Origin of the sequence: Vitreoscilla stercoraria DSM 513 (genome assembly GCF_000382305.1) — a bacterium.
In the GTDB taxonomy this organism is placed as follows: domain Bacteria; phylum Pseudomonadota; class Gammaproteobacteria; order Burkholderiales; family Neisseriaceae; genus Vitreoscilla; species Vitreoscilla stercoraria.
Genome location: NZ_KB908021.1, coordinates 115,344 through 166,294, shown reverse-complemented (window position 1 = coordinate 166,294; position 50,951 = coordinate 115,344). Strand labels below are relative to the sequence as shown.

Below are 50,951 nucleotides of genomic sequence, written 5' to 3'. Positions count from 1 at the left end.
TTGCGAAGCGGTATGAAAATGGCAGCATCGTGTTAACAAGCAATCTGCCATTCAGCCAATGGGCAGGTACATTTGCTGATGATGCGACACTGACAGCAGCGATGTTAGATCGCCTATTGCATCATTGTCATGTGGCTCAAATCAGTGGTGAAAGCTATCGATTGAAGAACAAAAAGAAAGCAGGAGTATTGCCAAGCATTGGTGATATTTAAGAGATGGGGGTCAAATTTAGATTGCCGAATTCATACCCAAAGGGGTCAAATTTAAATTGCCGTTGACACTGATACTTTAGAAAATTTGTTTCCTGTTGGGTCTTTGATTATTGTAGATGAATGTCATTATGTGTATCCAGTACGCCCATCAACTAAGGCTGTGCCTGATTACATTTCAAAATTGACGGAATTACGTCATCAGGGTCATACGCTCATTATCATGACGCAACACCCTAGCAATATTGATTCGTATGTTAGAAACTTGGTTTCAAGACACATTCATTTAGCTCGCAAACAAGCCACTACGAGGCTTTATGAATGGAATGAATGTGTGACTAGCTTTAGTCCTATGATGCTTAAAGAAGCTACGTCTAGACTTTATAAACCGCCTAAAAAGGCTTTTGATTATTATAAAAGCTCATCTGTACACGTTAAGCATAAACGTCGTGTTAGTCCGATGGTCTATGTTTTATTTGCGTGTATCGGCATGATTTTATTGTCTGCTTGGCATATATCTAATCGTATAAAAGAAACCACACAGAAACCTACTGTTGTAGATGTTGCACCTCAAAATAAAATTGAAGCTCAAATGAATAATGATGTTTTACAGCCTGTTCCGGTGGGCTCTGGAACCTCTTCTGCAACTCTTTCCAAATCTTTGACACCTCAGCATTTTACGCCTGTATTACCTGAAATGCCCGAGTCTAAGCCCATTTATGATGATGTGCGTAAGGTTCAGTCTTTTGAATATCCTGTTGCATTGATTGAATCCAATGGTGTTTGCAAAGCATATTCTGACCAGGGTACTTTATTAGATATTCCACAAGCATTTTGTAAAAAGTGGTTGAAAGAAGGTCGTTACAATCCTTATAAGTCATCAAGTCAGTCTGTAAATCAATCTACTATCCAACAGCCTACAAATAAAGAATAATGTCATTATTCTTTATTTGTAGGGCTTTATCATGTCTAAAGATACATATGATTTAATCATTTTTTCTGCAATTGCTTTTTGTTTGTTTATGGCTATTCGTCCTAAAAAACCATTTAAGCAAATTTTTCAAAAGTCATCAAAAAATGGTAATTTTAAACAAATTGTTCAAGATACTTTTCCGAATTACATTGTTTTGAATCGCAGTCAATCAATTATGATTTGTGAACCCGATATTAGAAATGAACCGATTGAATTGGTCATTATTCGTATTGATCCTACTGTTTGTAAGAATTTATCCTTTAAATCCAAGATTCTTATTGCAGTATATCCAGTAGAGCCGACACCTTTTCAGATGAAACAAGATTTTCAGAATTTGAAGACATAGTGCCTTTTTTTGTTTTGCTTCGCTTTGGCGAAGTGAAATGAAAAAAGGTGCAAGGGGTGCGGGTTCTCCCGCATCTTTGAATATTTGTAAAGCTTTATGTATAGCTATAAAATATTAGTATGGAATATTATTTATATGACAATGAACTTGAGGTATTTTTTTGTTGTATAGATGCGAAATAATAAGACTTTGCTACATAACAAGATATTATGCGTAATTCAATACTTATTTGTAATCAAAAAACTTCATTCCATTCTGATTTATTCACAATAATCTAGCTTTTATGGAGTATTTATTTTTCTATAAATTGAAATTATATTTCATAAAACATATAAAAAATTTATATAAATATTTATATGTTTCAATAATTAAAATGATTTCTAGCTAATTATTGAAAATTGTAAAATATATTATAAAAACATCTTCATACCGTTATTTATATTAAATACGTTACAATATGATTGTTTTATTAACAACTAAATCAAAGACATCATGAAACTCAACGATTTTTTTAATGTGCTTAATCGTACCAGTTTGGTCGTCCAAATTTTTATTGGATTGATAGCTGGTGTGATTTTAGCTTTGGTCATGCCTGCTTGGGCGGGAAAAATTGAAATTTTAGGCCAATTATTTATCACCGCTTTAAAATCGGTGGCTCCTATTTTAGTATTTGTTTTGGTGACTGCGGCCATATCAAATTACGATAGCAACCAACCCAACCATATCAAACCCATCTTATGGTTATATTTAATTGGTACGTTTGGTGCTGCTGTGGTTGCTGTAATAGCCAGTATGATGTTCCTATCACAATTGGTTTTGAGCCAAGCTGCTGAAACAGCCACTGCACCACCGACCAATATTGCGGATGTTTTGAATACTTTGGTTTTGAGCGTGGTAGACAATCCAGTTAAAGCGATTGCCAATGCCAACTTCATTGGTATTTTAGCGTGGGCCATTGGCTTAGGTATCGCCTTACGTCACGCCAGCGAAACCACACGAAAAGTGGTCAATGATTTGTCTGATGGTATCGGCTGGATTATCAAAGGCGTGATTCGCTTTGCCCCTTTGGGTATTTTTGGTTTGGTTGCTACCACTGTTGCCGATTCAGGTTTGGGTGCATTATTAGGCTATGCACATTTATTAGCGGTATTATTAGGTTCCATGTTGGTTGTGGCTTTGGTCATTAATCCATTATTGGTATGGTGGAAAATTCGCTGCAACCCTTATCCGTTGGTATTCATATGTTTGCGTGAAAGTGGTATCACCGCATTTTTTACCCGTTCATCAGCAGCAAACATTCCTGTGAACATGAATTTGGCTAAACGTTTGAATTTGGACTACGCCACCTACTCTGTGTCTATCCCATTGGGTGCGACCATCAATATGGCAGGTGCAGCTTGTACTATCAGTGTTTTGACCTTGGCTGCGGCACATACCTTGGGCATCACCGTCGATTTTGGTTCGGCATTATTATTGTGTGTGATTTCGGCAATATGCGCTTGTGGTGCATCAGGTGTCGCAGGCGGCTCTTTGTTGCTCATTCCTTTGGCATGTAGTCTATTTAACATCGATAGTACCATTGCCATGCAAGTGGTCGCCATCGGCTTTATTATCGGCGTAATACAAGATTCTGCAGAAACTGCGTTGAATTCATCTACCGATGTTTTGTTCACCGCAGCAGCAGACATTGCTGCCAAAGAGCGTGGCTAAATCATTTTAATTATAACGCCACCTTATTAAAGAAGCGTCCTGTAAACATTTACAGGACGCTTGAGAACTGTTTCAGTTCCAATCAATCATTGAATGTATGGTTCAATTCACGGGTTTCATGGAATGTGATGTCAGGCCAACGTTCTTGGGTCAAATTCAAATTGACCCGATTCGGTGCCAAGTAAGCCAAATTACCACCAGCATCGGTAGACAAATTCAACACATTGGCGCGTTCAAACTCAGCCAGTTTTTTCTTATCGTCACAAGACACCCAACGAGCCGACCAAATGCTGGCAGAATCAAATACCGCATCCACACCATACTCACCCGCCAAACGAGCGGCAACCACTTCAAACTGGAGCACACCCACCGCACCCAAAATCAAATCACCGCCATTGTGTGGTTTGAAAACCTGTACCGCACCTTCTTCACCCAATTGTTGCAAACCTTTTTGCAATTGCTTCATCTTCAGAGGGTTTTTAATACGGACACTGCGGAACATTTCAGGCGCGAAAAATGGGATGCCGGTGTAGGTCAAAATTTCACCTTCAGAGAAGCTGTCACCAATTTGAATATTGCCATGGTTTGGAATGCCGATGATGTCACCTGAATAAGCTTCTTCGACCAATTCGCGATCATGTGACATGAATGTCACCACGCTAGACGCTGCAATATCACGGTTAATACGGATGTGTTTCATTTTCATGCCACGGGTAAACTGGCCTGAACACACACGCAAAAATGCAATGCGGTCACGGTGTTTCGGGTCCATATTGGCTTGAATTTTGAACACGAAACCTGTGAATTTTGCCTCGTCTGGCTCTACCACGCGTTCAATGGCTGCACGTGCATGCGGAGCTGGTGCCCAATCAATCAAGGCATCCAAGATTTCACGCACACCAAAATTGTTAATTGCTGAGCCGAAGAATACCGGTGTTAATTCGCCTGCCAAGAATTCTTCCAAATTGAACTCATTGGAAGCGGCCTGTACCAATTCAATTTCCATGCGCAATTGTTCCATTTCCATAGGGAACAATTCGTCCAAGCGAGGGTTGTCCAAACCTTGAATCACTTCAAACTCATGACTGAGTTTTTGTGCGCCCGCTTCAAACAAATACACTTCGTCGTTGAGCATGTGGTACACACCACGGAAACTTTTGCCCATACCAATTGGCCAAGTCACAGGTGCACAGCGAATTTTCAGGACGCTTTCAACCTCATCCAACAATTCTAAAGAATCACGTACTTCACGGTCATATTTGTTCATGAATGTCACAATCGGCGTATTGCGCATACGACAAACATTCAACAATTTGATGGTTTGTTCTTCCACACCTTTGGCAGCATCAATCACCATCAAAGCGCTGTCTACGGCTGTTAATACTCGATAAGTATCTTCTGAGAAGTCTTGGTGTCCGGGAGTGTCGAGCAAATTGACAACGTGTTCACGGTAATCAAATTGCATCACTGATGATGCCACCGAAATGCCACGTTGTTTCTCAATTTCCATCCAGTCTGAAGTGGCAAACTTGCCAGACTTCTTACCTTTGACCGTGCCTGCTGATTGGATAGCACCCGAGAACAGCAATAATTTTTCTGTTAAAGTGGTTTTACCCGCATCGGGATGTGAAATGATTGCGAATGACCTTCTTCGCTTTGATTCTTCTTGGATTTTTTCAATCATCTTGCTGTCTTTGATAGTGATATGTACACAATTATGTACAAATAAAAAATTTGGCTAATTTTTAAAAATACGGAAGCCCTGCATCTAAAACAGGGCTTCTTTTGTAACTTGAGAATAAAAACATTTTAGCACTACCACTAAAGTGCATCAAGATTCATTTGTACTGAGTTTTTCATTGCTGTATTGTTATTAAATGAAGATATCCCTTAATTATTCAATTCTCCTCTTTGAATAACTTTATCAAAAAACGCAGACAAATGATTATGGCTAATATAACCTCTATTCCTATTAGCCACCACGGCACCAAGGGATCAAATCTTAACAAACAATAGATTCGGGCCATGGCATAAGTACCAAACGATGCATGAAACAGCAAACGCACCACTTCATGTTGGCAATTCAAACAAAAACGTTCTTTGGCCACCACGCACGCAGAAAAAACAAACATCACGGCCAAGATGACGAATTGTAAAATCACCATCTCAGCCACCTCCCCATTTCTTACTCAACAGCTTTTTAATCACATCCGGCAATATATCAGGCATGGCCAAAATCAATTTGTTACACGCTACAAAAAATGCTTCATGTAGTCGCAACGAAATAAATGGCCAAGCAATGGCTGAGAATACTGCTACAAATAAATAGCCTTCACGCGGCAAGCCTAACCACATCCCAAAAAATGGCGGCAAACTGCCTGCCACAAATGAGGTAATCACGATTAATGAGGTAATCACGATTGTGGCCACGCTGTTCCAACGGGTCACGCGGCTGTGTACACCCACCAAACAAAACCCTAAAAAACAACCTGCAAAAAAACATTCAGCTGGCAAAGATCCGATAAGAGTCATTTGGTATCACCCAACTGCTCAGCAATGTGTTGTAGTTGGAATTCCAGAATCGGCATGGCATTTTTGTTGGCGAATAATTGAATGATGGCTGCACGGGTTAAACTGCCACCATCGCCATCAACAATCAGAGCAGGATAAGCGCCATGTACGTTCAGCCATTTTTGCATCCATGCCACGTTCAAATCTTGGACTTTTACAGCCTCTTGGGCCGTTAAAGTAATCTGTTGCATCGGTTTCACCTTTCAATTAAAAGTGAATCCATTGTAAGAATAAAAAAACGGCCTTTTCGGACCGTTCCCTATGTAAATATTATTTCTTAGGCTTTTGAATTAACAGAATTTACAATATTAGTCAATAGAAATACGTTGACAATCAAGGCTGATAAAAATATAATTCATTCTAATAACTCCCCCATTTTTGCCTAGCTTTTTTGGCTAGGAAAAACAAGAATGGGGGCTTTCTCATTTTAAGAACTCCATAGTTTCCAACTGTCAATATCAATATCAGGAAATTCATTCAATAAAGATTTAAAGCGATGATGCCAAGTTGAATGAACCGACCCAAGTATTTCGGAGACAGTTTATCTTGAGTCATGCCACTTTGGCTGACTCTTCCAATTGGCGATAATACGCCATTTCAAATTCGGCTGGTGGAACATAACCTATCGAGCTTAACAAACGTCGATGATTGAACCAATCCACCCAGTTTAGTGTTGCTAATTCAACATCAATCATCCGCCTCCATGGTTTTTGATGATGGATGACCTCAGTTTTGTACAAACCATTCACCGTTTCAGCCAAAGCATTGTCATACGAATCACCAGTTGTTCCGACCGAAGCCTTCACTTGAGCGGCCTGTAAACGTTCGGTGTAACGAATCGACAGATATTGGCTGCCTCGATCACTGTGGTGAATGAGGTGTTTGGGCTTGTTTCTGGCATGCAAAGCCTGCTCCAATGCATCCATCACCAAGTCGGTATCCATCCGTTTTGCCACCTTCCAACCAACAATGCGCCGAGCAAACACATCGATGATGAAAGCCGTATACACAAAGCCCTGGTGGGTAGACACATAGGTGAAATCGGCTACCCACAATTGATTTGGCCGACTGGCTGTAAACTGCCGATTCACCAAATCATCGGCCCGTTGCAACTCTGGATCACACACTGTAGTGCGTTTGCCTTTACCCCGCCAAACCCCTTGTATGCTGTGTTTGCGCATCAGTCTGGCAACTGTACAGCGGGCAACTTGAACGCCTTCACGTTGTAATTGGTGCCAGACTTTGCGGTAACCATAAACTTGCAAACTATCTTCCCAAACAGTGTTGATTTGAGCCAATAAACATTTATCCGACACGCACCGTTTGGCTCGCAATTCAGGCTGTTTCAATCTTTGCGCATGTCGATAATAAGTGGATGGCGCAATCGGCAATACTCGGCAAATTGACTCGACCCCATACACCATTTTGTGTTCATGAATAAAATCCAACAAATCGCCTATTTGCGGTCGAGCTCCGCCTGGGCGAAAAAAGCGGCAGCTTTGCGCAGAATTTCATTGGCGCGTTGCAGCTCTTTATTGTCTCTTTCGAGCTGTTTAATGCGTTGAGCTTGATCAGCCGCTGCCCCATTATCGGCCAGATCAGCTTCAAACTTCTTAATCCAAGTGCGCAGTGTTTCTGGTGTACAGCCAAACTTGCTGGCAATGGACACTGTGGCGGCCCACTGAGTTGGATATTCACTGCGCTGTTCTTGATAAAGGCGAACCGCTCGTTGACGGATTTCAGGTGAGTAAGTATTTTTCATTCGGATATTCTCTCAGAAAGTTAGGTCTCCGAGAAACCCGGGGCGGTTCATCATGACGTTTGATGCACCATATGCCAGCGTCAAAAACACGCTGAAATCGGTTCAATATCAAACAGAGGTAAATATAGAGATGGACACGACATATCAAGCGAGCTTAGATACACAAAAAAACAAAGCTGTGTTGCTTTGTGATACCAGCACATAAATCAAAATTGTAAAAATAAAAGCGTCCTGTAAACATTTACAGGACGCTTTGTCTGTGCTGCATTATTGATTGTTGGCAAAAAAGTTAAAAGTAACGAAACCATTGCTAAAAGTCATCGGGATGATTCATTAATGACTGCCCTCAATTCATTCAGTAACCTAACTCGTTTTGAAATTTGAAAATAGAAAACTAATTTTATGATACTGACTATGTATCAAAAGATGGACGCCAGCTTTTCTAAATCATGATGGCTAACCCATCCCAAAACACATTCATGCCACTTTTCATACGCCACCGTTTGCTCACTCAAATAATCATAATGATCGTAAGTGGCCTGTATTTTAGGTAATGCATGACCTAACATGATTTCAGCCACTTCAAACGTGGTCAAACGGCTAAAATTGGTGCGGGCGGTACGGCGCAAGTCATGCATAGACCAATATGGCATGTCTATTTGGTGCTGAGATTTCAACCATTGCATGATATTGGTTGGTAAAGACAAAGGCACAGAACGTGACATCGCTTCTACGCCACCTGCATTACAAAACAAAAATTCACTGTCATTCAAATCCATGGCCAAATGCAATAAAGCCTCGGTATGCGAGGTTATGGGACGCAACAAAGCTTTACCGCTGATAGCACCTGTTTTGTGATTTTCTTGTGGAACAGTCCAGACTTTGGTGTGAAAATCAAAATCGCTTTTTTTAGCCAAGCGCAATTCACCATTGCGACAACCATACAACAAACACAGTTTCACAAACAATTGGTTTTTCAGCATCATGCGCGAATGACTCAAAGCATGCCACAGCCATTGAATTTCAGTCTGGCTCAATACCCTATCACCACTGCGTTTTTTCACTTGCAAATCATGTTTGGCAGAAATACCCAATAAGACATTGTGCTTGGCATATTCACGTTTCATCGCCCATTTGTACAATTGTTGCGCATTGGACAAAATCCGCGCGGCAATCGATTCTTTGTGCAAAGCCAAATCGTCCAATAACAACATCCATTGCTGCAAACTGATGTCACCAAAACATTGACGTTGAAAATGCGGAAAGACATGAATTTCAAAAGAGCGTTTGATATCGGCATGGTTTTTCTTGTTTACAACACAATAAGCCTGATACCAACGCTCGAAAACCGCAGGCAAATCATCATCAGAAGCGGCCTGTAAGCCTTGCTTGGGGTCTATGCCTTGAGCGATTTGCTCCCGCATCTCCCAAGTGTGTAAGCGTGCTTGTTTCAATGACATGTCAGGATAAACGCCTAAATCCAAACGTTGCGCTTTCCCACGCCAGCGAAAGCGCAATTGAAACACAATTTTCCCTTTAGGCGATACCCGCACACTCATACCGTCCCTGTCTGCCACTTCTGTGACTTTGTCATGTGGTTTTTGGTGGTGGGATTTTAACCAAGATTCTGTCAATGCCATGTGTACTTATGCTTTCTACTGCCCAAAAATATGTTGTGATGTTATTTTGAAATTTACGTGCTTTAGCATGGATGTACCATAATGCAGCTAAAACCCTGCCTATTTTAGCGTACAATAGCGGCAAATTCGCTTCAATAAAGACTTATACAATATTATGACGCACTACAAAATCATAGATTTGGACACCATGGGGCAAGGCGTGGCCAAAGACGATGGACAAATTACATTTATTGCCAAAACCTTACCTGAAGAAATAGTAGAGGCCAAAGTCTATCGCAGCAAAAAAAACATCCACTTTGCCCATGTCATCGACATCATTCAAGCTTCACCCAAACGCCAAGATGTGCCTTGTCCTCATTATGCACAATGTGGTGGTTGTGATTACCAACATGTGGACTATCCAACCGAATTGAATTTCAAGCAACAAGCCTTACAACGCCACCTACGCAAATTCCCACCTGTGGATATTACCGTACATGCTGCACCACAGCGTTTTCATTATCGCAACCGCGTGCAATTGCATTACCAAAAAGACAAACAAATTTTGGGTCTGATGGATGTTAATTATGAACCGTTTGCCGTTTCTCAATGCCAATTGATGCAAGCACAAGTGCGTGAAGCGGTTTTAGGTTTGTATGAAAACCAAGCATGGCTACAATTGGTCGAACAAGAACCTGTACGCGGTCACATTGAATTGTATTGGCGTGACGATGAAATACACATCAGCGTCAACCGTCCTTATGCCAATGGTGGTTTTACGCAAGTTTTCCCACACATGAACCATTATCTCACCACATGGTTGGCACATTTGACAACGCAATATTTGCCACAAGATGCGGTCATTTATGATTTGTTTGGCGGCAATGGCAATTTGAGCTTGCCTTTGGGCAAACAAACTTTGGTCGTGGATCAATATGGCGACAATACTCCTGAAAATACCGAGACTCAAACATTTGTTTCACAAAACCTGTATGCCAAAGATGCTTTAACACGTTTACAGGCCGCTATTCCCACACATTTGCAGCAACCAACGTGCTTAATTATCGACCCACCACGTTCAGGCTTGAAAAACTTAAAAGACTTTGTCGCCGCATTCCAACCCAAAGCAGTGATTTTCATCGCTTGTGAGCCGACCAGTTTTGCTCGTGATATGGTGACTTGTTTGGATGAATATGAATTGGTGCAAGTGGATTTGTTTGATTTGTTTCCAGCCACGCAGCATTACGAAACAGTAGGCGTGTTGGTGCGCAAAGACATACAAGTGACAACGATATAAATTTAAGATATAAACAAGCGTCCTGTAAATGTTACAGGACGCTTGTTAACTACTTTAAAATCTCATCTAAATTTTCAAACATTATATCGATAATAATCGTCTACGTTATATCCAAGCTCTATAAGATTATTATCGTTTGTATAACCAAGCTCATGTTTTAGCGCCTCAATATTATGTATCCAAATTTTCTTATTCTTAACATATACTTCCCCATTATATCCGAGATAGTTCTCATATCTTATATAGCCATGTTTAATGGCTCGTTGTTTACTTTCTTCATACATAAAAATTTCCTCAACATTAAAAATACACTAAACCGCCGCCAAAGCCTGCTCTAAATCCGCCAGCAAATCCTCAATGTGCTCAATACCCACACTCAAACGCACCAAATCGGCACTCACGCCAGCGGCCTGTAACTCTTCATCGCTCAATTGGCGGTGTGTGGTGGTGGCAGGATGACACGCCAAAGATTTCGCATCACCAATATTGACCAAACGGGTGAACAATTGCAAAGCATCAATGAAACGTGCACCAGCTTCACGACCATCTTTCAAACCAAAACTGAGCAAGCCCGACGCTTTACCGCCAAAATCACGCTCAATCAAAGCTTTGTAAGGACTGTTATCCAAACCCGGATAATTCACCCACGCCACTTGCTCATGGTTTTGTAAGAATTGAGCCACTTTCAAAGCATTGTCACAATGGCGTTCCATGCGCAAAGCCAAAGTTTCCAAACCTTGTAAAATCAAAAATGTATTCATCGGGCTGATAGCCGCACCCATATTGCGCAGCGGCACCACACGCGCACGAGCAATAAACGCTGCTGCACCAAAATGCTCGCTGTAATTGACGCCATGATACGACGCATCAGGCGTGGTCAATTGTGGAAAACGCTCAGCATGCGCCGCCCAATCGAATTTGCCGCCATCAATGATCGCACCACCAATACTGTTACCATGACCACCAATATACTTGGTCAACGATTCCACCACAATGTCCGCACCCAATGCCAAAGCAGGACACAACAATGGCGTGGCAACGGTATTGTCCACCACCAATGGCAAGCCTTGTGCATGTGCCGCATCAGCAAAAGCAGGAATGTCCACGACATTGATGGCAGGATTGCCAATGCTTTCGCAATATACCAATTTGGTTTTGGCATCGGTCAATGCTGCGATGTCTTCAGGACGGTTAGGATCGACAAAACGAACTTCCACGCCTTGGTGTGGCAAAGTATGCGCAAACAAATTGTAAGTGCCACCGTATAAGGTTTTGGTGGCGATGATGTTGTCGCCTGCGCTGACCAAAGTTTGTACCGCATAAGTGATTGCTGCCATGCCTGAGGCCACACACAAAGCCGCAATGCCGCCTTCCAATTGCGCCAAACGCGCTTCTAAAACCGCAGTGGTCGGATTCATGATGCGGGTATAAATATTGCCCGCGACATTCAAATTGAATAAATCTGCGCCATGTTGGGTATTGTCAAAAGCATAACTGGTGGTTTGGTAAATCGGAACTGCTACGGCTTTGGTCGTTGGATCGATTTCATAACCTGCATGTAAAGCAGCGGTTTCATGACGCATTTTGTTTCTCCGTATTATGGTTTTGGTATATTTTGACGTACAAAATCTAACCATACTGAAGAATAAAAAATGTCGCAATAATAAAAAGTTATATGTTTAGACCAAGTCAATGAAATTTTATATAACCCAAGATAAATAAAAGCGTCCTGTAAATATTTACAGGACGCTTATTTCATTATGAATATGAAAAATAATTATTTGGTTGTATCGCGCGTTTGTTTGTCACCCGGTACACCTAAGCCAGACCAACGCATGATGTTGGCCACTTCAAACTCGTTCAATTCGTAAAAACTGCCACGTTTCAAACGTGCTGGCAAACCGATAGGACCAAAACGCACACGCACCAAACGGCTCACCGTCAAGCCCAAGTGTTCGAATAAACGACGTACTTCACGGTTACGGCCTTCTTTTAAGACCACGTTATACCATTTATTGGCACCTTCGCCGCCTTGTTGGAAAATGCGTTCTACTTTGGCAAAGCCGTCTTCTAATTCCACGCCTTCGGTCAATTCTTGCATTTGTTCGGTGGTCACTTCACCCAACACGCGCACAGAATACTCGCGTTCTACTTCAAACGATGGATGGGCAAAGCGGTTCACCAATGCGCCCGATGTGGTGATGATGAGCAAACCACTGGTGTTCACATCCAAGCGACCAATCGCGACCCAACGGCTAGAAGCGGCTTGTGGTAAACGGTCAAATACCGTCACACGGCCTTGTGGATCGTCACGGCTGACAATTTCGCCTTCTTGTTTGTAATACAACAAAATGCGTGGCAAACGGTCTGGCCATTTCAATTTAATATTGTTACCGCGCACTTCCACATGGTCTTGTGGACCGACTTTGTCGCCCACTTGTGCCACTTTACCGTTGATTTTCACTGAACCTTGTAAAATCCACTGTTCCATTTCGCGACGTGAACCCACACCAGAGGCTGATAAGGCTTTTTGAATGCGAACTGGCTCAATTTTTTCAAAATCCAAGCGTTTTTCACGGAAAAAACGCACTTTTTCTTGAATCTCTTGGTTTGGTTGACGCACCGCCAATTTTTTAGCACGCTCTACACGCACTTTAGGATTGCGCATTGGGCGTGGTGTTTCGCTGCGAGTGACATGGGTCGTCGTGGCATTGCCGCTTTGTGGGCGAGCTTCTGCTTTGTGATTGGCAGGTTTGCCAGTTTGTTTTTGGTCTTGGCGTTGTGCGCGTTCGTAACGCTCTACTTGTAAGCGCTCACGTTCGGCTTTGGCAGCTTTCACATAGCCGGCTTTTACAGCGGCTTTGCTGTTACTGTTATTGTTGCTGCGTTTGCTGGTAGTGCTCACGCCGTCACGCATTTGGCGCTTGGTCAAAGCTGGTTTGGCCATATTCATCTCCTAACCCTCTAATGAGGTTCTTCTGCGGCTTATTCAGCGGCAGGGTTGCTGGTTTCGGGCACAATCAAATGCCCTAATTCGGTTAAAGGCGGTAATTCGCCTAAATCTTGTAATTGTACATCCGCCAAAAATTGGCCTGTGGTTGCCCACAAAGCAGGTTTACCCAAACTGTCTTTGTGACCAATGCACTCTATCCAACCACGTTCAGTCAAAGTTTGTATGACTTGGCTAGAGACATTGACACCACGTATGGCTTCAATGTCGCCACGGGTGACAGGTTGTTGATAAGCAATGATGGCCAAAGTTTCCATGACGGCGCGGGAATATCGTGGCGGTTTTTCAGCATGCAAATGCTCCAAACGCTCTGTGACTTCTGCCACAGCATGAAAACGCCAACCTTCAGCCGTTTTCACCAATGCCAAACCACGATCACGCCAGCGTTGTTGTAAGACTGCCATAATGACATCTAATTGCTGTTGATGGAGCATCGGCTCGGTTTGCTGGCGTAATTCACGCTCTGTAATGGCTCGGTTTTGCGTCAATAGCAAAGCTTCAAGCAAACATTCTGCTTGTAAAGCCATTATTTGCGTTCAGCTTCACGACGAGCACGCTCTTCATGCAGCTTTGTCTCTGCCACACGTGCATCTGCCAACCATTTAAGCCATTCATTTGGCAATTCCAACGTGATTTTGCCCATGTAGCCACTGCGAAAATCAGTCAATACAATCTCAGAAGCTTTTTGGTAATCGATGCGACCACCACCTAAAATCGTACCACGGCGACGGGCAATGGTTTCTAACCATGTTTCCTCACGCCATGTGTCTAGCTCCGCATCGTCTTCATCAATTTTATAACGTGCTGCCAATAAGTCGCGATAATGTTTGTGTTTGCTTAAATATTTAATCAATTCCAAGCTGACTTCTTCTTCATCCAAAGCGTTGCGACCGACTGCACCACTTGCCGCAAGATTGTAGCCACCTTCAGGCACAATAATTTTAGGCCACAACATGCCTGGAGTATCGTATAACCAAAAATCATCAGCTAAAAACAGGCGTTGTTCGGCTTTGGTAATGCCTGGCTCATTGCCTGTTTTAGCCGATTTTTTGCCTATCATGCTGTTGATTAAGGTCGATTTGCCTACGTTAGGAATACCACAAATCAACACACGCAAAGGCTTGTCTAAACCATTGCGACTAGGTACCAATTGGCGGCTCGCTTGAATCACTTTGGTGACATTGCCACGTTCCGATGCATCCAAAGCAATCGATTGGGTTTGAAATTGGCTGTTGTAATAATCTAACCACAACTGCGTACGCGCATCATCCGCCAAATCTCGTTTGTTCAAAATTTTAAGCTTGGGTTTGCGAGCAGAGATGCTTTCGAGCAAAGGATTGGCACTAGAGCCAGGCAGACGGGCATCCAACACCTCAATCACCATATCAACCGACTTCATGCGGTCAATAATCGCCTTTTTGGCCTTGTTCATGTGACCGGGAAACCATTGGATAGCCATAAATCACTGCTTTCGTATCAAAACCGATTATTATACCTGAATTGGTTTGGCTTCGGCAAAAGACTATAACTGACGGTGGCGTATTAAAACTTCATTTTTACTGGCCGCTTTGAACGACAACGCCAATTGTTCTACGATATAGACAGAACGATGTTGCCCACCTGTACAGCCTATGGCAACGGTAACATAACTGCGATTCTCTTGTTCAATGCGTGGTAACCATTTATTGAGATATGCTGTGATGTCATTAATCATGTCTTGCACCACAGGGTTGGCTTTAAAATAGATGGCTACTGGCTTATCTTTCCCTGTTAAAGCGCGTAATGAGGCTTCGTAATGAGGGTTGGGTAAGCTTCTGACATCCAAAACAAAATCAGCATCGCTGGGTATGCCATATTTAAAACCAAACGATTGAAACACGATTTGCAAATTGCTTTTAGGCAAATTGACCCATGCTGTAATGTATTGGCGCAATTTAGGTGTGGACAAAGCACTGGTGTCTACAACATGCGCATGTTCACGCAAAGGATACAACCATTCTCGCTCGTATTTTAAAGCCTCGGCTAAGGTACAATTATCATGGGTTAAAGGATGACGGCGACGGGTTTCTGAAAAACGATTGAGCAGTATTTCGGTTTTGGCTTCCAAATACAATACATCAAATTGACGCACTGATTTTTTAATGGCCTCTAACATGGGTAAGAAATGTTCCTGACTCATGCCAGCGCGCATGTCCAAGCAAATGGCCAAATGTTTGGTGTCTGATTTGGATTGATACCACATCACCAAATGTGGTAATAATTCCAATGGCAAATTATCAACACAAAAAAAACCCAAATCTTCCAATGACTTTAAAGCAATGGATTTGCCAGAACCGGACAAACCACTAATCAGAATGACTCTCATCGTTCAATTGATCCTCTTTCAAGACTTGGGTATGACGCTCAATAAATTGTTTGGTGCTGTCTAAACCACGACTTTGCAAAATAAAATTGCGTACAGCCGCTTCTACCAAAACCGCCAAGTTTCGACCTGCCGCAACAGGAATGCTGACTTTGCGAATGTGGACATTCAAAATGTCTTGTTTTTCGCTTTGTATGCTCAATCTGTCCAAACTTTGCATCAACTGGTCATCGGCATTGACCAAGTTGATAATCAGTTTTAAGGGTTTTTTAGGACGAATGGCTGTTTCACCGAAAATGGCACGAATATTCAGGACGCCCAAACCACGAACTTCTAAAAAGTCTCGCAATACAGGCGGACAACGCCCTTCTAAGGTTTCAGGACCAATGCGGTACAATTCCACTGCATCGTCCGCCACCAAACCATGACCACGCGAAATCAACTCCAGTGCCAACTCACTTTTACCCAAGCCTGATTTGCCCATCAACAGCACACCGACTTCAAATACATCTAAAAACACACCATGCATGACGGTTGAAGCTGCCAAAGCGCGCTGTAAATAAATGCGCAAGACGTCCATCAAGTAGGGACTTTCTAGCTTAGATGTCAATAAAGGCACGTTGTGGGTATGGCAATAATCACGCAATAAAAAAGGTACGGGCAAATCATTGGCCACAATCACCACGGCAATGGTTCGACCAAACAATTCATTCAAACTGGTACGAACTTTACTGGCTTCCAAATCATTTAAGTAATTCACTTCAGCACTGCCCAAAACCTGCACTTGGTTTGGATGAATGAAATTCAAATGACCGACCAAAGCCAGTAAAGGTTTATCCGCCTCAATGCTGATGCGATTGTCTATGCCTGCAGTGCCTGCAGCCCATGCCAATTTTAATTTGTGTTGGTTGTCTTGATACAGGCGGCGTACTGAAATACTGGGCATAGAAATCTCGCTTATTCGGCCATCAAAATGGCTTGAATGGTTTGGGCATCGTTGGCTTGCAGCAATTGCTCACGCACGGTTTTGGATGAAAAACGGGTGGCCAAATGGGACAATACTTCTAAATGGATGCTGTTGGCACCTTCAGGCACCAATAAAGCAAAAATAAGATTAACTGGCTTGGTATCAGGTGCATCAAAACCAATTGGCTCTTGGGTACGGATAAAAGCACCAATGGGTTGGCTTAAGCCAGCATAGCGACCATGTGGGATAGCAACGCCGTGACCGAGCGCGGTAGAGCCCAGTTTTTCACGGGCAAACAAACATTCAAAAACATTGCCTCGGGCAATGTCAGCACGATTTTCAATCAACAAGCCAATTTGTTCAAACAAACGTTTTTTACTGCTAACGGGCAAATCTAACACAATGTGGTCTAGAGGTAGGATGTCACCTATCACATTCATTACCATGTTTTTTCACTTTCTTAACAATGCGGCCTGAATTCTATGCGTTTCAGGCCGTATTGACAATGTTGACTTTTAACGCAAAAGCATGCTCAAGACCAGCAGTAATGTAAAACCAAGCCAATAAAGATCATCAAACCGATGCGATTGTTTTTCAAAAACACTTCAAAACACTTTTGTCTGTCACGATGTTTAATTTGTGTGTATTGCCAATACTGATGCGCCACACACGCCATTAAAGCCAACCAATATGGCCAAGTTGCATCAATCTGAATGCCCACAATCACCATCAATAAAATGAAGATAGCATGACATAACATGACCGCAGCAACATCATAATCACCAAAAGTGATGGCTGATGTTTTGATATTTAATTTTAAATCATCTTCTTTGTCTGCCATCGCATAACACGTATCGTAAGCAATCGTCCAAATCACATTGGCGCTGAACAACAACCATGCCAAGGCAGGAACGGCATTGGTTTCCGCCGCAAACGCCATAGGAATACCAAACGAGAAAGCAAAGCCTAAATACAATTGAGGAATGGGGAAAAAGCGTTTGGTAAATGGGTAAGTGATTGCCAAAAATACCGCAGGCAAACTCATCCACCATGTCAATGTATTTAAAGGCAACAAACACAATCCTGCTATCAAACACAATGCAGCTGTCAAAAGCAAGGCTTCTTTTTGAGTCACTTGACCTTGCGCAAATGGGCGTGCCTTAGTACGTGCCACTGCGCCATCAATATCACGGTCAGCATAATCATTAATCACACAGCCAGCACTGCGCATTAAAAATGTACCCAAGGTAAAGGCGAAGACAATTAACCAATCTGGGTTTCCATCAGAGGCAATCCACAACGCCCAATAAGTCGGCCACAACAACAGCAGCGTGCCAATGGGTTTTTCCACGCGCATCAAGCGCCCATACACTTGTAACTTTTGCTTCCAAGTCAAAGCCTTTGTAGAATCATTCATAATTTTTCAAAGAAGGTAAAAAACTTTCGGTCAATAATAAAGGTGAGCCGTCCTGTAAATAAAAACACGAACGGCGTGAGACGATGGTTTGATTGCTGGGATTGGCTGGATGCTCAGGCGATAAATAAGCATATTCAAATTCAGTGCGCTTAAGCGGCAATTGGTATAAGCGCATGCCTAATGGCTGCGTGCCACATTGCACAATTTCATGCCACGGATGCGCATCGTGAGCACAGACACTGCGCGCCCACACCACAGCATGATTTTGTAAAGACAAACACACTTCGCGGCTAAAACCACGGTGGGTGCCAATGCAATCTTGTTCATCATGCCACACATCATCCACACCCAAATGCAACACTTGCACTGAAAAATCCGCATGCAGCTGTTGTAAGGCTTGGGTGAGAGGAATGGCTGGTAATAATGTGTTCAGATAAGTCATGTTATCATCAAGCTTAAAGCCTTGACATGATAACCAAATATTCAATGGGTTCATGACAAACATTATGCCTTGCACATCAATTAAAGCAAACCTTTTTGGAGCAAATATGGACTTGATTTTATGGCGACATGCCCAAGCCGTTGATGGCACACCAGACATCCGTCGCAAGCTGACCCGTAAAGGACAACAACAAGCACAAGACATGGCTGCTTATTTGGCACCTCGTTTGCCTAAAAACACCGTTGTATGGACTTCAGAAGCCGACCGCAGCATTGAAACAGCCGCTTTTTTAACCGACCATACCCATGTCAAAAGCGAGCTCAATCCTGATAGCCATTACCAAGATATTTTGCCTTTATTGCTGGCGCAACACAAAACCAATTTGCTGGTCATCGGTCATCAACCGTGGTTGGGGCAAGTGTGGGAACATTGTATGAACGGTGGCGTACAACACAATGATTATTGGACAATTAAAAAAGGCGGGTTTGTGTGGTTGCGTGTGCAGATGAATTTAGAGCGTTTGGACACCACATTGGTGGCGTCTTTAACACCTGCTTTTTTAAATCATGGATAAATTTGGACAGCAATGATGGCAAAAAAGCGTCCTGTAAAGATTACAGGACGCTTATATGGTTGATTGGCTTAAATCAATCGATTAAGCCATCAGTTCACGCCAACGGGCAATTTGTGCACGCACTTGGTTCGGTGCCGTACCACCCACATGGTCACGCGCATTCAAAGCGCCTTCTGGTGTTAAATATTCAAACACATCTTCGGCAATCAAATCACTGAATTGTGCCAATTCTTCAAACGCCAATTCGCTCAAATCCACACCTTTGCCATCGGCAAAACGCACTGCCAAAGCCACCACTTCGTGGCTGTCACGGAATGGCATGCCTTTTTTCACCAAGTAATCAGCCAAATCGGTGGCCATCGCAAAGCCTTGCATCACTGCCGCACGCATGTTGTCCGCTTTCACCGTCACACCGCGCATCATGTCAGCGTAAATGCGCAAAGTGTCGACCAAAGTGTCAACCGTATCAAACAAAGGCTCTTTGTCTTCTTGGTTGTCTTTGTTGTAGGCCAAAGGTTGCGATTTCATCAATACTATCATGCCCATCAAATGACCTACTACACGGCCTGATTTGCCACGCACCAATTCTGGCACATCTGGGTTTTTCTTTTGTGGCATGATGGATGAACCCGTACAGAAACGGTCAGCAATGTCGATGAAGCCCACGCGCGGGCTCATCCACAAAATCAATTCTTCGCTCAAACGCGACAAATGCACCATCACCAAGCTGGCAGCTGCGGTAAATTCAATCGCAAAATCACGATCTGACACCGCGTCCAATGAGTTTTGACAAATTTGCTCAAAGCCCAACAATTCAGCTGTAATCGTGCGATCGATTGGGTAAGTGGTGCCCGCCAATGCTGCCGCGCCCAAAGGCATGCGGTTCACACGTTTGCGGCAATCGACCATGCGTTCAAAGTCGCGACCTAACATTTCCACATAAGCGAGCATGTGATGACCAAAACTCACTGGTTGAGCGACCTGTAAATGCGTGAAGCCTGGCATCACCACATCCACGTTTTCTTCAGCCAAATCTAACAAAGATGTTTGCAAAGCACGAATCAAGTCTTGAATCACAGTAATTTCATCGCGCAACCACAAACGAATGTCGGTTGCCACTTGGTCATTGCGTGAGCGGCCTGTATGCAAACGTTTGCCCGCGTCACCAATTTTGTCGGTCAAGCGACGCTCAATATTCATGTGCACGTCTTCTAAATCCAAAGACCACTCGATGCGACCATTTTGGATGTCTTCTAAGATTTCAGCCATGCCTTGCTGAATATCAGCCAAATCTTGCTCAGACAAAACGCCTACTTTTTGCAACATTTGCGCATGTGCCAAAGAGCCTTGAATGTCCCAAGTGGCCAAGCGTTTGTCAAAATCAATAGAACCCGTGTATTTTTTCACCAATTCAGAGACAGGCTCGTTGAAACGACCCGACCAAGTTTTGTTATCATGCATGCTGTTATCCTGCGAAAGTTAGCCAAAATGGGCATTATACGCCAACCTGCTGTGTTGTTTGCAGTGCCTGACTTCAGAAATTTGGGTGTGATTTTAAGAATCTTTTTTTCAGTAAGCATCTTGGTCTTGCTCACACCCTTATTACGTTCTGATTTTCAACGATATTATTTTGAAAATGTCTTGTCATCGAGCTCTTGGATTGCGCCATTTGTCATCATTACCGTGACCAGTTTGGTTTTGTGTAATCGTTGGTTGATGGCCAATCGTTATGGTGTGTTTTTAACATGGGGCGTGAGTTTGTTGTCTTTTATGTTTTGCGCCAAAATTTTTGAGTTTCCACGCCAATATTGGTTGGTAGACATGCTCTTGGTGTCCATTTATATGTGGGGCTTGATGCATTACCAAGGCTTGTTAGAAAAATCGCTGTCGCCGGCTTTGAGCGAAGCGAAATTGGCGGCCTTAACAGCACGCATTCGCCCACATTTTTTGTTTAACAGCCTCAATGCCGCTATCGCTTTGGTGCGTAGCAGACCGACGGATGCTGAAATGGTCTTAGAAAATTTGGCGGATTTGTTTCGGGCGCAATTGAAAGATGCCAATCAATCGAGCACTTTGGGACGGGAAATTGAATTGGCGCAAGGCTATTTGGACATTGAAACCATACGCATGGGTGCGGAACGCTTAAAAAGCAAATGGACTGTGGATGCACCTGAACATGCTGAAGTGCCACATTTGCTATTGCAGCCTTTATTGGAAAATGCGGTTTACCACGGCATTGAAACCAGCCACAGGCCGGGTGAAATTGTCGTCAATATTCGCATGCAAAAAGATTGGATTTACATCCGCATTGACAATCCCATTCCTGAAAATCCAATTCCACACAAACGCAAAGGCAATCAGATGGCCATGGGTAATTTGGCGGAGCGTTTGCATCTGATGTATGACGCCGATGCGGTTTTGAAAACAGGCAAACAAGGCAATTTGTTTCGGGTAGATATTCGTTTACCGTATCGCAAGGCTTTGCCTCGTTATAAACCACATGAATGATAAAACCAATTGAATAAGCGTCCTGTAATATGTTTACAGGACGCTTATTTTTAATCTCATCACGTTTAACGTTTTTTCTTACGACCTGTCAGCATGGCACCGACCAAATCTGTGCGCGTCCACACACTCATCAACATCACTGCCGCAATATGCAAAACCACCAAAATTTGTAAGACAGTGACCAACCATTCGTGTAGGTCAGCTGGCCAAGAATCCAAATAAAAGGGAGACTCCATGGTTTGTGACCACCCTGTAAAGCCCAAACCCAAAACAACCGCTATTAACGCAAAAATCATCAACGCACCCATAGGATTGTGTCCTAGATGCTCATCAGCTTGCTTGTTGCGGATGGCTTGAAAATGGGCTTTGAATTTGCTTGGTGTCGGAAAAAAATCTTTAAAGCGAGCATAAGGGCTACCAATAAAGCCCCAAACAATGCGCAGCAACATCAAGATACAAGCGGCATAGCCCAAATATTGGTGCCACTGCCCACCTTCTTCCAATAAAAACAAATTACAAACCACAATCGCCACCATGCTCCAATGGAATATGCGAATGAAAATATCCCAAACCAAAACTTTTTCTGTGTGTATTTGTGTCATGTTGTGCACCTTGTTTTGTTATGACAAACATTTTAACAAGACCTGCCTGATGCGCAAACTGAAATAGCCAGCATGCAAATTCAAGATGCTGCTGCAAATATGTTAAGATGGCGCTTGTTAAGCATTAAAGGAATCACCATGGCGAATTCGCGCCTTATTTTCGGCTTTCATGCCGTCAATGCCCGTTTGTGGCAAAACCCAAAATCTGTGATTGAATTGTACGTTTTAGAAGGCAAACAAGACGCGCGCATGCGTGATGTGTTGGAAAAAGCTGGCGTTGAAAACGTGCGTGTGATTTTGGCCAATATGGACCGTTTGAACACTTTGAGCAAAGGCGCTCGCCACCAAGGTGTAGTGGGCTTTATCGATGCGTCTAAAAACCATGTTGATTTAGATGATGTATTGGAAAACTTGAACGAGCCGCCATTTTTATTGATTTTGGATGGCATTACCGATCCGCATAATTTAGGCGCGTGTTTGCGTGTGGCCGATGCGATGGGCGTGCATGCGGTGATTGCACCGAAAGACAAATCAGCTGGCTTGAATGCAACTGTCAGCAAGGTGGCGTGTGGTGCCGCTGAAGTGGTGCCCTACATCACCGTGACCAATTTGGCACGCACGATGCGCCAATTGAAAGACGAAGGCATTTGGATTGTCGGCACGGATATGGAAGGCGAAGCCGATTTGTACCATTACGATGTGCCGCAGTCGGTGGCGTGGGTAATGGGTAACGAAGGCGAAGGCATGCGCCGTTTGACGCGCGAGCATTGCGATGCTTTGGTGTCAATTCCGATGTTTGGTACGGTTGAAAGCTTGAATGTGTCGGTAAGTTCTGGCATGGTTTTGTCTGAAACCCGCCGCCAACGTGAATTGAAAAAATAAGTTAGCAATATCTAAAAGGCGTCCTGTAAATGTTTACAGGACGCCTTTTTTTAATGGATTAAAGTTGTAAAAGCTCTAAAACACAGCTTATTCGCCCACATTGAATTGTTTGCTTGGATCTGTATCTTGTTGAATCACCCAATGTCCGCCAACTCGAAACGATGCTGCCGAAGCATAGGTGTCTTCCATGAATTGGAAATACGTGATTTGACCATTTTCAACTATGGCTTTGATGGCAAAAGGTGAGGTAAAAGTGTTGTTGGCCACCACCGATGTATATGTGAATTGGCCAAATACCGCCACCAAACTGTCTTCGGCAATCATGTCTGAAACTTGAAAATCATCCACTCGCCAATATGTGCCAACATTGGAAAAAGTATCAATGTAAATTTGGCGGCCTGTTGACGTACCTGCCCATGGCTCAATTTGCTTCAGTTCTGGACTGTTAAAATTCAAAGACACGTAAGTAGCGTCTTCAGCCACCATTTGCTCGGCACCATTTTGAACCAGTTCTTTGGATGAATTGAGCAAAAATGCCAAAACCACATCTTTCGGGGCCTTGGTTTGTTGGGCTTTTTCAATGGCGGCTTGGGCTTCATTCATCATCATGACCTGTCATTTCAAATATCCAATAAGTTTTATTAGTCAACCATGGTTTACAAAAGGTTCAAATACAAATCAGATGCTTTGAAAATTTACAAATCATAATCTACGACCAAAGGTGCATGGTCAGAAAATTTTTCGTCTTTGTACACGTGGGCAGACTTGACTAAAGCGGCTAAATTTGGCGTGGTGATATGGTAGTCAATGCGCCAACCCACATCTTTGGCATATGCTTGGCCACGATTGCTCCACCATGTATAGCCTGGCTCCAATGGATACAATGTGCGCCAAGTATCGACCCAACCGACTTCATTCAAAAGTTTGGTTAACCAAGCTCGTTCTTCGGGTAAAAAACCTGAATTTTTTTGGTTGCCTTTCCAGTTTTTCAAATCAATATTGTGGTGGGCAATATTCCAATCGCCACACACAACCACATGCCGGCCTTCTACTAACATATTTTGCAAAACAGGCAAGAAAGCATCTAAAAATTGGTATTTGTATTCTTGGCGAATTTCAGCACTGGTTCCCGACGGCAAATACAAGGAAATCACACTCAAATTTTTATCATCAAAGTCAGCACGAATAAAGCGACCTTCGTTGTCAAATTGTTCGATACCCAAACCATATTGCACACGGTCTGGCGTTTGTTTGCTGTAAATGGCAACGCCGCTATAACCTGCTTTTTCGGCACAATGCCAAACGCCGTGCATTCCATTCGGATTTTTTAATTGATCGGTGAGCTTGTCCTCTTTGGCTTTCAATTCTTGTACACACACAATATCTGCATTAGTGGCTTGTATGTATTCAATAAAACCTTTAGAGGCGGCAGAGCGTATGCCGTTGACGTTGGCGCTGATGATTCTAAACACGGGCTTCCTCGGGTACAATATGCAAAATGACGGCTTTTGCCGTCTGTCTTCAGCCCTATTGTACCGATTTAAGGATTATTCATGTCAGATTTTCGCCAAGACTTTCTCAAATTTGCGTTGGAACAAGAAGTATTAAAATTCGGTGAATTCACCACCAAAGCCGGCCGTCAATCACCGTATTTTTTCAACGCGGGTTTGTTCAATGATGGCAATGGTATTTTGCAATTGGCGCGTTTTTATGCAGATGCGATTATTGCCAGTGGTGTTGAATTTGACATGTTATTCGGTCCTGCTTATAAGGGCATTATTTTGGCAGCTGCAACCAGTATGGCTTTGGCGGAGAAAGGTATCAATGTGCCAATTGCTTACAACCGCAAAGAAGCCAAAGATCACGGTGAAGGTGGCGTATTGGTGGGTTCGCCCGTTAAAGGTAAAGTTTTGATTATTGATGATGTAATTTCTGCGGGCACATCTGTACGTGAATCAGTAAAATTGATTGAAAATGAAGGTGCAATACCTGCTGGTGTCGTGATTGCATTAGATCGTATGGAAAAAGGTACAGCTGAAACTTCGGCAGTACAAGAAGTACAACATCAATATGGTTTACCAGTGGTATCAATTGCCAATTTAAAAGACTTGTTGGCAATGTTGGGTGGTGATGTATCTTTGCAGACTTATTTGGATTCTGTGCAAGATTATCGTGATCGATATGGTGTGGATTATTGATTTTTTAGTTTTTTAACCGACTTTTATAGTCGGTTTTTTTGTTTATATTTTTTAAAATGATATTTATCATATTGGCATTATGTTAAATTAAGATTTAATAAAACACTCCTTATTTAGAAAATTAATTTCACGATAATTCTCCTACTTTCAATAAAACAAAAAGTAGAATTTTCTCATATCTATTACTATGGCCAAATTTAAGAACGATATACAACAACACTGGCTGTGGTTTTACATCTCAAAGCCGCAGCCAACTAACGATGACAAGCTGCCATTAATGACTGTTTGATTCTTGCGGGAATTAGCATTGCCCTTCATGAGTACAATACAACTTAGACTTGTTAATCCCATAAAGCACCTTTTCACCAAGAAACTTTAAAAGTAACTAATAATTATATTATTTATATATGCAATATCTATATTCATAGTAATTTAGATATAAATCGTAGGCTATTATTCTAATAAAAATCTATTATAAAAATGATGATATTAGGTTTTTTTATATTCCAATCATATTCAAATCAAGCTCATTTTTTAAAAACGCTCATACTGATATTTAAGATTGAAATATAAATATATATAAAAAATACATTATTTTTTTGATATAAAAAATAACACTAAAAGTAAAATTTTTAGTTGATTTTTTACAAATCATTCTCGTATGCTCTTACCCAAACTAAAAAGAATTTAACAGATTACAGGACGCATTTGGCTTAAGTTCAAAGCATTGCGTAATCATAAGAATTTCAAATGATAACAATACAAGGAGAGAGTAATGAGATTGAAATATTTAACCATGGTAGCAGCCATTTCAATAGGTTTGAGTGCTTGTGGTGGTGACAGTACTACTGCTAGCAATCACAAAACTGATACCAGTAATGCCAGCTCAACCAACAACTCAAGCAGTTCTCAACGAGGCTTAACCATTGCCGCTTCTGGCGGCACATTCCAAGATGCGTTACGCACCATTTATTTTGAGCCATTTGCAAAAAAAATTGGGCAGCCTGTTTTGGAAGACAATGCTGACTCGGGCAGTTATGGTATTGCACAAGCCAAAGTACAAAGTGGTAATCCAAATTGGGACATCATGCAGATGGAAGCCGAAGATTTGGCACGTTCTTGTAGTGATGGTTTATTAGAAAAAATTGATTGGGACAAACTTGGCGGCAAAGAAAAATATTTGCCTGCGGCTGTGAGTGATTGTGGCGTGGGACAAATTTTCTGGTCAACCGCATTGGTTTACGATTCTGAAAAAATCAAAGATGCACCACAATCTTGGGCGGATTTTTGGGATGTTCAAAAATACCCAGGCAAACGTACCATGCGTCGTACGGCCAAATATGCTTTGGAATTCGCGCTCTTGGCGGATGGCGTTAAAAATGAAGCGCTTTATCAAGTATTGCGTACACCAGAAGGTGTTGATAGAGCATTTAAAAAATTAGATGAATTGAAACCACATGTTGTTTGGTGGGATGCTGGTGCTCAGCCTTTGCAGTTTTTGGCTTCAAATGAAGTGGTCATGGCTGCAGCTTACAATGGTCGGATTGCCGGTTTGAATCGTGAAAACAACCGTCATTTCAAAATTGTGTGGCCTCAAAGTATTTATTCGGTAGACAGTTGGACCATTTTAAAAGGCGCATCTAACAAAGATTTGGCAATGGAATTTTTGGCCTTTGCAAGCTTGCCTGAAAACCAAGTTAAACTGCCTGATTACATGGACTATGGTATTGCCAACAAAGAGGCAGCTAGCCAAATCAAACCTGAAATAGCCTTGAATTTGCCGACCACAGAAGACAATCTCAAACAAGCTATTGAATTAGATGCTGATTTTTGGATTGATAATTCGGAAGAATTAACACAACGCTTTAATGCTTGGGTGGGTAGCTAAGTGATCATCGCCACTTACCCCAATAGATTACATTGAAGTAAGTGGCCTTAAAATTACAATCGAATAAGGCATACACATGTTAGAACAAGATAATATTTCATTTTGGGTGAAATCAGCCGTTTCCAATGGTCATTATCAAGATGCTCAAATACCGCCACCTTTGCATGGGCAAAGTCAATTTGATGTTGCCATTATTGGAGGTGGTTTTACAGGCTTATGGTTGGCATATTATTTGAAAAAAGCCCAGCCGGAATGGAGTATTGCTATTTTTGAAGCCAATCAAATTGCATATGGAGCATCTGGACGCAATGGCGGTTGGCTTTCATCGCATATACCGGGTTTAAGTTCTGTATTTCAAAAATCGGGATCTTCTTTGGATGATGTGCGTTTGTTTCAGAAAGAAATCACTCGAACGGTGGATGAAGTCAAACACATTTGTCAGCTAGAAGATATTGATTGTGATTTATATGAAGGCGGAATGTTAACTATGTCGACCAATCGCGCCCAAAGTTATCGTTTACGTGAAACTTACAAGCATGATTTGGATTTAGGCTTTGATACTGATGATATGGTTTTGCTCACAGGGCTACAAGTGAAGGAAAAAATCAACGTTGCCCATGCTGATTCAGGTCTATGGTATCGCAAAGGTGCTCGTATTCAACCTGCAAAATTGGCATTTGGCTTGAAAAATGTCTTGTCTCAGTTGGGCGTATTCATGTATGAAAATACTCCAGTGAGCGGTTTCAGTCCCAAGCATGTTCAAGTGGCTGGTTTTCATATTCAGGCCGACCATGTGATGTGTTGTACTGAAGGATACACTGAAGCATTGGTGCGCTCTGGTAAAGTGGTGCCAATGAACTCCTCTGTCATTGCAACAGAAATCTTACCAGACTCATTTTGGCAACAAGCCAATTGGCACGGTCGTGAATTATTCAGTGATGCATCACATTTGTTTTTTTATGCGCAACGCACTGAGGATAATCGTATTGTCATCGGTGGTCGTGGCAAGCCTTATCAATATAACTCTCAGACAGTGGGTCATGGTGAATTGGATCGCCCTACTTTAGATTTTTTATATGGTCGTTTAACGCAATTGTTCCCATATTTTCCAATGAAAATTGAGCACTCTTGGCGGGGTTCATTCGGTTTAACCAGAGATTGGTGTCCAAGCGTCAGTTATGATTCTAATACCCAAATAGGCAGTGTTTATGGTTTTGGCGGCAGCGGTGTAGCAGGAACCAATTTGGCAGCAAGAACTTTGTGTTCACGCATTTTGAAACAAGATACGGCATTGAATCGTTTGCCTTGGAATAATTTCATCAATCCCAAATGGGAACCTGAGCCTTTGCGTTGGACAGGAATTCATACGATGTACAAATTATTAAAAATTGCAGATGCCAAGGAACATACTCAAAAACCTGATAAAACGACTTGGTTAGCGCGACAAGTGTATGGTTTTTGTGGCATTAAGTAAGATAGTTACACTATATCATGGGGTTACTATTTTAAAACTGCTAGGTTTTATATCAACAATCTGACTCACAAATGACCGCTTAAGCGGTCATTAATGCCGAACCAATCGTGAAATGGTTACCATCCTTAAAAATATACGAGACAGATGTTGCAGCTATCCAATCACTTCACATACGATTGGCATAGTGTGGTCAATGCAAGACTTCAACATGATCGAAACTAAATTCTTAGACAATATCAATATTGAATCATGACACGATTTTTTTTACCATGATTCTGACTTTACAAAAGAAATGACTACATCCTTAAAAAAGCATTTTGTCAGTTTTAAACCACGATATTGCTCCTTTTAATGTTTACAGGACGCTTGCTGCAATACAAAAGCCTCACTCTTATACAAAGAATGAGGCTTTTATCATCATGCTAAATCAAACCTCAGTTTGTGTTTGAGCCGTCACAGGAGATGGCACTGATACCTCTTTGGCTTTAGCACCTTTAATAAAGATGGCCAAACCTGCCAACAATGCTGGAATCATCAATAAAGTGAACATGGTTTGTAATGAATACCCTTGTGTAATCATATAACCACCAGCAAATGCACTTAAAATTGCACCGAATCGACCAATACCATTCATCCAGCTAGCACCCGTAGCACGCGCTTCGGTTGGGTAGTAATTGGTTGCCAAAGCCGACATACCCACAGAGCCGCCATTGAAACAAAAGCCCAAAATCCATGCACAAATAGATAACAATACCAAATTGTGACCAAATTGACCCAATGCATAAGTAGCTGCCGCGCCCACCAACATACCACTAATCAAAACGGCATGTGGTTTGAACTTATCCATCGCCCAACCAAAGAACAAACTACCAATAGGTCCTCCAATTTGAAAAATAGATGTCACTATTGCTGCTTGTGAAATGGTGAAATCATTCATTTTGATGATGGTTGGCAGCCAACTGCTGCACAAATAAATCAAGAACAAGGCAGTGAAATAGCTTAACCACAACATGTAAGTGCCCAAGCGGTACTCTTTAGACATCACAATACCCAACGCACTTTTTTGCTTGCTTGCAATCGGTCCAACAGTATAGGTGTGTTTTTCTGTGGCGGTATTGGGAATCATACGGTTGACAATGGAGCGGATGGTTTTAGGATTGCCTTTTTTAGCAACCAAAAAAGACAAAGACTCAGGCATTTTTAAAATCATGAATGGCAACAATACCAACGGCAAGATGCCACCCAATACAAACACACTACGCCAGCCAAACTCAGGAATCATCCATGCCGAAATAAAACCACCTCCTGCTGCACCCAATGAAAACCCTGCATAAGCGATAGTCACAAAAAAGGCTCTGCGACGCACAGGGGCATATTCAGCAGCCAAGGTAGCGGCATTGGGCGCAGCAGCACCCAAACCCAAACCTGTTAAAAAGCGGAAAATCACCAATTGAGTCACATCTTGCGCAAAAGCCGTTACCAATGTCATCAGTCCAAAAAAGAATACACTGATAATCAAAACCCACTTGCGACCAAACCGATCAGACAAAGGTCCTGCAGTCAACGCACCGATGGCCAAACCAAATAAAGCCGCACTCAATACCGGTCCCATGTCTGTGGCAGACACACCCCATTCTTGAATGATTTGTGGCGCAGACAAGCCCATGACCACCACATCAAAACCGTCAATGGCAATGATGGCACAACAAAAAAAGACCACCAGTTTTTGTAGCCCACTGATTTTTTCGGCATTGATGACCTCACGGACATCAATCACATTCTGATTATTCATCGTTACTACTCCTTTTCTCCATTTGTAGATGCGGCTTAAATTTTGGTATTCATTGCCACTTTTTTAATGATTTGATTGTGTTGTGATACCACCAAACCTTTTGTTGCTTGCAAGTAAGTTGAAAACTCAGGATCACTGTCACGAGCCGTGCTACGGCGCTCATAATCTGCCAAACTTTCGTATTCCCAAATGTGTACAAATTGGTTTAATGTACCGATGGTGGTGGTATAAAATCCAACAGGTTGCCCCAAATGCTTCATCAATAAAGGCATCGCCAATTCATTGAAATGTTTTAAAAACTCATTCATGCCACGTGGTGCAATGTGATAAAAGCGTAAATCAACCACTGGATATTTTTGTTCGTTCATGTTTTTTTTATTCCTTATGGTTCCAATTTAAGCTTCAACAGAAGCGTCCTGTAAGTGTTGAATCTGCGCTTTATCGGCAATCACATTGCCAGTGACATAGCCATAAGTCATAATCGGCCCCAATGTAATGCCAGCACCTGGATAATTGCCACCCATCACGCTCTTACGGTCATTACCCACTGCATACAAGCCTTCAATCACTTGGTTGTCAGCATCCATCACCTCACCCACAGCCGTGGTTTCAATGCCATTAAACGTACCCAAATCGCCCATATACACTTTCACCGCATAAAACGGTCCTTGAGAAATAGGTGCCACGCATGGATTGGGCTGGTTTTCAGGATCGGCCAAATAGCGATTGAAGGAAGTAGTACCCCGATTGAACTGTGGGTCTTCACCATGAACGGCATGTAAATTGTAGTTTTCAACTGTTTGGCGTAAACCTTGTGCATCCATGCCGATGGTTTGTGCCAACGCTTCTAAAGTTGCGCCTTTAAACAAATAACCTTGTTTGATGAATTTGCCATGTGGCAAAGGTGCAGGCTTCACATAACCCAAGCCATATTTCGCCAAGGCTTTGGCATCGCAAACCAACCACATAGCGGTTTCTTTTTCACCCGCACACGCCCGCATCAAAGCCGCACCGACATCGTGATAAGATTCAGATTCATTGCAAAAACGCTGACCATTTTTCAACACACCAATAATGCCGGGTTTGTAACGGTCCAATAAATGTGGAAACACGCCAAAGCCTCCATTTTTCATTGGCACACGCGATACAGGCATCCATGCTGAATTGTCTGCATACTCAGTGCTCACACGACCTCCCGCACTTTCAGCCAAACGCAAACCATCGCCGGTATTGCCTGTTGGCACAGGTGAGAAGTGTTCACCACCACTGGCAACATGTGGATACATTTTTTTCAGGCGTTCTTTATCATGCGAGAAACCACCGCTGGCAATCACCACACCGTGCTTGGCGAATATTTTGCGGTTTTGGCCATTTGATTTGACTTCCAAACCAACCACTTTGCCTTGTTCAATGATTAACTCTTTGGCTGCGGTATTAGTGAAAATCGGAATATTCAAATCAAATGCGGATTTGGCCAAACGAGCGGCCAAGGCATTGCCTGAAGTGACATTGGTGCCACGTTTATACAGAGCCAATTCTTTGGTGTGTATGCCCAAGCGTTTGGCAACATACACAAATGACACTGGAGATTTGGTCACATTGAAGAAATGCTTTAAATCAGCATTGGATGAATTGAACATCATGCCCATAAAGGTGATTGTTTTTAATGGTGGGCGCAAACGTGACATTTCATCACCCAATTCGCGAATATCAAACGGTGCAGCCAAAATCGAACGACCAATGTCTACACCACCTTCCACAGTAGGATGGTAGTCAGGGTATAGCGTGGGTACAAACTTCACTGAAGTTTCACGCTCAAAAAATTCAACCATTTTGGGGCCATTTTCAAAAAAAATAGCTGCCGCTTCGGCATCAAAATATTCACCCGCTTCATTTTGTAAATATTTGACTGCCGCTTCACGACTGTCATTGATACCTTGTTTTTGGGCATGTGGGTTATTGGGCACCCATAAAACGCCACCCGAAAATGCTGTGGTACCGCCATAAACCGCCTCTTTTTCTACTACAATCACATTCAAGCCACGTTTGGTAGCGGTAATAGCGGTAGACAAACCACCAGCACCCGAACCAATAATGACCAAATCACACAACGCATCCACGCCCAAAACATTGTTTTGCAATGACATTACACTCTCCTTTTGATTTTTTATTAAGCTTTAATAAGATTGTGCTAAGGTTAGGGCTAATGCTGCTCTGTGCAAATAGGGATGACTGTCGCTTTGCGCGATGTACGTCACGCGATAACGTTATTCGTGCAAAGACCAAAAAAGACCACGCCCAGCGTGGTCTTTTTGCTTGTCATCTATCTGCCTTTACTGCAAAGGTGAAACCTTAGTTGGAAATGCCATCAAAGATGCCATGTCATTGGTCAACCATTGTGGTCCACCTTTAGGTGGCCAGATGCCTTGTGCCACAGCATCAGCGCGTACTTGACAACGTTGATTCACCGATTCATACGGCCAAATATTCACAATACGAGGCTCACCATCCAAACTGCTCATCACCACCGTTAATTTGGATACCTCAGTACGATCAGGCAATGCCGCCTCCCACGCAGCATGCACGTGTGGCAAACCACCATGCTTCATGTGGTAGGTGCGAATTTCATAAGCAGGTCCAAATGCCCCCACCTCCACTTCTGGCAAAAATGGAAAACCTTGGTAAGAATCCACACTGACATGTTCCAACCATTCTTTGGCATAAAACGGATCGGCGGCTTGTTTAAAGCGTGCTCGCTCTTGTTGCAAATCGTCTAAAGTTTTAAATTCACGCAATACCAATACCTGATTTAAAACACCAATATCGCTGTACCAAACCCCTAATAAGCGGCCTGTAAGTGCTTCATCCACAAATTTTTCTACACCCACTGCCACATCGGCAGCTTTACCCATTTGAATATCCAAAGTTGCTAATTCATAAAAATGCATTGTGATTCCCTTTATTATCAAGCGGTCAATGTGCCCGCAGCATGTTTGGCAATACGCCAGCCAAAAACCATACCAGGTCCAATTGTCGTACCAGGTCCGGGGTAAATACCTTTAAAAATCGATGCCAAATCATTGCCACACGCATACAGTCCGGTAATCACATGGCCTTGTTCATTCAACACACGCCCAAACTCATCGCCAGCCAAACCCACACTACTGGCACAATCGATTGGTTTGACTGCCAACGCATAAAACGGCGCACGCAAAATCGGACCAATACACGGATTGGGTTTCATTTTTTCATCGCCATTAAAGCGATTCATCTTGCCCATACCACGCCCAAACTCTTCATCCAAGCCTGTAATGGAATAAGCATTGTTGCGAATGACGCTTTGCTCCAACTCGCTGGCATCAACATTGATTTTTTCTGCCAACTGACGGATGGTTGGCGCTTGCACCAAATAACCTTGTTTCAAATACGCATTCAATTTTTTAGCACCCGGCATCACCAAGCCCAAACCATATTGGTGAATGAAATCATCATCACACACCAGATAAGCGGGCAAGCTCGGGGTTTTTTCATTGGCAGCCAATTGCCCAATACAAAAGTCATGGTATGAGTCTGTTTCATTCACAAAGCGTTTGCCAGACGCATTCACAGCAATCAAACCAGGTTTAGATCGATCTAAAATCAAATGCGGCCATACCGCCAATTGCCCATTTGCCTTTTGTAAGGTCGAACACGGAAACCACAACACAGGATGGGTTTCGTTGTCTAATTGGGCACCCATGCTCAAACCATGGCTCACACCATCACCCGTATTGGATTTGGGTGCCAACGAATAATCTCTTGTGCCGATAGGAAAGTATTTTTGGCGCAATTTCTGATTCCACGCCACCCCACCAGTTGCCAAAACCACCCCTTTTCTCGCCATGACACGCTGGATACCGTCTTGGGTATCCATTAAAGCACCAACGACTTTGCCATTCTCCATTAACAATTCTTTCAAAGGCGATTCATACCATATTTCGGTTTGGTATTTTTTCAAGCTGTATAACAATCGTCCGACCAAAGCATTGCCCATGACCAAACGTGTACCGCGTTTGTATTTCAAACGGTCTTTTAAATACGGAACCACCACTTTAAACGTGGTTTTGGCATTGCCAAATGAGCTTACAGGACGCAATAAAGCCGTTAATTCATTGCGATTGACCATCATGCCACCCAAACCCATAAATTCAGGACGCGGTGGCAACACGCGGTCAAAATCCTCACCTAACACTCGCGCATCAAATGCCACAGGTGCCAAAGCACGCCCGCCATACGCTTCACCAGGTTGGTTTTTAATATAATCTGGGTGTGCCAAGGCTGCTGCAAATTTCACCTCGGTTTTACTGTCCAATTCAGACACCATAGCGGGACCCGAGCGCAAAAATGCCTCACGCAAATGTTCACCACCACGCTCGCCCATCACGGCTTTTAAAAATGTGCGTGCGTCTTCCACTTTATCAGGTACACCTGCCTTCACACTCAGATGTGTACCTGGCACCCAAGTCGTTCCACCAGAAGTGGCAGTGAGTCCACCTACTTGGGTTTGCTTTTCGCACAACAACACATCTAAGCCTTCCATGCGACCCGTTAATGCTGCAGTCATCCCTGCTGCACCAGCACCGATTACCAACAAATCTACTGTTTTGTGTTCCATTTTTTATCCTTAAGCTTGGGCTACAATGTGATTTGCCGCCACAAAGCCAAATGTCATTCCCGGTCCTAAAGTAATCCCACCACTGGGATAATGCCCACCCATCACACTGTTCATGTCATTACCCACCGCATATAAACCTTGAATCGCACGACCTTGAATATCTAAAACTTGTGCATATTGATTGGTTTTCAAACCAGCAAACGTCCCCAAACTGCCAGGGACAATTTCCACAGCATAAAAAGGACCTTGAGCAATGCTTGCCAAACAAGGATTAGGGCCAACCGAGGCATCACCTTGTGCACGTTGATACAAATTACTACCACGCCCAAACTCTGGATCTTGACCAAATTGCGCATGCTGGTTATAAGTGCGCATAGTCGCTTCAAATTGCATGGACTCTATGCCACATTGGTGCGCCAAACTCGCTCAAGCTGTTCGCACGCTTTAAATAACCGTTTTGCAACCAAGGTTTTAGTGAAAGTGGGAATGGTTTCACCGCGCCCAAACCATATCGACGGATAAAGACATGGTCACAAACCAACCATGCCACTGCACGCTGATGAGGCTCAATCGCTGCCAACATGTCTTGGATAAAAGTGTGATACGGTCCGCTTTCATTGGTAAAACGTTTGCCTTGTGCATTGACCGCAATCAAACCAGGTTTGCCTCGCTCGACCAAATGCGGAAAACGTCCCCAACTGCCATCTGCCTGTGGTACCAAAGAAACCGGAGCCCAAGCACCTGCTGCAGCTTGAGTGTCATCGACACTGCCACCTCTGATTTCACCCAAACGCAAACTGTCTCCAGTATTGCTCAGTGGCGCAGCAGAATGGTGCGGCGTGCCATTTTTCACATGCTTAAACAATTGCGCTTGGCGCGCCTTATCATGCGCAAAGCCACCTGCGGCCAACACCACAGCTTTGCGAGCGCGAACAGTGACTTGCCCTTGTGGCGTTTGAAATCTAACAGTTTGAGATAAGCCGTCCTGTAATGCCTCGATGGCACACGCTTGAGCATTGCGTAAAAACCGCACATTCACACGCAAAGCCGATTCCAATAAACGTGCCACCAAAGCGTTGCCATTGACCAATTGCTGACTGCGACCATGCCGCAGCCAATCCTGCCCATATTGACCCAAACGTTTGCCGACATAGTAAAACGACTTCACCGAACGAAAGCTGTTAAGAAAATGCTTCATGTCCGCACCAGAGGCGATACCCATACCCCACAATGTGGTTTCATAAATAGGACGACGCAACCAAGCCAAATTTTGACCCAATTGGCGCGCATCATATGGCGCTGCGACCACCGAACGCCAACCGTTTTTCGCACCTGACAACTCACCAAAAAAATCAGGCACTGCATTGCCTGGCAAAAATTTGACCGCAGTATGTTGTTCAAAAAATGCCAACATTTTCGGCGCTTCTGCCAAGTAATGCGACAACATGTCTTTTTGATAACGTTCACCCAAAACCGCTTGCAAATAAGCTGTGACATCAGCTTCGTTGTCACCTGTGTTTTGACCTTGGGCATGTGGCGCAAATGGAATCCACAACCAACCGCCTGAGTAAGCACTGGTGCCACCCAAAACATTGGTTTTTTCTGCCACCAACACTTTTAAACCCGCATGAGCTGCGGTCACTGCTGCTGCCAAACCGCTGGCACCTGAGCCAATCACAATCACATCAACCTCTTGCGGCATTGGTGAATTCAGGGCGGTTACCATCATGATGCCCCTATCGTCGATTCGGTTAACAACATTCGCGCCTGATGAATCGCCATTTGTGCTCGCTCTAAAGCAGAGTATTGCTGCAGCAATTGCGCATTGGGAATTTCCAAACCTATGGTTTTGCTTGGGTCAATGGCTTGCACCAAACCCAGCAAATCCAATTGACCATTGCCGGGCAATAAGCGACCTGTACGCGCCACAGACATCAAACCCTCATCGCTGGCATCGTATTGAGCCAAAGCATCACACAACTGAATATAATGAATGTATTGATTAGGCAAAGCGGTCACTTCTACCAAAGCGCTATTGGAGCGAGCCAGATGCAAAGCATCAATCAAGATGCCAGCATTGTCAGCTTGGCTGTACTCGACTATTTCACGCGCTTGCGCTAAATTTTTCACCGCAGTCCACGGCATGAATTCCAAGTCAGCGGTCAATTGATGTGATGCGGCCAAAGCACAAAACTGAGCATAATGGTCTTTTAAGCGTCCTGTATCGGTATCGTCCCCTGCAACCAAAATATGCGCCGCTCCCAAAGCTTGAGCACGTTCCAAAAATGGCTTAAATGTTTCATCGGCATAGTTGTCTTTCAAACGCACAATTTCCACATCAGACACTTTAATGCCTGTGTCTTTTAATGCCGCTTGCACTTCTTTCAGGACGCTTGCATCATCATAAATGGGATAATGTGGCTCACCTGCGGCAGCAGGCAACAATCGCAAACCCACAAAATCGTAACCTGCCTGAGCGGCAATGTTCACCGCCTCCACAGCACTGGCTTCTTGTATGGTCAAAAATGACAACGAGAAAGAACGGTTCATATATTGGCCTCTTCTTGCTGCAACAAAAATTGCACCATCAAATCGCGCACTTCTGCAAACATGTCCAAACCAATCATATTGTTACAACCAATAGCGCGCGCCGCTTCAATAAAGGGCGACACTTCAGGCTGGGTAATCACATCGCCTGCGAACATGCCAGATTGCAATTTGTCCACTTGAAATGGCAACGCATCGCCTGCTTTAATACCAGTTGGCGTGGCATTGATCACCACATCAAAACCACTTGGGTCCTCGCTACCGACAACGACTTCGGCCAAATTCAGGCTTTGCAAACGCAAAATCAAGTCATCACGGCGATGAACATCTTGTTCATGAATCGCCAATTTGGTCACCCCTGCTTTAAGCAATGAATAAGCAATCGCACTGCCTGCACCCCCTGCGCCTGCCAACAACACATTTTTGTCTTGAAGTTCACCGCCTTTTTTCAAAATGGCCGTCACATAGCCTTGCCCATCAAACATATCGCCATGCCAACCGTTTTCAGTTTTGCGTATGGTGTTGACCGCTCCTAAAAATGCGGCTTCTTCAGACACCGTATCGCACCAATTTTTGTAAGCAATTTTGTGTGGCACCGTCACAATCACCCCATCAATGTTTTGTACTGTTTTGACATGCTTTACAAAGTCTTCCAAGTCACTCGGTGCCACGTGAGCAGGAATACATGCGCCATTAAAGCCTTGTTGTTGCATCCATTCGGTCACACCTTGCGGGGACTTCACTTGTGCAATCGGATCTCCCACCACATAATACAAACGCGTTGCACCATTTAATTTGATTGCCATGATTTCTCCTCTACTCGCCTAAGCGGTTTTATTTTGTAATTGGGTTTCTCATTCAAATGCTGTATTGCCATAACACAATACTTTGCTAGCAATACACAAACTTGCCATCAAAGCAGGCTCCATGAAGCTTAGAAAGATATCGTCAAAGTGCCAAACATCACTTCCAACCTCATCAAAACAAGGTCAAAACAGATTAAAATAGCAACACCACTTTTCATAGGTGAGCACAATCAAATAAATCCGATATTCGGATGGGTGTTACCCAGTTCGCACATTCTGTGATTGGGATGATTGGCATCCAACATCCAGCTCATTTTTTCAGTTATTGCAAAACATATTCAAAAAATGACCAAACACGCTGTCAATATGGTTACAGACCGCCTGAAATCAGGCTGATTCAAAGCATAAAAAAACCACTACCGAAGTAGTGGCAAAACTGCCATCAATGACAGAAGAGATCTAGACCATGGTATAACCACCATCAATCGGCACCAAAGCACCATTCATAAATTTGGCTTCATCTGAGGCCAAGAAAATCGCCAAATCCACCACTTCATGTGCTTCACCAAATCGATCCAATGGAATTTTATTCGTTGGTCGGGTTTCCAACATTTTAGCCGTCATAGGTGTGCGAATGGTGCCTGGACAAATAGCATTAATTTTAATGCCCTCTTTGCCATAAATTGCCGCCAAATGTTTGGTGTAGCCAGAAACAGCGTGTTTGGAAGCGGTATAAGCAGCGCCGCCCATTTGCGCCACAATGCCCGCCACCGAAGAAATGTTCACAATGGCACCTTGTTGGCGCTCTAACATGTGTGGCAATACCAAATTGCTCAATTGGTAAATAGATTTCACATTCACCGCAAAAATTTTGTCCCACAACTCTTCAGAAGTTTCCAAACTGTTGGTGTAATAATCAAAAATGCCCGCATTATTGACCAATATATCAATACGACCATAAGTTTTTACCGTGGTATCCACCAATTGTTGTAAATCTTCAAATTGGGTCACATCCACCACAACCGCAATGGCATCACCGCCTTCGGCTTGAATGGCTTCAACCGTCGCTGTTGCAGCTTCTAGATTCATATCAGCCACCACCACTTTGGCACCTTGTTGGGCAAACCCAATGGCTTCCGCTTGTCCCATACCCGCACCTGCACCTGTAATAATCGCTACTTTTTGATTCAATCGCATGCCTATTCTCCAATGAATGCACCATCTGGCTCGATGATGCTGTTTTCTTATAACTGTTATAACCCATTACTGATTTTTAAAGAATGCTGTAATACTTAAGCTAAAAAAGCTCAGATTCAAGCATTCATTGTCATCTGTGTAGATACTAAGTAAATCATCACAACAAACCAACATGCAGTTATCATTGGCTGTCCGATATCCGCACATTTGTTGCCGATATCGTGCATAGCGCCACCAAAATAAATATAAAAAAATCAATATAGGAAAATCACAGATGAGAAATATGGAATTAAAACATAAGCATACTCACGAAACCATTCGCCACGATGACTTTATTGCAGGTTTGGCCAAGGGCTTGGAAATATTGGAATGTTTTGGCTATGACCGCCAACGTTTAAATGTCACACAAGTCGCAGAAAAAACCTCATTGACTCGAACAGCCGTCAGACGACACTTAAAAACCTTAAAATATTTAGGTTATTTGGACACAGATGGTACTTTTTTCTGGCTCACGCCACGGGTGATGAAGTTTTCAGGTGCTTATTTGCGTTCTGCTCATTTACCCAAAATTGCAGAGCCACTGCTGCATTCATTGTCAGCACAAACCAGCATGTGCCATGCAGTAGTGATTTTAGACCAAAGTGATGTCATTACTTTGGCATGCAGCTATTTGGCCAGTGCTGAAAAAAACCGCGTTTTGCCTTATGGCATTCACAATGGCAACCGCATTCCAGCCCATACCGCGTCCAATGGCAAAGTCATTTTGGCTCATATGCCTGAGGCTGAATTAAACGAGTGGCTGTCTAAATCAGAATTCAGTCGTTTGACCAAATACACCATCACCGATATAGAACAATTCAAAGAAAATTTACGTGAAGTACACGATCAAGGTTGGGCTTTGGCAGTAGAAGAACATGAAGTGGGCTTTATTGGTTTTTCAATCCCGGTGTTTGATTCAACAGGCAAAGTCATAGCAGGCTTAAATACAGTGGCTCGCAAAGAACAATACACCATTGAAGAAGTGATGCATCGCAGTTTGATGCCGATGCAAGAAGTCGCCAAGCAATTGCGCCATTTTTTATAATCGCTACACTCATACACCAAAGCGTCCTGTAAACTTTACAGGACGCTTGCTTAACTGACACGACATTATTGTCTATAAAGACCAAGGATATTCTACAATGACGCGAATTTCATCCATATTGCCATAACGATAGCCTGCTGAGCCACGCAAAGTCGCTTGGCGAATACGCAAATTCAAGCCTTTGGCTTTGCCATGTTGAAATTCATACCGCAATTCCAAATCTCGCTCCCAATGGCTGTCACCGTCTTTGTAGGTGTAGCCACGCAAAGCGTTTCGATACATCGCGTTTTGGCTGTCACGATTGTCCATATCAAAACCTTTGATATAGCGTCCTGTAAAAGTCAATCCCGGCACACCCAAGGTTTTGAAATTCAAGTCATAGCGCAGCTGCCATGATTTTTCATTGGCTTCATTGAAAATGGCCACGTTGCCTGCATTGGCAAAATTGGCATTGCCACCTATGGTACGAAAACCCACCACATCCAAAGGTTCATCACCAAACACTTGCTGATAACCCGCTGTAATCGAATGCAACGCATTGCCATAAGTGACATTCGCTCCCAATAATCGACTGTCAATGTCGCCCGCGAGCGCTTGACCCGTTGATCGATTCCAATAACCCACGCCATTGACTTTCAAAAACTGACCATGATTCAAACGCCACGTGTGATTGCCTTGCAAATAATATTGATGCCATACGTCTTTCAATTGACCGTAATACGCGCTGGCTTGGGTATCGGGGGTGAATTTGTATGTTGCACCCAAATAACCCGCCCGTTTGGCGTGGATACCCAAACCATATTCAGTATTAAAACGGTCATCGTGATTGGTGCTGTCGATGGCATTGACATGTGTAAACCAACCCGCTTGTAGGTTCAATTGATCAATATCGTTACTCTCCAACGACACGCCATTGCTTGTCGCAGGCAGTAAACGGGCATTGTGTACCGACAATACGGGTGTATTGGGCATTTGCGTACCGTATTTGACCACTGTTTCACCCACTTTGGCTTTGACAGCACCGCTGACTTCACTCCATGTGTCGCTCGGTTGTCCATCTTTTCCCACCGGAATCAAACCAGTACCTGTTTTGGCACCAGAGCTGTCTAAACGAATACCTATTAATGCTTGTGCATCCACACCCAAGCCCACCACCCCCGATGTATAACCAGATTGAGCGTCTACGACCAAACCATGAGCCCATTCATCACGATAACCATGGCGTTGATTGATGGGAATAAATTGATTGGTACCCGATGGATTAGCACCACCATCACGAAAATCACGATTAAAATAATAATGTCGATTCAAAACCGACACTTTGGCATCCGAAAAAAAAGGATTTTCTCCAATCAATGTATTATTTACAGCTTGTGTAGTATCCACATTGTTGGATTCTTGACCCTGCGCAGTATAAGACACTGCCAATAAAATCCATAATGGTATCCATGCGGTCATTGGTTGTTTCAAAGTTTCTGTCCTCGTAGATTGGCTGAATCTGTTATGTTTCATCTTGATGGTTTTTTATTTTGAAAAGCAAAAAAGAACTCCTAAAATATTGATATCGAGTCTCAATGAATTTCAGGTCAGCCAATGTACTCTTGATGACGTTGACAAAAACAGTTAGCTAAAAAGCAATTTGCCCGATAATTGCATGATCATTGCAATTATCGGGCAAGATATGATTGGGCAAGCCCCATATTTTTCATGAGAGCCATACCTTAAAAGTGGATAAAAATGTGAAAACGCTTCAATAAAGTCATCTCATTGCATTTGTCCAATACCAAATTTAATCTTTTTAAATATGGTATTGGACAAATGAATATTGTTAACTTCAAAAGCGTCCTGTCACTATTTACAGGACGCCACCAGACGCACGGCTCAACCATCCATTCATCAAACAGTCTTAAACGCCACCTATAAGCAAATTGATCGCAACCATCAAACAAACAAAAACCCACTACTTTAATAGTGGGTTATTTTTAACCATCCATCTGCAAACTTATTTGGCTTTTTGCAGTTGTTTTTTCAACTTTGCCAACTTGCCTTCATGCTTGGCAATTTTAGTTTTACGAGATTTGATTTTCTTTTCTAACTTTTTCAATACGGACATAACCTTACTCCTGTTTTAATTAATCTGAAACTTTATGGTTTTTCATAAATTCTCGGATAAACTTTCTTAACTCTCTGGCTGCGGTAGTATCCAATTGCTCACACAATTGAATAAACTGATCACGTTCTTCACCATTGATTCGAATTAAGAGCTGGCTGTCTTTTTTGCGCACTTTAGTTTTTTTATTGGAGTCTTCCATAGTTTGAATCCTGAAAATTAAAGTGTGTATTGGCAAAAAAGTATATACATAGTATATATTAAATATGGCATTGTCAAATATTAAGTTCTCGTTTTTGCAAAGAAATTTTCAATATCTTTCTTGGTCACTTGAATTTGAAATTGACATTTGACTCTATCCAATTAAAATATCAATGGATTCTTGCTCCCAATATATGCTGGCAAAGAGGAGGTGTATATTGCGTAAGTATGAGTTTTCATCCAGCACTCTCATATTCACCAAGAATCCTCATTTTTTTTGCAGCAGCCGCTCCCATGATGCAGTATCAAAACATTCAAAATACGACTTCCCAAGCACAAGTCCATCCGCACATGAGATGCCCGTTATTATGATTAAATTACATTGTTTGAGGAACGACTCAGATGCTTGCATCAAAGATGCTTAAATGGATACACTGTGTATTAGGATTTTTGTGGTTATACCAAGGTATTTTCCCAAAACTTTTATTTACCAGCAGTGACGAAATCGCCATCTGGGAATCTCTAGGATTTAACACACAAATCGCACATTTAGGCGCGCAAATTGGCGGTGTTGCTGAAATTGTTTTAGGCGTGTTGTTTTTATTTTGGCAGCATAAATTGCTGCATTATTTAAACATTGCTGCCATGGTTTCCTTGCTATTATTGGTAGCCATTACCCTGCCTCATGCTTTGGTTGCCGCGTTCAATCCCGTGGTGATGAATTACGAATACCATTTGGCATTTCCAAAGCTGCTGCTTTCACAAAACCTTCAATAGCAACATTGACAGCGGTTGCATTCACGCCCAATGCAATCGGTTCAGAACCAATAATTCCAGTGGTTAATGTAATCGACCCTTTGTCATGAAGATAATCTTTGCCAATTAAAGCCAGTCGAATTTGTCCCAAAAGCTTATCTTGCAAACCAATATTAAATTCATCTGCAGTCATCGTTGCCAATTCGCCAAAATGCACTTTACCAATCGCAGAAACAATCGCATCTATTTTACCAATATCATTGAATAATTTTCTGACGGAATCATCGCTTTTTAAGTCCACATTAAAATCACCCGATGTTCGGCTTGCTGAAATCAATTCTAAATCAAGTTTTTGAAAATGTTGTTGCAAACCAGAACCTAAAATACCTGTTGCGCCGACTAATAAAACTTTCATAATGCCTCCTCTTGGTTAATTTTTATGATTATTAAATAAAAAATTATTGTGATAAATTATCAAAAAATTAGTTCTATCCTAATTTAAAGTTAGCAATCCACATAGAAAGCCATTATGTCTGTTTTGAAAAGTATTGAGGTATTTGTGGGGAGGTGTTCGTTTTGTCACAGAGAGTAGAGAGCTAAAATTTGTTTGAAAGCTAGAGCAGATAAGGGTTTGAGGCAAAAATAGGTAGAATTTAGAAATTGCAAAAAATTAGCCAAAAATGAGCAAAAACTAAGCAATAGTGCAATCGTTTTGTCACACCTTAAACAAAAAGCGAGCTGGATTAATCATCCGCTCGCTTTTTTGCATTTAAAACCGGATTTAATGACCGGTTAAAAATTGTTTTAAACAGTGGTTAAATAGATCGTCCAAACCATAACACCTTACCAATGATGGAAATGTCGTTGTAATCCTGTGCCAAATCAAGCTCAAACGGTGCATAGGCTTCATTTGCTGAGGTTACCAACAATTTGCCACCCGGTAAGGATTGGATACGCTTCACAATTAAATCATTACCAATTCTAACCACATATAAGCCATTGCCAGGCTGATTTTGGGCTTTATCGACCAAAATCACATCCCGCTCATTCAAAACGCCTTCCATGCTGTCACCTTTGACGCTGATGACGACCAAATCGTTTGGATTGACGTTCAGGCTGTCCTCCACCCATGCCTTGCGAAAGGCCATGGTGCATTTGATTTTGTCACATGCGTTCAGATAGCCATTGCCGGCAGAAGCCTGAATGTCATAGCGTGGTACAAAGACAAAATCTTCTATGTTGACAGGATTTCCGCAAACATCATTGATATCTTGTGTGTTTAATGAATTATTTTTTTGTTTTATTTCAATTACTTGCTCTGATTTTTCGTTTTCATTAGGCATGTTTAAATATGGAGAGCCTTCTCCAGTCATTAACCATTTTAAATCACAACCGCTTTGATTATGAATATTTAGTAAGGTATCTGCTTTTGGCAAAGTTCCCTCTCTAAACACTCGTGACAATCCCATGTGACTTATTCCAATCATTTCTGAAATCTTAGCTACGGTTTTATCTGGCCATAGACTTAAAACACGGTCTTTGAATGTAGTCATTTTCAACCTATACATTTGTTTAGACATGTAGTGACTAAACAAATGACTAAACAAATATTTATATGATAGTTTTAAAAATATGCGCATATAAATCAAATATTTAGCAAAAACCGTTACAATATAGTTAGATTTTTGACTAAACAAATCATTTACTTTAAGCGTTTTGTTTAGTAATATTCCAGACAGGTAATCCGACAAGATAACCCTGACAGGTAAATTACTATGCAAAAAAAACCAGCTAACAATGAAGTGAAAGCCGATTGGCACAGTGCTGACATCAAAGCAGCACTAAACAAAAAGGGATTAACTCTTCGCGCTTTATCCGTTGCGAATGGTTGCCATCCCGATACTTTAAAAAATGCTTTACGTGTTCCGTACCCAAAAGGAGAACGAATTATTGCTGCTGCTTTGGATTTAAATCCTGAAGAGATATGGCCTGAACGTTATGAAAAACGCAATTTCAAGGCACATATTCAGATGCAGGCAGTGATTGCTTAATGATAAGCCATAGCAACGATAAACGCATCATAAATAGGAATTAATGGTGAGAAAAGTAACTATGACTCCTCAAAAGATTATTTATTAAGAGGAATTTGCCATGAGTAAAAAACATTTTTCTTCTACTGAATTAACAGAGATGAAATTGACAATTTTACCAAAAACTAAGCAAGCAATTGAACATATTGCCAAACGTGATAATTGGCCTTATGAGCAAATAACAGCTAGAGCCCGAGGAGGTAAAAGAAAAGTTTTTCCTTTTAATGGCTTACCACAAGCAATACAGGAAGCCATACGTCAAAAACAAGTTGGTGATTTATTACAGGACGCTCAGGTAAAACCTTTGCCTGCTGTTCAAAACGATTTGTTTGGAAAAATGGATGAAAACAGCTTAACCGATCGCCAGCGCCAAGTGGCTGCTGCTCGTAAAGGCGTCCTGAAAGCCATTGAAGACGTGATGGAACAAGCTAATGTGACCAAAGAGGTGGCCATGCAAACTGTTTTGACCCAAGCCAAACTCGCAGGTTATGAACATTTGAGCAAAATGTTTGAATTGGCATTGGACAAACGTGGTGCAACCACACAACTGCCAACAGTACGCACGATTAAACGTTGGTTTGCAGCACGTGATGAACAAAAGTTGGTACCAGCAATTCCTGTGGCCAATTTTGAATTACCAAAATGGGCACCCGTATTCCTGAAGTATTACCAACAGCCACAAAAACCAAGCGTGGTTGCTGCTTATGAGCTGTTTTTAAACGAATGGCAACAAATTGCTCCATTGGAAAAGCTACCAACTTTCAATCAAGCGAAATATTTATTGAAGAAGTTGGGCAATGTCAGTCGTGAAAAAGGACGTATGGGCAGCCGTGAAATCAAGAATATCAAACCTTATAAGGTGCGTGACTTCTTGCACATGAACCCAACCGACATCTATACCGCAGATGGTCACACTTTTGATGCAGAAGTCTTGCATCCTGATGCGGGTAGACCGTTTCGTCCTGAAATCACCACCATTGCCGATGTGGCCACACGCAAAATCGTGGGTTGGAGTGTGGATTTGGCTGAAAGTGGTTTGGCGGTGTTGTCTGCCATCAGTCATGCGTGTGAAAGCAATGGTATTGCAGCGATTTTTTATGTCGACAATGGCGGCGGTTACAAAAACGCCATGATGACCGATGACGCTACCGGATTGATGGGGCGTTTGGGCATGACCATGCACCATTCGATTGCCTACAACTCACAAGCGCGTGGTGTGATTGAGCGTTTGCATCAGACTGTTTGGGTGAAAGCTGCACAAAGCCTACAGACTTATATGGGTGCAAAGATGCACAGGCAAGCGGCTCAAAGTGTTCACAAAGCGTCCCGTCAATTGGTAAAAAAAGGCGTGAATTTGAAAGGTGTACCAGCATTGGCCAACATCCAATCATTGAGTCCAAACATGTTAATGGATTGGGCTGAGTTCACGGCATTTTGTGAATGGCATGTTGAGCAATACAACAACCGCCCTCACCGCTCTTTGCCAAAAATCTTGGATGTGGAAAACACCAAGCGTCACATGACACCGAATGAATTTTGGGCGTTAAAGGTGGAGGAAGGAGCCAAGATTGTCCGTATCCAAGAGGACGAAAAACACCTGTTGTTCATGCCACAAGTCATGCGTGTGGTACAGCGTGGTCAAGTGTTTTTGCGCAATAACCGTTATTTCAGTATGGCTTTAGAGGAATACCACGGTGACAGTGTTCGTGTGGCTTATGACATTCATGATGCTGAACACGTTTGGGTTTATGACGATATCGGCCGCTTGATTTGTAAAGCACAGTGGAATGCCAATTCAACGTCTTATGTGGCTGTGTCTTTCTTAGAACAAAGCAAAGACAAGCGCATAGACATGCAAGTGAAGCGTTTGGAAGTGAAAAAACAAAACGTTTTGGCAGCAAAATCATTTCACGTTATCGAGCATCAATCTACTGTGAATTTGGGCGGTATGCCGATTGACATGGCTTCGTTGGCAGAACGTGGTGAACAAGCCCGTTTGCGCATGTTGCAAAAATCTCAAAAAGAGGCAGTGATTGAGGCAGAAATTGTGCCACCGATTGTTGAAGAAGTGACTTTAGAAGCAGTTTGGAGTGTGCCAAGTGAACCTGCTGAACGCTTTGCTTTGTATGAACGTTTGAAAGACAAAACAGATTTGCCACAGGCAGCACAAAAATGGGTAGCAAGCTACCCAAGAAGTCACGAATTCAAGGCATTGGTAAAACGCCAACAAAGTTCATGAAAGGAGATTTAAACCCGTTTTAATGCAGTGTTAGGCAATACAGAAAACGTTTTTTAATAGATTGAGTGTAAGCGCACCCAATCAAAAACTTAGGGAATTGTAATGAAAATCGCAAATATAAACAACTTGAATTTGGTTTCGGTGGCTATGGAAGCTCTGGTTGAACGTCAGGAAGGCTTGCCAGGCTTGGGGGTTTACTATGGTCCAAGTGGTTTCGGAAAAACCACAACTGTAGTGGCTGTGGCCAATGCCACACGTGCTTATTACGTGCAAATGCGTTCGGCTTGGAGCAAGAAAACCTTGCTTGAAAAAGTGTGCATTGAAATGAGCATTCCTGTTGCCAATACCGTTCCTAATTTGCTGGATTCTGTTTGTGAGCAATTGGCCGCAAGCCAACGCCCTTTGATTATTGATGAAGCGGATCATGCGGTTTCCAAATCAGGCATGGTGGAATTGATTCGTGACATTTACGAGGGTTCACAAGCACCAGTGATGCTCGTTGGTGAAGAAATGTTACCCAACAAATTAAAGCGTTTTGAGCGTTTTCATGGACGGGTATTGCGCTGGGTACCGGCACAGCCTGTGTCTTTGTCTGATGCGCGTTTGTTGGCCAATATTTATGCGCCTGATTTGGAGTTGGACACTGCTGTTTTAGAGATGTTGGTGGCTATTTCGCATGGTTCGGTACGTCGTGTCACAGTCAATTTAGTGAATTTATTTGAAGACGCGAACATTCGTGGCTTAGCAGCAATGGGTTTTGATGATTTGGATCGGAGCAAATTGTATCAAGGTGAAGCACCAAAACGGAGCTTGAAATAATGCAAGCGACGACTTTGACCAAACCAAAATTAACCATTCGTGCACGTATGTGGGACTTATTTCGTGCCAATAAGCAAAACCCGTTGACCCGTGTTGACATTGCCAGAGAGTTGGAGTTGGAACACAACTCTTTGGTGGATGGCAAATATTTACGCTTTTGTGTGAATGCCGGCATTTTGACCAAAACCACCAAAAAAGTGGGGCAATTGGATAAAAGGCTCGATAAAAATGCTGAAGCATGGGTGATTTGCAAAGATGTGGGCATTGAAGCACCTCGTTTTCACAAAGACGGTACTTTGATGACACAAAGCGGTGTGAATGAAGCCATTTGGCGCAGCATACGCATCTTGAAATCATTCAATCGTTCTGAATTGGCATCTCATGTTGCCCACTTAACGAATGAAGCAACGGTTCAAGCCTATTTGTACAGCTTAAGACGCGCAGGTTATGTGGCATGGATTGATGAAAAAACCAACTCTTATCGTTTGGTTAAAAACACAGGTCCTAAGCCGCCACAGGTTTTGAGAGTCAAAGAAATTTACGACCCAAACATCGACGAAATTGTCATGCGGGAGGTACCAGATTGTGAATGAGGATAATCAAGAGTGGCTTGAGGTTTTAAGAGCCGAAGTAGCTAAAAGTTCCATCGCTAAAGTGGCTAAAAAACTTGAATACAGTCCAGCAGTTGTCAGTTTAGTGCTTTCAGGGAAATACCAAGGCAACATTGACAATGTTATTAAGCGTGTCATTGAAATGTACATGATTGTGGAATGCCCTTACTTAGAAGCCAAAATGGTATTGAATGATTGTCGGACTTTTGCCTTGGGTCGCGCACCGACCCACAGCCCACCCAAAATGCAGCATTGGAGAGCGTGCAGACGTTGCCCATTGAAACCAAAGGAGCTTGATTCATGAAACAGTTTTTTGCTTTGTTGTTGATTGCGTGTTGTGAACGTTCGATGCAGTACAACCAGAGCCAAGTGGCTCAGATTGAAAAAGCTTTGGACTATGAAATGCGCCATGTGCCAATTTTGAAAGTGACCACTCGTGAGGCCATTCGCCATGATTCTCAAGAGATGATTGGCTTGCATTGGCAAAACTACCAAAAGTGGCAAGCTCGATTGAAAAAAGTTAAGGCTTGGGCAAAAGACTGAAAAAATTGGAGAAACTCATGAAAAATGAACAAAACTTAGAACCAATTAAGCAAATGTTGTGGGTTAAAAAAATGACTGTTACACAGCTTGCAGCCGCTTGCAAATTGAACGTAGATGAAGTGACTGATTTACTAGATGAGCTAGATGATGATGTATTGCAAAGTGAGTTTTGCACCGTCAACAAGACAGTCAAATATTGGATTTTAAAAACCGAATTTTGCCTGCAAAGCTTGGTTATCAATATTCTGAAAGACCTTAACGGTGTGGCCACTCGTATCCAAATTGCAGAAAAATTGCAGTTTGTACCACTGCATCAAATTGATTCTGCCATTAAAAACTTAAAAAACAAGCAACAAATCCATACAGTCAGTCGCGGTGTGCTTGCTCTTGGTGACAGTGTGAGTCATCAAAAAAAGGAAGTTGCTTTATTTGATACCGAAATTAAACCTGAAGGCAACATGGTGGAATGCACTGACACTGTACATGGAAAAAATGTGATTAATGCGCTTTATGATCCTAAGGTCATGCCAGCTTTTTTTCAAAGTGCTTGTAAATTCCGAATGTTAAACGATGGCTCTTTAATTCTAAATTTAGAAGGTCGGGGTTTGATGTTAAATCCGAAAGACAGTGAGCAAGTGTTTACGGTGTTAAACAAAGTATATGGGAGGGCTTTATGAAAACCCGTTGCCCT

54 protein-coding genes and 1 other annotated feature (1 of these 55 only partly in view) are annotated in these 50,951 nt (G+C 42.6%); of the genes, 21 read left to right on the top strand and 33 right to left on the bottom strand.

Annotated elements, in window-relative coordinates; genetic code table 11:
• The 4 genes from H150_RS0104520 to sstT all read left to right on the top strand — a co-directional run.
• Window positions 1-212: ATP-binding protein (locus tag H150_RS0104520; RefSeq protein WP_019957865.1), on the top strand; the 212-nt coding region annotated here is incomplete at its 5' end.
• Between the two features lie 85 nt (window positions 213-297).
• Window positions 298-1,143, top strand: coding sequence for a zonular occludens toxin domain-containing protein (locus H150_RS14965; protein ID WP_342345096.1), 846 nt, complete (start codon window positions 298-300; stop codon window positions 1,141-1,143).
• A 31-nt stretch (window positions 1,144-1,174) separates the two neighbouring features.
• On the top strand, window positions 1,175-1,528 hold the full coding sequence (locus tag H150_RS0104510) for a hypothetical protein (protein ID WP_019957863.1): 354 nt from the start codon (window positions 1,175-1,177) through the stop codon (window positions 1,526-1,528).
• Window positions 1,529-2,020: 492 nt separating this feature from the next.
• A complete protein-coding gene (gene sstT, locus H150_RS0104505) occupies window positions 2,021-3,238 on the top strand; it encodes a serine/threonine transporter SstT (protein WP_019957862.1) in 1,218 nt (405 codons plus the stop codon).
• Window positions 3,239-3,320: 82 nt separating this feature from the next.
• On the opposite strand, the gene H150_RS0104500 is transcribed toward sstT, so the two are convergent.
• The 5 genes from H150_RS0104500 to H150_RS0104465 all read right to left on the bottom strand — a co-directional run bounded on the left by H150_RS0104500 (window position 3,321) and on the right by H150_RS0104465 (window position 9,211).
• Window positions 3,321-4,922 (bottom strand): peptide chain release factor 3, encoded by a 1,602-nt coding sequence (locus H150_RS0104500; RefSeq protein WP_019957861.1) that lies wholly within the window; start codon window positions 4,920-4,922, stop codon window positions 3,321-3,323.
• Between the two features lie 482 nt (window positions 4,923-5,404).
• Window positions 5,405-5,770: a hypothetical protein gene (locus H150_RS0104490; RefSeq protein ID WP_019957859.1), complete on the bottom strand. Its 366-nt coding sequence runs from the start codon at window positions 5,768-5,770 to the stop codon at window positions 5,405-5,407.
• Window positions 5,767-6,000: a hypothetical protein gene (locus tag H150_RS0104485; RefSeq protein ID WP_019957858.1), complete on the bottom strand. Its 234-nt coding sequence runs from the start codon at window positions 5,998-6,000 to the stop codon at window positions 5,767-5,769. Before H150_RS0104485 ends, H150_RS0104490 begins: the two co-directional genes overlap by 4 nt.
• A gap of 360 nt (window positions 6,001-6,360) precedes the next feature.
• A protein-coding gene (locus tag H150_RS0104480; protein ID WP_425424987.1) for an IS3 family transposase occupies window positions 6,361-7,571 on the bottom strand; the annotation gives its coding sequence in 2 pieces (ribosomal slippage) (window positions 6,361-7,292 and window positions 7,292-7,571; 1,212 coding nt in all).
• Window positions 7,186-7,302, bottom strand: a sequence feature (AL1L pseudoknot). Its footprint overlaps the gene before it by 117 nt.
• 419 nt (window positions 7,572-7,990) lie before the next feature.
• The gene (locus H150_RS0104465; RefSeq protein WP_019957854.1) at window positions 7,991-9,211 is read right to left on the bottom strand and encodes a tyrosine-type recombinase/integrase; all 1,221 of its coding nucleotides are present in this window, start codon (window positions 9,209-9,211) and stop codon (window positions 7,991-7,993) included.
• Window positions 9,212-9,365: 154 nt separating this feature from the next.
• On the opposite strand from H150_RS0104465, the gene H150_RS0104460 reads away from it, so the two are divergent.
• Window positions 9,366-10,487, top strand: a complete 1,122-nt coding sequence (locus H150_RS0104460) for a class I SAM-dependent RNA methyltransferase (protein ID WP_019957853.1) — start codon at window positions 9,366-9,368, stop codon at window positions 10,485-10,487.
• A 74-nt stretch (window positions 10,488-10,561) separates the two neighbouring features.
• On the opposite strand, the gene H150_RS0104455 is transcribed toward H150_RS0104460, so the two are convergent.
• From H150_RS0104455 to H150_RS13735, 10 genes are all read right to left on the bottom strand, one after another.
• Entirely contained in the window at window positions 10,562-10,771 is a 210-nt protein-coding gene (locus H150_RS0104455; RefSeq protein WP_019957852.1) for a hypothetical protein, read from the bottom strand.
• A gap of 27 nt (window positions 10,772-10,798) precedes the next feature.
• Entirely contained in the window at window positions 10,799-12,070 is a 1,272-nt protein-coding gene (locus H150_RS0104450) for an O-acetylhomoserine aminocarboxypropyltransferase/cysteine synthase family protein (RefSeq protein ID WP_019957851.1), read from the bottom strand.
• A 194-nt stretch (window positions 12,071-12,264) separates the two neighbouring features.
• Complete coding sequence (locus H150_RS0104445; RefSeq protein WP_019957850.1) at window positions 12,265-13,434, bottom strand: pseudouridine synthase; 1,170 nt, start codon at window positions 13,432-13,434, stop codon at window positions 12,265-12,267.
• Between the two features lie 38 nt (window positions 13,435-13,472).
• On the bottom strand, window positions 13,473-14,024 hold the full coding sequence (gene scpB / locus H150_RS0104440; protein ID WP_019957849.1) for an SMC-Scp complex subunit ScpB: 552 nt from the start codon (window positions 14,022-14,024) through the stop codon (window positions 13,473-13,475).
• Window positions 14,024-14,956, bottom strand: coding sequence for a ribosome biogenesis GTPase YlqF (gene ylqF, locus H150_RS0104435; RefSeq protein WP_019957848.1), 933 nt, complete (start codon window positions 14,954-14,956; stop codon window positions 14,024-14,026). Before ylqF ends, scpB begins: the two co-directional genes overlap by 1 nt.
• 63 nt (window positions 14,957-15,019) lie before the next feature.
• A complete protein-coding gene (gene rapZ, locus H150_RS0104430) occupies window positions 15,020-15,862 on the bottom strand; it encodes an RNase adapter RapZ (RefSeq protein WP_019957847.1) in 843 nt (280 codons plus the stop codon).
• The gene (gene hprK / locus H150_RS0104425; protein WP_019957846.1) at window positions 15,843-16,805 is read right to left on the bottom strand and encodes an HPr(Ser) kinase/phosphatase; all 963 of its coding nucleotides are present in this window, start codon (window positions 16,803-16,805) and stop codon (window positions 15,843-15,845) included. Before hprK ends, rapZ begins: the two co-directional genes overlap by 20 nt.
• A gap of 11 nt (window positions 16,806-16,816) precedes the next feature.
• Window positions 16,817-17,266 (bottom strand): PTS IIA-like nitrogen regulatory protein PtsN, encoded by a 450-nt coding sequence (gene ptsN / locus H150_RS0104420; RefSeq protein ID WP_026353469.1) that lies wholly within the window; start codon window positions 17,264-17,266, stop codon window positions 16,817-16,819.
• A 92-nt stretch (window positions 17,267-17,358) separates the two neighbouring features.
• Window positions 17,359-18,243, bottom strand: coding sequence for a 4-hydroxybenzoate octaprenyltransferase (gene ubiA, locus H150_RS0104415; protein WP_019957844.1), 885 nt, complete (start codon window positions 18,241-18,243; stop codon window positions 17,359-17,361).
• On the bottom strand, window positions 18,236-18,685 hold the full coding sequence (locus tag H150_RS13735) for a chorismate--pyruvate lyase family protein (protein ID WP_158667142.1): 450 nt from the start codon (window positions 18,683-18,685) through the stop codon (window positions 18,236-18,238). Before H150_RS13735 ends, ubiA begins: the two co-directional genes overlap by 8 nt.
• A gap of 106 nt (window positions 18,686-18,791) precedes the next feature.
• Between H150_RS13735 and H150_RS0104405 the strand changes: the two genes are divergently transcribed.
• Window positions 18,792-19,259: a SixA phosphatase family protein gene (locus H150_RS0104405; RefSeq protein ID WP_019957842.1), complete on the top strand. Its 468-nt coding sequence runs from the start codon at window positions 18,792-18,794 to the stop codon at window positions 19,257-19,259.
• A gap of 81 nt (window positions 19,260-19,340) precedes the next feature.
• Here the strand turns inward: H150_RS0104405 and argH are convergent, their stop codons facing one another.
• The gene (argH, locus tag H150_RS0104400) at window positions 19,341-20,720 is read right to left on the bottom strand and encodes an argininosuccinate lyase (protein WP_019957841.1); all 1,380 of its coding nucleotides are present in this window, start codon (window positions 20,718-20,720) and stop codon (window positions 19,341-19,343) included.
• 27 nt (window positions 20,721-20,747) lie between these two features.
• On the opposite strand from argH, the gene H150_RS0104395 reads away from it, so the two are divergent.
• Window positions 20,748-21,767 carry a sensor histidine kinase gene (locus H150_RS0104395; RefSeq protein ID WP_026353468.1) on the top strand — a complete coding sequence of 340 codons (1,020 nt, stop codon included), beginning with the start codon at window positions 20,748-20,750 and terminating at the stop codon, window positions 21,765-21,767.
• Window positions 21,768-21,832: 65 nt separating this feature from the next.
• Here H150_RS0104395 and H150_RS0104390 read toward each other — a convergent pair whose 3' ends face one another.
• The gene (locus tag H150_RS0104390; RefSeq protein ID WP_019957839.1) at window positions 21,833-22,369 is read right to left on the bottom strand and encodes a cytochrome b/b6 domain-containing protein; all 537 of its coding nucleotides are present in this window, start codon (window positions 22,367-22,369) and stop codon (window positions 21,833-21,835) included.
• A 138-nt stretch (window positions 22,370-22,507) separates the two neighbouring features.
• Between H150_RS0104390 and rlmB the strand changes: the two genes are divergently transcribed.
• On the top strand, window positions 22,508-23,251 hold the full coding sequence (gene rlmB / locus H150_RS0104385) for a 23S rRNA (guanosine(2251)-2'-O)-methyltransferase RlmB (RefSeq protein WP_026353467.1): 744 nt from the start codon (window positions 22,508-22,510) through the stop codon (window positions 23,249-23,251).
• Between the two features lie 87 nt (window positions 23,252-23,338).
• Here rlmB and H150_RS15265 read toward each other — a convergent pair whose 3' ends face one another.
• The gene (locus H150_RS15265) at window positions 23,339-23,860 is read right to left on the bottom strand and encodes a nuclear transport factor 2 family protein (RefSeq protein WP_019957837.1); all 522 of its coding nucleotides are present in this window, start codon (window positions 23,858-23,860) and stop codon (window positions 23,339-23,341) included.
• Between the two features lie 86 nt (window positions 23,861-23,946).
• Window positions 23,947-24,723 (bottom strand): exodeoxyribonuclease III, encoded by a 777-nt coding sequence (locus tag H150_RS0104375; protein ID WP_019957836.1) that lies wholly within the window; start codon window positions 24,721-24,723, stop codon window positions 23,947-23,949.
• Window positions 24,724-24,804: 81 nt separating this feature from the next.
• On the opposite strand from H150_RS0104375, the gene pyrE reads away from it, so the two are divergent.
• The 3 genes from pyrE (at window position 24,805) to H150_RS13730 (ending at window position 28,811) form a co-directional block, all read left to right on the top strand.
• The gene (pyrE, locus tag H150_RS0104370; RefSeq protein WP_019957835.1) at window positions 24,805-25,449 is read left to right on the top strand and encodes an orotate phosphoribosyltransferase; all 645 of its coding nucleotides are present in this window, start codon (window positions 24,805-24,807) and stop codon (window positions 25,447-25,449) included.
• A 775-nt stretch (window positions 25,450-26,224) separates the two neighbouring features.
• Window positions 26,225-27,337 carry an ABC transporter substrate-binding protein gene (locus tag H150_RS0104365; RefSeq protein WP_019957834.1) on the top strand — a complete coding sequence of 371 codons (1,113 nt, stop codon included), beginning with the start codon at window positions 26,225-26,227 and terminating at the stop codon, window positions 27,335-27,337.
• A gap of 76 nt (window positions 27,338-27,413) precedes the next feature.
• On the top strand, window positions 27,414-28,811 hold the full coding sequence (locus H150_RS13730) for an NAD(P)/FAD-dependent oxidoreductase (protein ID WP_019957833.1): 1,398 nt from the start codon (window positions 27,414-27,416) through the stop codon (window positions 28,809-28,811).
• 427 nt (window positions 28,812-29,238) lie between these two features.
• Here the strand turns inward: H150_RS13730 and H150_RS0104355 are convergent, their stop codons facing one another.
• The 10 genes from H150_RS0104355 to H150_RS0104315 all read right to left on the bottom strand — a co-directional run bounded on the left by H150_RS0104355 (window position 29,239) and on the right by H150_RS0104315 (window position 39,807).
• On the bottom strand, window positions 29,239-30,603 hold the full coding sequence (locus H150_RS0104355) for an MFS transporter (protein ID WP_019957832.1): 1,365 nt from the start codon (window positions 30,601-30,603) through the stop codon (window positions 29,239-29,241).
• Window positions 30,604-30,638: 35 nt separating this feature from the next.
• Window positions 30,639-30,971: an NIPSNAP family protein gene (locus tag H150_RS0104350; protein ID WP_019957831.1), complete on the bottom strand. Its 333-nt coding sequence runs from the start codon at window positions 30,969-30,971 to the stop codon at window positions 30,639-30,641.
• Window positions 30,972-30,998: 27 nt separating this feature from the next.
• Window positions 30,999-32,750, bottom strand: coding sequence for an FAD-dependent oxidoreductase (locus H150_RS0104345; protein ID WP_019957830.1), 1,752 nt, complete (start codon window positions 32,748-32,750; stop codon window positions 30,999-31,001).
• Window positions 32,751-32,936: 186 nt separating this feature from the next.
• Window positions 32,937-33,551, bottom strand: a complete 615-nt coding sequence (locus H150_RS0104340) for an NIPSNAP family protein (protein WP_019957829.1) — start codon at window positions 33,549-33,551, stop codon at window positions 32,937-32,939.
• A gap of 17 nt (window positions 33,552-33,568) precedes the next feature.
• Window positions 33,569-35,257: an FAD-dependent oxidoreductase gene (locus H150_RS0104335; protein WP_019957828.1), complete on the bottom strand. Its 1,689-nt coding sequence runs from the start codon at window positions 35,255-35,257 to the stop codon at window positions 33,569-33,571.
• Between the two features lie 9 nt (window positions 35,258-35,266).
• Window positions 35,267-35,650, bottom strand: a complete 384-nt coding sequence (locus H150_RS15380; RefSeq protein WP_019957827.1) for an FAD-binding protein — start codon at window positions 35,648-35,650, stop codon at window positions 35,267-35,269.
• Window positions 35,640-36,986, bottom strand: coding sequence for an FAD-dependent oxidoreductase (locus tag H150_RS13725; RefSeq protein ID WP_211206669.1), 1,347 nt, complete (start codon window positions 36,984-36,986; stop codon window positions 35,640-35,642). Before H150_RS13725 ends, H150_RS15380 begins: the two co-directional genes overlap by 11 nt.
• The gene (locus H150_RS0104325; RefSeq protein ID WP_019957826.1) at window positions 36,983-37,807 is read right to left on the bottom strand and encodes a sugar phosphate isomerase/epimerase family protein; all 825 of its coding nucleotides are present in this window, start codon (window positions 37,805-37,807) and stop codon (window positions 36,983-36,985) included. Before H150_RS0104325 ends, H150_RS13725 begins: the two co-directional genes overlap by 4 nt.
• Window positions 37,804-38,610, bottom strand: a complete 807-nt coding sequence (locus H150_RS0104320) for a shikimate dehydrogenase family protein (protein WP_019957825.1) — start codon at window positions 38,608-38,610, stop codon at window positions 37,804-37,806. The genes H150_RS0104325 and H150_RS0104320 overlap by 4 nt, the downstream gene beginning before the upstream one ends.
• A 459-nt stretch (window positions 38,611-39,069) precedes the next feature.
• Window positions 39,070-39,807 (bottom strand): SDR family NAD(P)-dependent oxidoreductase, encoded by a 738-nt coding sequence (locus H150_RS0104315; RefSeq protein WP_019957824.1) that lies wholly within the window; start codon window positions 39,805-39,807, stop codon window positions 39,070-39,072.
• Between the two features lie 283 nt (window positions 39,808-40,090).
• On the opposite strand from H150_RS0104315, the gene H150_RS0104310 reads away from it, so the two are divergent.
• Window positions 40,091-40,891: an IclR family transcriptional regulator domain-containing protein gene (locus tag H150_RS0104310; protein ID WP_019957823.1), complete on the top strand. Its 801-nt coding sequence runs from the start codon at window positions 40,091-40,093 to the stop codon at window positions 40,889-40,891.
• Window positions 40,892-40,963: 72 nt separating this feature from the next.
• Here the strand turns inward: H150_RS0104310 and H150_RS0104305 are convergent, their stop codons facing one another.
• Window positions 40,964-42,361, bottom strand: a complete 1,398-nt coding sequence (locus H150_RS0104305; RefSeq protein WP_169708865.1) for an OprD family porin — start codon at window positions 42,359-42,361, stop codon at window positions 40,964-40,966.
• Between the two features lie 662 nt (window positions 42,362-43,023).
• Window positions 43,024-43,203, bottom strand: a complete 180-nt coding sequence (locus H150_RS0104295) for a hypothetical protein (protein WP_019957820.1) — start codon at window positions 43,201-43,203, stop codon at window positions 43,024-43,026.
• 401 nt (window positions 43,204-43,604) lie between these two features.
• Between H150_RS0104295 and H150_RS15415 the strand changes: the two genes are divergently transcribed.
• Window positions 43,605-43,979, top strand: a complete 375-nt coding sequence (locus tag H150_RS15415; protein WP_081619540.1) for a DoxX-like family protein — start codon at window positions 43,605-43,607, stop codon at window positions 43,977-43,979.
• On the opposite strand, the gene H150_RS13720 is transcribed toward H150_RS15415, so the two are convergent.
• Together H150_RS13720 and H150_RS0104285 are read right to left on the bottom strand one after the other, a co-directional pair.
• Window positions 43,906-44,373, bottom strand: a complete 468-nt coding sequence (locus tag H150_RS13720; protein WP_019957819.1) for a short chain dehydrogenase — start codon at window positions 44,371-44,373, stop codon at window positions 43,906-43,908. The two genes, H150_RS15415 and H150_RS13720, sit on opposite strands and share 74 nt — an antisense overlap.
• 400 nt (window positions 44,374-44,773) lie before the next feature.
• Window positions 44,774-45,511, bottom strand: coding sequence for a S24 family peptidase (locus tag H150_RS0104285; protein WP_026353464.1), 738 nt, complete (start codon window positions 45,509-45,511; stop codon window positions 44,774-44,776).
• A 222-nt stretch (window positions 45,512-45,733) separates the two neighbouring features.
• On the opposite strand from H150_RS0104285, the gene H150_RS0104280 reads away from it, so the two are divergent.
• From H150_RS0104280 to H150_RS0104245, 8 genes are all read left to right on the top strand, one after another.
• Window positions 45,734-46,009, top strand: coding sequence for a helix-turn-helix domain-containing protein (locus tag H150_RS0104280; protein ID WP_019957817.1), 276 nt, complete (start codon window positions 45,734-45,736; stop codon window positions 46,007-46,009).
• A 100-nt stretch (window positions 46,010-46,109) separates the two neighbouring features.
• Window positions 46,110-48,287: a Mu transposase C-terminal domain-containing protein gene (locus tag H150_RS13715; RefSeq protein ID WP_019957816.1), complete on the top strand. Its 2,178-nt coding sequence runs from the start codon at window positions 46,110-46,112 to the stop codon at window positions 48,285-48,287.
• Window positions 48,288-48,389: 102 nt separating this feature from the next.
• The gene (locus tag H150_RS0104270; protein ID WP_019957815.1) at window positions 48,390-49,106 is read left to right on the top strand and encodes an AAA family ATPase; all 717 of its coding nucleotides are present in this window, start codon (window positions 48,390-48,392) and stop codon (window positions 49,104-49,106) included.
• Complete coding sequence (locus tag H150_RS0104265) at window positions 49,106-49,699, top strand: IclR family transcriptional regulator (RefSeq protein WP_019957814.1); 594 nt, start codon at window positions 49,106-49,108, stop codon at window positions 49,697-49,699. The genes H150_RS0104270 and H150_RS0104265 overlap by 1 nt, the downstream gene beginning before the upstream one ends.
• Entirely contained in the window at window positions 49,692-50,021 is a 330-nt protein-coding gene (locus tag H150_RS0104260; protein ID WP_019957813.1) for a hypothetical protein, read from the top strand. The genes H150_RS0104265 and H150_RS0104260 overlap by 8 nt, the downstream gene beginning before the upstream one ends.
• Window positions 50,018-50,260 carry a hypothetical protein gene (locus H150_RS0104255; protein ID WP_019957812.1) on the top strand — a complete coding sequence of 81 codons (243 nt, stop codon included), beginning with the start codon at window positions 50,018-50,020 and terminating at the stop codon, window positions 50,258-50,260. Before H150_RS0104260 ends, H150_RS0104255 begins: the two co-directional genes overlap by 4 nt.
• Before the next feature lie 17 nt (window positions 50,261-50,277).
• The gene (locus H150_RS0104250; RefSeq protein ID WP_019957811.1) at window positions 50,278-50,937 is read left to right on the top strand and encodes a hypothetical protein; all 660 of its coding nucleotides are present in this window, start codon (window positions 50,278-50,280) and stop codon (window positions 50,935-50,937) included.
• Window positions 50,934-50,951, top strand: the 5' end (the start) of a protein-coding gene (locus tag H150_RS0104245) for a hypothetical protein (protein WP_019957810.1). It continues 474 nt past the right edge of the window; 18 of the gene's 492 nt are visible here — the first part of the coding sequence; its start codon is at window positions 50,934-50,936; the stop codon falls past the right edge of the window. Before H150_RS0104250 ends, H150_RS0104245 begins: the two co-directional genes overlap by 4 nt.

Bases quoted from the DNA above. Each gene is read 5' to 3' on its own strand.
- H150_RS0104510 (WP_019957863.1), top strand. From the start codon at position 1,175: ATGTCTAAAGATACATATGATTTAATCATTTTTTCTGCAATTGCTTTT.
- argH (WP_019957841.1), bottom strand. From the start codon at position 20,720: ATGCATGATAACAAAACTTGGTCGGGTCGTTTCAACGAGCCTGTCTCT.
- H150_RS13720 (WP_019957819.1), bottom strand. From the start codon at position 44,373: ATGAAAGTTTTATTAGTCGGCGCAACAGGTATTTTAGGTTCTGGTTTG.
- H150_RS0104490 (WP_019957859.1), bottom strand. From the start codon at position 5,770: ATGACTCTTATCGGATCTTTGCCAGCTGAATGTTTTTTTGCAGGTTGT.
- H150_RS0104345 (WP_019957830.1), bottom strand. From the start codon at position 32,750: ATGTCATTGCAAAACAATGTTTTGGGCGTGGATGCGTTGTGTGATTTG.
- H150_RS15380 (WP_019957827.1), bottom strand. From the start codon at position 35,650: ATGCAATTTGAAGCGACTATGCGCACTTATAACCAGCATGCGCAATTT.
- H150_RS13725 (WP_211206669.1), bottom strand. From the start codon at position 36,986: ATGATGGTAACCGCCCTGAATTCACCAATGCCGCAAGAGGTTGATGTG.
- ubiA (WP_019957844.1), bottom strand. From the start codon at position 18,243: ATGAATGATTCTACAAAGGCTTTGACTTGGAAGCAAAAGTTACAAGTG.
- ptsN (WP_026353469.1), bottom strand. From the start codon at position 17,266: ATGAATGTGATAGGTGACATCCTACCTCTAGACCACATTGTGTTAGAT.
- H150_RS0104310 (WP_019957823.1), top strand. From the start codon at position 40,091: ATGGAATTAAAACATAAGCATACTCACGAAACCATTCGCCACGATGAC.
- H150_RS0104460 (WP_019957853.1), top strand. From the start codon at position 9,366: ATGACGCACTACAAAATCATAGATTTGGACACCATGGGGCAAGGCGTG.
- H150_RS0104485 (WP_019957858.1), bottom strand. From the start codon at position 6,000: ATGCAACAGATTACTTTAACGGCCCAAGAGGCTGTAAAAGTCCAAGAT.
- rlmB (WP_026353467.1), top strand. From the start codon at position 22,508: ATGGCGAATTCGCGCCTTATTTTCGGCTTTCATGCCGTCAATGCCCGT.
- H150_RS15415 (WP_081619540.1), top strand. From the start codon at position 43,605: ATGCTTGCATCAAAGATGCTTAAATGGATACACTGTGTATTAGGATTT.
- H150_RS0104255 (WP_019957812.1), top strand. From the start codon at position 50,018: ATGAAACAGTTTTTTGCTTTGTTGTTGATTGCGTGTTGTGAACGTTCG.
- H150_RS0104390 (WP_019957839.1), bottom strand. From the start codon at position 22,369: ATGACACAAATACACACAGAAAAAGTTTTGGTTTGGGATATTTTCATT.
- H150_RS0104500 (WP_019957861.1), bottom strand. From the start codon at position 4,922: ATGATTGAAAAAATCCAAGAAGAATCAAAGCGAAGAAGGTCATTCGCA.
- scpB (WP_019957849.1), bottom strand. From the start codon at position 14,024: ATGGCTTTACAAGCAGAATGTTTGCTTGAAGCTTTGCTATTGACGCAA.
- pyrE (WP_019957835.1), top strand. From the start codon at position 24,805: ATGTCAGATTTTCGCCAAGACTTTCTCAAATTTGCGTTGGAACAAGAA.
- H150_RS0104250 (WP_019957811.1), top strand. From the start codon at position 50,278: ATGAAAAATGAACAAAACTTAGAACCAATTAAGCAAATGTTGTGGGTT.
- H150_RS0104455 (WP_019957852.1), bottom strand. From the start codon at position 10,771: ATGTATGAAGAAAGTAAACAACGAGCCATTAAACATGGCTATATAAGA.
- H150_RS0104265 (WP_019957814.1), top strand. From the start codon at position 49,106: ATGCAAGCGACGACTTTGACCAAACCAAAATTAACCATTCGTGCACGT.
- H150_RS13735 (WP_158667142.1), bottom strand. From the start codon at position 18,685: ATGACTTATCTGAACACATTATTACCAGCCATTCCTCTCACCCAAGCC.
- H150_RS0104465 (WP_019957854.1), bottom strand. From the start codon at position 9,211: ATGGCATTGACAGAATCTTGGTTAAAATCCCACCACCAAAAACCACAT.
- H150_RS0104285 (WP_026353464.1), bottom strand. From the start codon at position 45,511: ATGACTACATTCAAAGACCGTGTTTTAAGTCTATGGCCAGATAAAACC.
- H150_RS0104280 (WP_019957817.1), top strand. From the start codon at position 45,734: ATGCAAAAAAAACCAGCTAACAATGAAGTGAAAGCCGATTGGCACAGT.
- H150_RS0104340 (WP_019957829.1), bottom strand. From the start codon at position 33,551: ATGCATTTTTATGAATTAGCAACTTTGGATATTCAAATGGGTAAAGCT.
- ylqF (WP_019957848.1), bottom strand. From the start codon at position 14,956: ATGGCTATCCAATGGTTTCCCGGTCACATGAACAAGGCCAAAAAGGCG.
- H150_RS0104445 (WP_019957850.1), bottom strand. From the start codon at position 13,434: ATGGCCAAACCAGCTTTGACCAAGCGCCAAATGCGTGACGGCGTGAGC.
- H150_RS0104315 (WP_019957824.1), bottom strand. From the start codon at position 39,807: ATGCGATTGAATCAAAAAGTAGCGATTATTACAGGTGCAGGTGCGGGT.
- H150_RS0104450 (WP_019957851.1), bottom strand. From the start codon at position 12,070: ATGCGTCATGAAACCGCTGCTTTACATGCAGGTTATGAAATCGATCCA.
- H150_RS0104350 (WP_019957831.1), bottom strand. From the start codon at position 30,971: ATGAACGAACAAAAATATCCAGTGGTTGATTTACGCTTTTATCACATT.
- H150_RS13715 (WP_019957816.1), top strand. From the start codon at position 46,110: ATGAGTAAAAAACATTTTTCTTCTACTGAATTAACAGAGATGAAATTG.
- H150_RS0104320 (WP_019957825.1), bottom strand. From the start codon at position 38,610: ATGGCAATCAAATTAAATGGTGCAACGCGTTTGTATTATGTGGTGGGA.
- H150_RS0104405 (WP_019957842.1), top strand. From the start codon at position 18,792: ATGGACTTGATTTTATGGCGACATGCCCAAGCCGTTGATGGCACACCA.
- H150_RS0104395 (WP_026353468.1), top strand. From the start codon at position 20,748: ATGGGCATTATACGCCAACCTGCTGTGTTGTTTGCAGTGCCTGACTTC.
- H150_RS0104270 (WP_019957815.1), top strand. From the start codon at position 48,390: ATGAAAATCGCAAATATAAACAACTTGAATTTGGTTTCGGTGGCTATG.
- rapZ (WP_019957847.1), bottom strand. From the start codon at position 15,862: ATGAGAGTCATTCTGATTAGTGGTTTGTCCGGTTCTGGCAAATCCATT.
- H150_RS13730 (WP_019957833.1), top strand. From the start codon at position 27,414: ATGTTAGAACAAGATAATATTTCATTTTGGGTGAAATCAGCCGTTTCC.
- H150_RS15265 (WP_019957837.1), bottom strand. From the start codon at position 23,860: ATGATGATGAATGAAGCCCAAGCCGCCATTGAAAAAGCCCAACAAACC.
- H150_RS0104325 (WP_019957826.1), bottom strand. From the start codon at position 37,807: ATGAACCGTTCTTTCTCGTTGTCATTTTTGACCATACAAGAAGCCAGT.
- hprK (WP_019957846.1), bottom strand. From the start codon at position 16,805: ATGCCCAGTATTTCAGTACGCCGCCTGTATCAAGACAACCAACACAAA.
- H150_RS0104295 (WP_019957820.1), bottom strand. From the start codon at position 43,203: ATGGAAGACTCCAATAAAAAAACTAAAGTGCGCAAAAAAGACAGCCAG.
- H150_RS0104365 (WP_019957834.1), top strand. From the start codon at position 26,225: ATGAGATTGAAATATTTAACCATGGTAGCAGCCATTTCAATAGGTTTG.
- sstT (WP_019957862.1), top strand. From the start codon at position 2,021: ATGAAACTCAACGATTTTTTTAATGTGCTTAATCGTACCAGTTTGGTC.
- H150_RS0104355 (WP_019957832.1), bottom strand. From the start codon at position 30,603: ATGAATAATCAGAATGTGATTGATGTCCGTGAGGTCATCAATGCCGAA.
- H150_RS0104335 (WP_019957828.1), bottom strand. From the start codon at position 35,257: ATGGAACACAAAACAGTAGATTTGTTGGTAATCGGTGCTGGTGCAGCA.